The organism is Companilactobacillus versmoldensis DSM 14857 = KCTC 3814 (genome assembly GCF_001434295.1).
Lineage (GTDB): Bacteria > Bacillota > Bacilli > Lactobacillales > Lactobacillaceae > Companilactobacillus > Companilactobacillus versmoldensis.
Map to the genome: position 1 here is coordinate 1 of NZ_AZFA01000014.1, position 56,455 is coordinate 56,455.

At 38.6% G+C, this 56,455-nt stretch carries 66 protein-coding genes, 1 other RNA gene, 2 pseudogenes, 1 riboswitch and 1 other annotated feature (1 of these 71 cut by a window edge); of the genes and pseudogenes, 59 read left to right on the forward strand and 10 right to left on the reverse strand.

What is annotated here, in order from left to right; all coding sequences use genetic code 11:
• Nucleotides 1–122: 122 nt before the first annotated feature.
• From FC27_RS07770 to FC27_RS07810, 9 genes are all read left to right on the forward strand, one after another.
• Nucleotides 123–443 carry a DsrE family protein gene (locus tag FC27_RS07770; protein WP_010624891.1) on the forward strand — a complete coding sequence of 107 codons (321 nt, stop codon included), beginning with the start codon at nt 123–125 and terminating at the stop codon, nt 441–443.
• 29 nt (nt 444–472) lie between these two features.
• Nucleotides 473–1,042: an SOS response-associated peptidase gene (locus FC27_RS07775; protein ID WP_010624890.1), complete on the forward strand. Its 570-nt coding sequence runs from the start codon at nt 473–475 to the stop codon at nt 1,040–1,042.
• Nucleotides 1,043–1,266: 224 nt separating this feature from the next.
• The gene (locus FC27_RS07780) at nt 1,267–2,310 is read left to right on the forward strand and encodes a phosphate/phosphite/phosphonate ABC transporter substrate-binding protein (RefSeq protein WP_029508206.1); all 1,044 of its coding nucleotides are present in this window, start codon (nt 1,267–1,269) and stop codon (nt 2,308–2,310) included.
• A gap of 18 nt (nt 2,311–2,328) precedes the next feature.
• Nucleotides 2,329–3,087 carry a phosphonate ABC transporter ATP-binding protein gene (gene phnC, locus FC27_RS07785; protein ID WP_010624888.1) on the forward strand — a complete coding sequence of 253 codons (759 nt, stop codon included), beginning with the start codon at nt 2,329–2,331 and terminating at the stop codon, nt 3,085–3,087.
• On the forward strand, nt 3,087–3,890 hold the full coding sequence (locus FC27_RS07790) for an ABC transporter permease subunit (protein ID WP_010624887.1): 804 nt from the start codon (nt 3,087–3,089) through the stop codon (nt 3,888–3,890). Before phnC ends, FC27_RS07790 begins: the two co-directional genes overlap by 1 nt.
• Nucleotides 3,887–4,753 (forward strand): PhnE/PtxC family ABC transporter permease, encoded by an 867-nt coding sequence (locus FC27_RS07795; protein ID WP_010624886.1) that lies wholly within the window; start codon nt 3,887–3,889, stop codon nt 4,751–4,753. Before FC27_RS07790 ends, FC27_RS07795 begins: the two co-directional genes overlap by 4 nt.
• An 11-nt stretch (nt 4,754–4,764) precedes the next feature.
• Nucleotides 4,765–5,553 carry a phosphonoacetaldehyde hydrolase gene (gene phnX / locus FC27_RS07800; protein WP_010624885.1) on the forward strand — a complete coding sequence of 263 codons (789 nt, stop codon included), beginning with the start codon at nt 4,765–4,767 and terminating at the stop codon, nt 5,551–5,553.
• A gap of 2 nt (nt 5,554–5,555) precedes the next feature.
• Nucleotides 5,556–6,653 carry a 2-aminoethylphosphonate--pyruvate transaminase gene (gene phnW, locus FC27_RS07805; protein ID WP_010624884.1) on the forward strand — a complete coding sequence of 366 codons (1,098 nt, stop codon included), beginning with the start codon at nt 5,556–5,558 and terminating at the stop codon, nt 6,651–6,653.
• A 129-nt stretch (nt 6,654–6,782) separates the two neighbouring features.
• Nucleotides 6,783–7,031 carry a hypothetical protein gene (locus tag FC27_RS07810; RefSeq protein ID WP_010624883.1) on the forward strand — a complete coding sequence of 83 codons (249 nt, stop codon included), beginning with the start codon at nt 6,783–6,785 and terminating at the stop codon, nt 7,029–7,031.
• A gap of 45 nt (nt 7,032–7,076) precedes the next feature.
• On the opposite strand, the gene FC27_RS07815 is transcribed toward FC27_RS07810, so the two are convergent.
• Nucleotides 7,077–7,949 carry a DegV family protein gene (locus FC27_RS07815; RefSeq protein WP_010624882.1) on the reverse strand — a complete coding sequence of 291 codons (873 nt, stop codon included), beginning with the start codon at nt 7,947–7,949 and terminating at the stop codon, nt 7,077–7,079.
• A 201-nt stretch (nt 7,950–8,150) separates the two neighbouring features.
• Between FC27_RS07815 and FC27_RS07820 the strand changes: the two genes are divergently transcribed.
• The gene (locus FC27_RS07820; RefSeq protein WP_010624881.1) at nt 8,151–8,396 is read left to right on the forward strand and encodes a hypothetical protein; all 246 of its coding nucleotides are present in this window, start codon (nt 8,151–8,153) and stop codon (nt 8,394–8,396) included.
• An 86-nt stretch (nt 8,397–8,482) separates the two neighbouring features.
• On the opposite strand, the gene FC27_RS07825 is transcribed toward FC27_RS07820, so the two are convergent.
• A complete protein-coding gene (locus tag FC27_RS07825; protein WP_010624880.1) occupies nt 8,483–9,895 on the reverse strand; it encodes an amino acid permease in 1,413 nt (470 codons plus the stop codon).
• 486 nt (nt 9,896–10,381) lie between these two features.
• Between FC27_RS07825 and FC27_RS07830 the strand changes: the two genes are divergently transcribed.
• The 3 genes from FC27_RS07830 (at nt 10,382) to FC27_RS07840 (ending at nt 13,689) form a co-directional block, all read left to right on the forward strand.
• Nucleotides 10,382–10,693 (forward strand): hypothetical protein, encoded by a 312-nt coding sequence (locus FC27_RS07830; protein ID WP_010624879.1) that lies wholly within the window; start codon nt 10,382–10,384, stop codon nt 10,691–10,693.
• 116 nt (nt 10,694–10,809) lie between these two features.
• Nucleotides 10,810–11,274, forward strand: coding sequence for a MarR family winged helix-turn-helix transcriptional regulator (locus FC27_RS07835; protein ID WP_029508204.1), 465 nt, complete (start codon nt 10,810–10,812; stop codon nt 11,272–11,274).
• Nucleotides 11,275–11,400: 126 nt separating this feature from the next.
• Nucleotides 11,401–13,689, forward strand: a complete 2,289-nt coding sequence (locus tag FC27_RS07840; protein ID WP_010624877.1) for a M13 family metallopeptidase — start codon at nt 11,401–11,403, stop codon at nt 13,687–13,689.
• A 61-nt stretch (nt 13,690–13,750) separates the two neighbouring features.
• Here the strand turns inward: FC27_RS07840 and FC27_RS07845 are convergent, their stop codons facing one another.
• Entirely contained in the window at nt 13,751–14,485 is a 735-nt protein-coding gene (locus FC27_RS07845; protein ID WP_010624876.1) for a DUF5067 domain-containing protein, read from the reverse strand.
• A gap of 214 nt (nt 14,486–14,699) precedes the next feature.
• On the opposite strand from FC27_RS07845, the gene FC27_RS07850 reads away from it, so the two are divergent.
• The 4 genes from FC27_RS07850 (at nt 14,700) to FC27_RS07865 (ending at nt 17,028) form a co-directional block, all read left to right on the forward strand.
• Nucleotides 14,700–14,912 (forward strand): hypothetical protein, encoded by a 213-nt coding sequence (locus tag FC27_RS07850; protein WP_010624875.1) that lies wholly within the window; start codon nt 14,700–14,702, stop codon nt 14,910–14,912.
• A 115-nt stretch (nt 14,913–15,027) separates the two neighbouring features.
• On the forward strand, nt 15,028–15,906 hold the full coding sequence (locus tag FC27_RS07855) for a cation diffusion facilitator family transporter (protein WP_010624874.1): 879 nt from the start codon (nt 15,028–15,030) through the stop codon (nt 15,904–15,906).
• A 14-nt stretch (nt 15,907–15,920) separates the two neighbouring features.
• The gene (locus FC27_RS07860; protein WP_010624873.1) at nt 15,921–16,271 is read left to right on the forward strand and encodes a carboxymuconolactone decarboxylase family protein; all 351 of its coding nucleotides are present in this window, start codon (nt 15,921–15,923) and stop codon (nt 16,269–16,271) included.
• 76 nt (nt 16,272–16,347) lie between these two features.
• Nucleotides 16,348–17,028: a 2,3-bisphosphoglycerate-dependent phosphoglycerate mutase gene (locus FC27_RS07865; RefSeq protein WP_010624872.1), complete on the forward strand. Its 681-nt coding sequence runs from the start codon at nt 16,348–16,350 to the stop codon at nt 17,026–17,028.
• A 149-nt stretch (nt 17,029–17,177) separates the two neighbouring features.
• Here the strand turns inward: FC27_RS07865 and FC27_RS07870 are convergent, their stop codons facing one another.
• From FC27_RS07870 to FC27_RS12030, 4 genes and pseudogenes are all read right to left on the reverse strand, one after another.
• On the reverse strand, nt 17,178–19,265 hold the full coding sequence (locus tag FC27_RS07870; RefSeq protein WP_010624871.1) for a KUP/HAK/KT family potassium transporter: 2,088 nt from the start codon (nt 19,263–19,265) through the stop codon (nt 17,178–17,180).
• 103 nt (nt 19,266–19,368) lie between these two features.
• On the reverse strand, nt 19,369–21,810 hold the full coding sequence (locus FC27_RS07875) for a Xaa-Pro dipeptidyl-peptidase (RefSeq protein ID WP_010624870.1): 2,442 nt from the start codon (nt 21,808–21,810) through the stop codon (nt 19,369–19,371).
• A 175-nt stretch (nt 21,811–21,985) separates the two neighbouring features.
• Complete coding sequence (locus FC27_RS07880; protein ID WP_338025915.1) at nt 21,986–22,558, reverse strand: LysR family transcriptional regulator substrate-binding protein; 573 nt, start codon at nt 22,556–22,558, stop codon at nt 21,986–21,988.
• 141 nt (nt 22,559–22,699) lie between these two features.
• Nucleotides 22,700–22,868: pseudogene (locus FC27_RS12030) on the reverse strand (LysR family transcriptional regulator); the annotation flags it as partial.
• Between the two features lie 107 nt (nt 22,869–22,975).
• On the opposite strand from FC27_RS12030, the gene FC27_RS12035 reads away from it, so the two are divergent.
• The 3 genes from FC27_RS12035 to FC27_RS07890 are packed head-to-tail and all read left to right on the forward strand — an operon-like array spanning nt 22,976 to nt 24,189.
• The gene (locus FC27_RS12035; RefSeq protein ID WP_010624869.1) at nt 22,976–23,401 is read left to right on the forward strand and encodes an LbetaH domain-containing protein; all 426 of its coding nucleotides are present in this window, start codon (nt 22,976–22,978) and stop codon (nt 23,399–23,401) included.
• Nucleotides 23,349–23,465: a hypothetical protein gene (locus FC27_RS12240; RefSeq protein WP_369336279.1), complete on the forward strand. Its 117-nt coding sequence runs from the start codon at nt 23,349–23,351 to the stop codon at nt 23,463–23,465. The genes FC27_RS12035 and FC27_RS12240 overlap by 53 nt, the downstream gene beginning before the upstream one ends.
• Nucleotides 23,455–24,189 carry an SDR family oxidoreductase gene (locus tag FC27_RS07890; RefSeq protein ID WP_056938095.1) on the forward strand — a complete coding sequence of 245 codons (735 nt, stop codon included), beginning with the start codon at nt 23,455–23,457 and terminating at the stop codon, nt 24,187–24,189. Before FC27_RS12240 ends, FC27_RS07890 begins: the two co-directional genes overlap by 11 nt.
• A 66-nt stretch (nt 24,190–24,255) precedes the next feature.
• Here FC27_RS07890 and FC27_RS07895 read toward each other — a convergent pair whose 3' ends face one another.
• From FC27_RS07895 to FC27_RS07905, 3 genes are read right to left on the reverse strand one after another with little or no spacing between them, the layout of a single operon-like run.
• Complete coding sequence (locus FC27_RS07895) at nt 24,256–25,599, reverse strand: C1 family peptidase (RefSeq protein ID WP_010624867.1); 1,344 nt, start codon at nt 25,597–25,599, stop codon at nt 24,256–24,258.
• A 29-nt stretch (nt 25,600–25,628) separates the two neighbouring features.
• Nucleotides 25,629–26,318, reverse strand: coding sequence for a ribose-5-phosphate isomerase RpiA (rpiA, locus tag FC27_RS07900; RefSeq protein WP_010624866.1), 690 nt, complete (start codon nt 26,316–26,318; stop codon nt 25,629–25,631).
• Complete coding sequence (locus FC27_RS07905) at nt 26,318–26,638, reverse strand: GNAT family N-acetyltransferase (protein WP_010624865.1); 321 nt, start codon at nt 26,636–26,638, stop codon at nt 26,318–26,320. Before FC27_RS07905 ends, rpiA begins: the two co-directional genes overlap by 1 nt.
• Nucleotides 26,639–26,762: 124 nt before the next feature.
• Between FC27_RS07905 and FC27_RS07910 the strand changes: the two genes are divergently transcribed.
• The 39 genes and pseudogenes from FC27_RS07910 to csn2-St all read left to right on the forward strand — a co-directional run.
• A complete protein-coding gene (locus tag FC27_RS07910) occupies nt 26,763–27,308 on the forward strand; it encodes a dCTP deaminase/dUTPase family protein (RefSeq protein ID WP_010624864.1) in 546 nt (181 codons plus the stop codon).
• Between the two features lie 14 nt (nt 27,309–27,322).
• Entirely contained in the window at nt 27,323–28,690 is a 1,368-nt protein-coding gene (gene radA / locus FC27_RS07915; protein ID WP_010624863.1) for a DNA repair protein RadA, read from the forward strand.
• A 15-nt stretch (nt 28,691–28,705) separates the two neighbouring features.
• Nucleotides 28,706–29,905 (forward strand): PIN/TRAM domain-containing protein, encoded by a 1,200-nt coding sequence (locus FC27_RS07920; protein WP_010624862.1) that lies wholly within the window; start codon nt 28,706–28,708, stop codon nt 29,903–29,905.
• Nucleotides 29,886–31,382, forward strand: coding sequence for a glutamate--tRNA ligase (gltX, locus tag FC27_RS07925; protein WP_010624861.1), 1,497 nt, complete (start codon nt 29,886–29,888; stop codon nt 31,380–31,382). The genes FC27_RS07920 and gltX overlap by 20 nt, the downstream gene beginning before the upstream one ends.
• A gap of 76 nt (nt 31,383–31,458) precedes the next feature.
• Nucleotides 31,459–32,865: a cysteine--tRNA ligase gene (gene cysS, locus FC27_RS07930; RefSeq protein ID WP_010624860.1), complete on the forward strand. Its 1,407-nt coding sequence runs from the start codon at nt 31,459–31,461 to the stop codon at nt 32,863–32,865.
• Nucleotides 32,858–33,262 carry a Mini-ribonuclease 3 gene (locus tag FC27_RS07935; protein ID WP_010624859.1) on the forward strand — a complete coding sequence of 135 codons (405 nt, stop codon included), beginning with the start codon at nt 32,858–32,860 and terminating at the stop codon, nt 33,260–33,262. Before cysS ends, FC27_RS07935 begins: the two co-directional genes overlap by 8 nt.
• Nucleotides 33,252–34,010 carry a 23S rRNA (guanosine(2251)-2'-O)-methyltransferase RlmB gene (rlmB, locus tag FC27_RS07940; protein WP_010624858.1) on the forward strand — a complete coding sequence of 253 codons (759 nt, stop codon included), beginning with the start codon at nt 33,252–33,254 and terminating at the stop codon, nt 34,008–34,010. The genes FC27_RS07935 and rlmB overlap by 11 nt, the downstream gene beginning before the upstream one ends.
• Before the next feature lie 90 nt (nt 34,011–34,100).
• Nucleotides 34,101–34,712 carry an RNA polymerase sigma factor gene (locus FC27_RS07945; protein ID WP_076613334.1) on the forward strand — a complete coding sequence of 204 codons (612 nt, stop codon included), beginning with the start codon at nt 34,101–34,103 and terminating at the stop codon, nt 34,710–34,712.
• Nucleotides 34,713–34,803: 91 nt separating this feature from the next.
• Nucleotides 34,804–34,953 (forward strand): 50S ribosomal protein L33, encoded by a 150-nt coding sequence (gene rpmG / locus FC27_RS11630; protein ID WP_010624856.1) that lies wholly within the window; start codon nt 34,804–34,806, stop codon nt 34,951–34,953.
• A 14-nt stretch (nt 34,954–34,967) separates the two neighbouring features.
• Complete coding sequence (gene secE / locus FC27_RS07950) at nt 34,968–35,153, forward strand: preprotein translocase subunit SecE (RefSeq protein ID WP_010624855.1); 186 nt, start codon at nt 34,968–34,970, stop codon at nt 35,151–35,153.
• Between the two features lie 97 nt (nt 35,154–35,250).
• A complete protein-coding gene (gene nusG, locus FC27_RS07955; RefSeq protein ID WP_010624854.1) occupies nt 35,251–35,796 on the forward strand; it encodes a transcription termination/antitermination protein NusG in 546 nt (181 codons plus the stop codon).
• Nucleotides 35,797–35,914: 118 nt separating this feature from the next.
• Nucleotides 35,915–36,340 (forward strand): 50S ribosomal protein L11, encoded by a 426-nt coding sequence (gene rplK, locus FC27_RS07960; protein ID WP_010624853.1) that lies wholly within the window; start codon nt 35,915–35,917, stop codon nt 36,338–36,340.
• 102 nt (nt 36,341–36,442) lie between these two features.
• Nucleotides 36,443–37,123 (forward strand): 50S ribosomal protein L1, encoded by a 681-nt coding sequence (gene rplA / locus FC27_RS07965; protein ID WP_010624852.1) that lies wholly within the window; start codon nt 36,443–36,445, stop codon nt 37,121–37,123.
• Nucleotides 37,124–37,156: 33 nt separating this feature from the next.
• Nucleotides 37,157–37,275: a sequence feature (ribosomal protein L10 leader region), on the forward strand.
• Nucleotides 37,276–37,323: 48 nt separating this feature from the next.
• Entirely contained in the window at nt 37,324–37,830 is a 507-nt protein-coding gene (rplJ, locus tag FC27_RS07970; RefSeq protein WP_010624851.1) for a 50S ribosomal protein L10, read from the forward strand.
• A gap of 43 nt (nt 37,831–37,873) precedes the next feature.
• Nucleotides 37,874–38,242 carry a 50S ribosomal protein L7/L12 gene (gene rplL, locus FC27_RS07975; protein WP_010624850.1) on the forward strand — a complete coding sequence of 123 codons (369 nt, stop codon included), beginning with the start codon at nt 37,874–37,876 and terminating at the stop codon, nt 38,240–38,242.
• A gap of 72 nt (nt 38,243–38,314) precedes the next feature.
• Nucleotides 38,315–38,914, forward strand: a complete 600-nt coding sequence (locus tag FC27_RS07980) for a class I SAM-dependent methyltransferase (protein WP_010624849.1) — start codon at nt 38,315–38,317, stop codon at nt 38,912–38,914.
• Nucleotides 38,915–38,930: 16 nt separating this feature from the next.
• Nucleotides 38,931–39,233 (forward strand): hypothetical protein, encoded by a 303-nt coding sequence (locus FC27_RS07985; protein ID WP_010624848.1) that lies wholly within the window; start codon nt 38,931–38,933, stop codon nt 39,231–39,233.
• A 2-nt stretch (nt 39,234–39,235) separates the two neighbouring features.
• Complete coding sequence (locus FC27_RS07990) at nt 39,236–39,712, forward strand: nucleoside deaminase (RefSeq protein ID WP_010624847.1); 477 nt, start codon at nt 39,236–39,238, stop codon at nt 39,710–39,712.
• A gap of 36 nt (nt 39,713–39,748) precedes the next feature.
• An RNA gene (gene ffs / locus FC27_RS11635) (signal recognition particle sRNA small type) lies at nt 39,749–39,845 on the forward strand.
• A gap of 101 nt (nt 39,846–39,946) precedes the next feature.
• A complete protein-coding gene (locus FC27_RS07995; protein ID WP_010624846.1) occupies nt 39,947–41,200 on the forward strand; it encodes an MFS transporter in 1,254 nt (417 codons plus the stop codon).
• A gap of 132 nt (nt 41,201–41,332) precedes the next feature.
• Nucleotides 41,333–43,045 carry a DNA polymerase III subunit gamma/tau gene (dnaX, locus tag FC27_RS08000; RefSeq protein ID WP_010624845.1) on the forward strand — a complete coding sequence of 571 codons (1,713 nt, stop codon included), beginning with the start codon at nt 41,333–41,335 and terminating at the stop codon, nt 43,043–43,045.
• A gap of 12 nt (nt 43,046–43,057) precedes the next feature.
• The gene (locus tag FC27_RS08005) at nt 43,058–43,402 is read left to right on the forward strand and encodes a YbaB/EbfC family nucleoid-associated protein (protein ID WP_010624844.1); all 345 of its coding nucleotides are present in this window, start codon (nt 43,058–43,060) and stop codon (nt 43,400–43,402) included.
• Between the two features lies 1 nt (nt 43,403).
• Complete coding sequence (gene recR / locus FC27_RS08010) at nt 43,404–44,003, forward strand: recombination mediator RecR (RefSeq protein ID WP_010624843.1); 600 nt, start codon at nt 43,404–43,406, stop codon at nt 44,001–44,003.
• A gap of 2 nt (nt 44,004–44,005) precedes the next feature.
• Nucleotides 44,006–44,293: a DUF2508 family protein gene (locus tag FC27_RS08015; RefSeq protein WP_010624842.1), complete on the forward strand. Its 288-nt coding sequence runs from the start codon at nt 44,006–44,008 to the stop codon at nt 44,291–44,293.
• Between the two features lie 144 nt (nt 44,294–44,437).
• A complete protein-coding gene (gene tmk, locus FC27_RS08020) occupies nt 44,438–45,088 on the forward strand; it encodes a dTMP kinase (protein ID WP_010624841.1) in 651 nt (216 codons plus the stop codon).
• Between the two features lie 2 nt (nt 45,089–45,090).
• On the forward strand, nt 45,091–45,411 hold the full coding sequence (locus FC27_RS08025; protein ID WP_010624840.1) for a cyclic-di-AMP receptor: 321 nt from the start codon (nt 45,091–45,093) through the stop codon (nt 45,409–45,411).
• 3 nt (nt 45,412–45,414) lie between these two features.
• The gene (locus tag FC27_RS08030; protein ID WP_010624839.1) at nt 45,415–46,368 is read left to right on the forward strand and encodes a DNA polymerase III subunit delta'; all 954 of its coding nucleotides are present in this window, start codon (nt 45,415–45,417) and stop codon (nt 46,366–46,368) included.
• 11 nt (nt 46,369–46,379) lie between these two features.
• A complete protein-coding gene (locus tag FC27_RS08035) occupies nt 46,380–46,721 on the forward strand; it encodes an initiation-control protein YabA (protein WP_010624838.1) in 342 nt (113 codons plus the stop codon).
• A gap of 13 nt (nt 46,722–46,734) precedes the next feature.
• Complete coding sequence (rsmI, locus tag FC27_RS08040) at nt 46,735–47,607, forward strand: 16S rRNA (cytidine(1402)-2'-O)-methyltransferase (RefSeq protein WP_010624837.1); 873 nt, start codon at nt 46,735–46,737, stop codon at nt 47,605–47,607.
• A gap of 2 nt (nt 47,608–47,609) precedes the next feature.
• Nucleotides 47,610–48,353, forward strand: coding sequence for an acyl-[acyl-carrier-protein] thioesterase (locus FC27_RS08045; RefSeq protein ID WP_010624836.1), 744 nt, complete (start codon nt 47,610–47,612; stop codon nt 48,351–48,353).
• Between the two features lie 63 nt (nt 48,354–48,416).
• A riboswitch (THF riboswitch) is annotated at nt 48,417–48,514 on the forward strand.
• Between the two features lie 61 nt (nt 48,515–48,575).
• Complete coding sequence (locus FC27_RS08050) at nt 48,576–49,109, forward strand: folate family ECF transporter S component (RefSeq protein WP_010624835.1); 534 nt, start codon at nt 48,576–48,578, stop codon at nt 49,107–49,109.
• 62 nt (nt 49,110–49,171) lie between these two features.
• A complete protein-coding gene (tsaB, locus tag FC27_RS08055) occupies nt 49,172–49,894 on the forward strand; it encodes a tRNA (adenosine(37)-N6)-threonylcarbamoyltransferase complex dimerization subunit type 1 TsaB (protein WP_010624834.1) in 723 nt (240 codons plus the stop codon).
• On the forward strand, nt 49,878–50,414 hold the full coding sequence (rimI, locus tag FC27_RS08060) for a ribosomal protein S18-alanine N-acetyltransferase (RefSeq protein WP_010624833.1): 537 nt from the start codon (nt 49,878–49,880) through the stop codon (nt 50,412–50,414). Before tsaB ends, rimI begins: the two co-directional genes overlap by 17 nt.
• Before the next feature lie 10 nt (nt 50,415–50,424).
• Nucleotides 50,425–51,438, forward strand: coding sequence for a tRNA (adenosine(37)-N6)-threonylcarbamoyltransferase complex transferase subunit TsaD (tsaD, locus tag FC27_RS08065; RefSeq protein ID WP_010624832.1), 1,014 nt, complete (start codon nt 50,425–50,427; stop codon nt 51,436–51,438).
• A 120-nt stretch (nt 51,439–51,558) separates the two neighbouring features.
• The gene (locus FC27_RS12040) at nt 51,559–51,723 is read left to right on the forward strand and encodes a hypothetical protein (RefSeq protein WP_235699648.1); all 165 of its coding nucleotides are present in this window, start codon (nt 51,559–51,561) and stop codon (nt 51,721–51,723) included.
• A pseudogene (gene cas9 / locus FC27_RS08070) lies at nt 51,724–54,951 on the forward strand (type II CRISPR RNA-guided endonuclease Cas9).
• Between the two features lie 176 nt (nt 54,952–55,127).
• Nucleotides 55,128–56,036, forward strand: coding sequence for a type II CRISPR-associated endonuclease Cas1 (gene cas1, locus FC27_RS08075; RefSeq protein ID WP_010624831.1), 909 nt, complete (start codon nt 55,128–55,130; stop codon nt 56,034–56,036).
• 11 nt (nt 56,037–56,047) lie between these two features.
• Nucleotides 56,048–56,356: a CRISPR-associated endonuclease Cas2 gene (gene cas2 / locus FC27_RS08080; RefSeq protein WP_029508202.1), complete on the forward strand. Its 309-nt coding sequence runs from the start codon at nt 56,048–56,050 to the stop codon at nt 56,354–56,356.
• A gap of 2 nt (nt 56,357–56,358) precedes the next feature.
• A protein-coding gene (csn2-St, locus tag FC27_RS08085; protein ID WP_162097650.1) for a CRISPR-associated protein Csn2-St crosses the window boundary here: on the forward strand, nt 56,359–56,455 show its beginning. The gene runs 920 nt beyond the window's last position; only the first 97 of its 1,017 coding nucleotides appear in the window; its start codon is at nt 56,359–56,361; the stop codon falls past the right edge of the window.

Sequence of the window (56,455 nt, forward strand, 5' to 3'; positions counted from 1 at the left end):
CCAGAAAGTTTAGACCCTTTTAATTTTAAATGCAACCGCTTTCCAAAACTGATTGACAAGCAAAATATGGACCCATACAATTAAATTGTTATGTGAATTTTTTATATTATATGGAGGAAATTATGAAAATCGGGATTATTATTGAAACTAAAGCTGCTGAAAAGGTTTGGAATGCTTTGAGATTTGCAATTGCGTCTTTGAACAAGCAAAATGAAGTTAAGATCTTCTTGATGGGTGAGGCTGTTGAGATCGACGATATCAAGGATGATCAATTCGATGTCGCAAACAAGCGGTCTGACTATGAAGCTGCTGGTGGTCAAATATTGGCTTGCGGTACTTGTATTAAATCAAGACATTTAGAGGATAAGACTAGTTGTCCTATTTCTACTATGAATGATTGTGTTGACATGGTAACTTGGGCTGATAAGACAGTTACCTTTTAGACATAACGTAGGTAACGGAGGAATTTAATATGTGTGGTCGGTTTATGTTCGAACCAGACAGTAATGCAGAAATCAAACGGATCTATGATTTGGCGACTGGTGGTGGCTACCATCCAAAAGTTGGCGAGGTATTCCCAACTGATGAGACTGCTTTGATCGTTCCTGGTGATCGACAAGTAAGGGTCGTTAGCATGAAGTGGGGCTTTCCTGGGTTTAAACGGGGTCAGTCGATCATTAATGCTCGTTCTGAAACAGTTCAATCAAAAAAGATGTTTGCAAATGCCTTTGCAACCTCACGCTGTGTTTATCCAACGACTGGATTTTTCGAATGGAGCCAGTCAAAGGATAAATATCGTTTCAACTATCGAGATCAACCAGATACTTTATTCATCGGAGGATGTTTTAAAAATTTCTCCGATGGATTACGGAGTGTTTTGTTCACGACTGAACCGAATGAATCGATGATCCAGATTCATGATCGGATGCCTTTGATTTTGACGAAAAGGCAGATTAATGCTTGGATTTTTGATGATAACTTTGCCAATGACTTTTTAAATTCATCGATGCCACAATTATTTTCTGAATCTGTAAGTAAATAAAGGTTAATTTTGACTTAGATTTTAATTAGAGGGACCAACGAAACTTGTGTTAGAGCACATGTTTCGTTGGTCCTTTTTCTAATGTAAAGATATTGTAAAGCCTATGTATAGGTCAATCTTTACAATGTGTAGGAATCTTTACAAATAATAAACAATGAATATACATTCACTTGCTAATCTATAACATGTTCTAAAAAATTGTTATAGGAAAGTTGGTTGTATTTATGAAAAAAGGGCGGTTTTTAACGATTTGCTTAGGGGTGATGCTTATGGCCTTACTAGGAGGCACATTAGCTGGATGTTCTAGTAAAGGAAGTTCGGCTGATAGTAACGGTGATTCTGGTAAGCTATCAATCGTTTTCTATCCTAACGAATCTGCCAAAGACTACTTGGCTTCACGTAATGAATTAAAGGCTAAGTTAGAAAAAGCTACTGGTAAGAAAGTTGAAATCAAGACAACAACTGATTACAACGTTGCCATTGAAGCTATCTCATCTGGTAAAGCTCAAATGGCTTTCATGGGTGCTGATGGATATATCAAAGCTCGTCATTTGAATAAGGCTGTTGAGCCATTATTAACTGAATCTGGTCCAGATGGTACATTCAAGGGTGCAAGCTATCGTTCATACTTGATGGTTCCTGAAAAAGATGCTGATAACTACAAGAAAGATGGTAAGTACAGTATCGAAAACGTTAAGGGCAAGAAGATCTCATTCGTTTCAGCAAGTTCAACATCTGGTTACGCAGTTCCAACATACGAAATTCAAAAAGAATTCAAGCTTAAGAATAAAGACTCATTTGCTGAAAGTGGCAAGTTCTTCTCTAAAGTACTTTATGGTAACTCACATCCTGGTTCAGCAGTTAACTTGTTGAAGGGTGACGTTGACGTTGCTGCATTTGATGATATTGATTTGACACCATTCATGAAGGTTACTGAAGGTAGCTATTCAAAACCTGGTTCTAAGTTCACTGTACGTGACAACGCTGCTGCACCATTCACAGATTTCCATGGTAAGAGCGTTGTAAATATTTCTGTTCTACCTGTTCAAAATGGACCACTAGCTGTTAATACAAAGACACTTAGCGAAAAAGATCGTAACGCTATTGCTAAATTATTCACATCTAAAGAAGTAGCTAACGATCCTAAATTGTTTGCTAAAGATGGTTCAAAACAAGCTGCATTATTCCACAAGAAGGGTGCTAAGTCACAACTTCTCAAAGTTGATGACAACTGGTACAAACCTACTCACGATTTGATTGGTCAATAGTATATAGGAGGCATTACGATGCTAGAAGTTAAACATTTAGCGAAGAGTTACCAAAAGGATAAACCTGCTTTGACAGACATTAATTTCAAGATTGATCCCGGTAATTTCGTAGCAATCATTGGTCCTTCAGGGGCAGGTAAAACTACAATCTTACGAAGTCTTAATCAATTGATCAAAGACGATGCAGGTGAGATCTTGTTAGATGGCGAGGACATTCGCTCCGCCAACAAATCAGAATTAAGGAAATTACGTCGTCAAATTGGGATGATTTTCCAAAACTATAATCTTGTTGAAAGATTGACAGTTTTAGAAAATGTCCTTCACGGTCGCCTTGGCTATAAGTCGACTTTGGCAGGCGTAATGGGACGCTATACTGAAGATGAAAAACGTGAAGCTCTAGATCTACTAGACAAAGTTGGTCTTTCTGAATTTGCTTTACAGAGATGTTCAGAACTCAGTGGTGGTCAAAAGCAACGGGTTGGGATTGCACGTGCGTTGATCCAACATCCTAAGGTCATCCTTTGTGATGAACCGATTGCTTCTCTTGATTTAGCTTCATCTCAAGTTGTCATGAAGATGTTGAAAGATTTGATTCAAGAATTAAATATTATTTGTATTGCTAACTTGCATCAAATTGATTTGGCTAAGGAACATGCAGACCAGATCATCGGTATCCGTCATGGGAAAATGGTATTTAATGACGTGGCTGATAAACTTGATCAAGCAGCAATTACCGAATTGTATGGTACTGCTGTGGAAGAAAAGGAGCCGGCTTAATGAATGGTTCAAAACTTACAGCTGCCAAATATTTGGGGCATAAACGATTAGTACAGAGTGGTGTATTACTTTTGGTAGGTTTGATCTATGTCGTTGGTTGTTATTTGTTGAAATTTGATACTATCCAAGGCGCATTGTCGATTCCAAAGGCTTTCTCCTGGTTAGCAATCAATTTTATGCCAACCCATGAATCGATGAGTTACTTGCCACAAATTCTTAATAAATTATTCGAAACAGTTTTAATGGCGATTGCTTCAGTAGTAGTCGCAGCCGTGATTGCCATCTTTTTTGCAATCTTAGGTTCGAAAGTTACTGGTATTAACAAGTTCATGCAGATTTTGGTAAGAGGAATCGCTTCATTTTTCCGTAATATACCTTTAGTAGCATGGGCAATGATCTTACTATTTTCTTTCAAACAAAGTAATTTCACTGGTTTTCTAGCTTTACTTTTGATGACGATTGGTTTTTTGATCCGGGCCTTTATGGAAATAATCGAGGACGAAGCTGGCGAAGCTATGTTAGCTTTAAAAGCAACTGGTGCCAGTTACTTCCAAGTTATCTTCCAAGCTGTTATTCCACAGATCATCCCGAGTTTGATCAGTTGGATCTTGTACATGATTGAAAATAATGTTCGTGATGCTACCTTGGTCGGTATTTTGACTGGGACAGGGATCGGATTCATTTTCGACCTTTACTATAAGAGTTTCCGTTTCGACGCTGCAGGGATCACCGTACTATCGATCATTGTTGTAGTTATTATTTTGGAAACACTCTCGAATCAAATTAGGAAGGTGATCTTATGATTACAAAACAAGGTTCAGATCCATTGATCCAAAAACCTTCGTTTAATAAAAATCCTCAACCTGAAAAAATTAGATTACGGAAGACTTCAGCTTCAACCTGGATGATCAATGGTGTTTTTATCAGTTTGATTCTGATCACCTTGTACACGTTGACTCATTTAAATACTGAGAATGTAAAAATGGCTGACGCTTTCCGAGGTCTGATGATGACTTTAGATCAGATGTTCATTCATCCTAATGCAGGTTCTGATGGTTTTATGGTGTTATTAGAGGCACTGGGTGTCAGTGTGTTGTTGGCTATTTTAACGACCATTATCGGTGCAGTAGTCGGCTTTTTCTTAGCAGTACTTGCTTCAAGAAATTTAACTAATGCTTACTTTGGGGCTGGGATCAGATCAGCGATGGCTATGATCCGGGCTATTCCAACAATCTTGTGGGCGTTGATTTTCTCGATTGCCGTTGGTCTTGGACCAACCGCAGCTATCTTAGGTCTTAGTTTCCATAGTGTTGCTTATTTAACTAAAGCTTATTCAGAAAGTATTGAAGAAATTGACCCAGCCACGATTGATGCACTGAAAGTTACTGGGGCAAAGTTTTGGACGATTGTTTTCCAAGCAATTTGGCCAACTATCATCCCTTCATTAGTTTCTTGGACTTTCATTCGATTAGAGATCAACTTTGCTAATGCTGTAGCTGTTGGTGCAGCTGCTGGTGCTGGTGGAATTGGTTACCAATTGTTTGTTACAAGTGGTTTGAGTTTTGACTTCCACGAGGTAGGCTATATCGTTTATATGGTTATCGCCGTAACGATCGTCTTGGAATTCATTGCTGTGAGATTAAGACAACATTATTTAGCAAAGTAGAGGATATATAAATGATTGAAGCAGTTATTTTTGATTGGGCCGGCACAACGGTCGATTACGGAAGCTTGGCTCCCGTAGTAGCATTTAAGACAGCCTTTAATGCTAAAAAGATTTACCCAACTGATGAAGAGATCCGCCGTTTCATGGGGATGTCTAAGTGGGACCATATTGGAGAGCTTCTGAGTTTAGATACTGTTAGACAACAGTGGCAACAAGAATATTCCAATGATCCAACTGAAGAAGATCGTAAAGAATTGTACGTGATGTTTGAATCAGCTTTGATGGCACATTTGGTTAAATCAACTGAATTGAAACCAGGCCTACTAGATACGATCCAATTTTTGAAGGATAACGGAATTAGGGTGGCAACGACTACTGGCTATACACCAGAGATGATGGAAGCCTTACGTGTTGGCGCAGAAAAATTAGGTTATCGTCCAGAAATTATTTTGACATCAGCAGATGTTAATGACAATGGCCGTCCTGCTCCGGATATGATCAATAAGATCATGACTGAGTTTGAGATTGATGATCCTGCTAAGGTCATCAAGATCGGCGATACGATCGTTGATATCGAAGAAGGTAAAAATGCTGGTGTGAAAACAGTCGGTATCATCGAAGGTAGTAGTTTGATGGGCCTAACTGAAGAAGAATTTGTCAACATGACTAAGGACGAACAGACTGATGCTCGGGCTTATGTGGAACGAGAATTTGATTCAGTTGACGCAGATTATGTGATCAACAGTTTGTCTGAATTACCGGAAGTTATTAGAAGTCTAAATCAACTAAAGGAAATGTAATCATGGAAAATGAATATCTTTTATTAACACCTGGTCCATTGACGACTAGTAAAACGGTCAAAAAAGCTATGGAAATGGATTACTGTACTTGGGACGACGAGTATAAAGAAATCACTCAATCGATTAGACGTTCGTTATTGCGCATTGCCCAAGTCACTCCAAATGAATATACAGCTGTTCCTATCCAAGGAAGCGGAACATATGGCGTAGAATCCGTTATTAGTTCAGTGATTCCTGAACATTGCAAATTATTGATTGCGATGAATGGGGCCTATGGTGAGCGAATCTCTGAAATGGCTGATGTTTATGGTATCAACCATGTTGACCTAAAAGTTGACGAACAACAACCAGTCACAGCTGATTTAGTCAAAGCTGAATTGGAAGCTCATCCCGATATTACTCATTTTGCGATGATCCATTGTGAAACAACTACTGGGATCTTGAACCCAATTGAAGAAATCATTCCCTGGGTAAAATCACAAGGTGTGTCAACAATTGTTGATGCTATGAGTAGTTTTGGTGGTATTCCCATCGACGTTAAAAAGTTAGATATCGATTATTTGATCAGTTCGACTAATAAATGTATCCAAGGTGTACCTGGTTTTGCTTTTGTGATTGCTAGAAAGTCACAACTCGAAGCTTCAAAAGGTGAGGCTCGGACACTTTCACTAGATCTTTATGGTCAATATGCGGAAATGGAAAAGAACCATGGTAAATGGCGTTTTACTTCACCAACTCATGTAGTTCATGCATTTGCTCAAGCTTTGACTGAATTGGAGATTGAAGGAGGCGTTGACAAACGTTATCAACGTTACTCTGAAAATCAACAACAATTGACTAAAGGGATGGCAGAACTTGGCTTCAAACAGTTGATTTCTGATGAATGGCAGTCACCAATCATTACGTCATTTAGATATCCCTCTGACGATTTTGATTTTCATGCTTTCTATCAAAAGCTTAAAAAAGCTGGCTTCGTGATTTATCCTGGTAAGATCTCAATGGTTCCTACTTTTAGAATCGGAAATATTGGTGAAGTTTATCACCAAAATATTTCTGAACTGTTAGATGCGATTGCCAATATCACCACTAAAGCGAGATAAGACTGAACTTAAAGGCTCCTACGATATCAAAATCGTAGGAGCTTTTTGTTTGTATTGAAAAGAATAGGCTAGTGCTATTTTTTTATATATGATAAAATGTTCACAATTAGTGTGCAATTGGAGGAGAACATGGAACGAGCAAATAATGATCAAGTGAAGAAAATGACTAAAAACAATTTTTTAACGGTCTATCCAGCATTTTTACATCGTTTCTCACATATGAGTATGGATCTGCAGGATTATATCATTGCTGACCCAAAGATTGCTGAGTTATATCAGAACCGTGAACAAGTTGGTGAACTGGATTTAGGTTTTGATAAGCAAAATGATCAACTGGTGGAAGATCAAGTAAATAATTTGATTGATCAATATAATTAAGATAAAAGGGCCGTCGATCTCATTGGATCAACGGCCCTTAATTTATTATTTATCAATAACTTCTTTAGACCAACCAAGGACATAAGCATTGGAACCTAAGTGGGCACCAATGACAGGACCTATTTGACCAATCTCGATATTCAGCTGTGGATATTTGACGCTGAGGCGCTTTTTCCAAGCTTCCATAGCTTCTAAGTTGTTAGTACCAGTCAAGAAGATTCTAAGTTGATAATCGGTCTTTTGACGGACATCTTCAAATTCATCTTCAATGAAGTGCAAAGCTCGTTTCATGGTTCGAATCTTGTCAGTTGCAACGATCTTATGTTCATCATTCATCATCGTCAGGACTGGTTTGATTCGTAAAAGACTACCTGTGAAGGCAGCAGCATTAGTTAGTCGACCACCGTGAACGAGATTTTTCAAATCGTCAACGATGAAGTATTCGCCGATAGTACGCTTTTGCTGGTCAATTTTTTCAAGTATCTCGGAACTAGATTCACCTACTTTAGCTAACTGAGAGGCATATTTAACTAAGTAACCCATTGGTTGGATCGATAGGAACGAATCGACCGCATGGACTTTGATATGGTCATAGTCTTTCAAGGCAGCTTGTAAATTATTATAAAAGCCAGTGATCCCGCTAGTGATGTGGATACTGATGATCTCGTCAAATCCCTTAGCTTTGACCTGGTCATAAAAATCAAACATTTCTTGGATACTTGGTGGAGCAGTAGTTGGTAACTCTTTTGATGAGGCCAACTCTTGATAAAACTCAGCATCAGTGATATCGATGCCTTCATGGAAAAAATGTCCGTTCATTTGAACTTCAAAATGGACTTGAAATGCGTTGCCCATTTCAGCTAATTCTTGGTCACTTAAGCCCGAAGTGCTATCAGTGACAATTGCAATTTTACTCATGTTGATGTTTCTCCCTACAGGTTCCCCAAAGTGATGTTTATACCGGTAAAAATAGATTTGTATAGGTATAAACCAATAATGTAACTCATAAAAAATTACCATTGAACACGATTTGTGTCAATTATAGTTTGACGTATCGACGGTTGATTTTAGTATAATTATTTTATTTTTGATGATATTTTTTTAAAAGGAGGTCAAAAATTGTTAACACTTTTGGAAGCAAATTCAACTAGTAGTGTTCCTTTGTTGATTGCAATCATTGTCGCAGTCTTTGTGATTTTATGGTTGTTGCTCAAGACGGTCGGTTTTATTTTCCGTCATCCAATCATTGGTATACTATTAATTGTCTTTGGTTTATTAGGTCTTTGGAATTATGCCATTATTGGCATTGGCGTCATTGTCGGCGGAATCGTCTTTTTGGTGATTTCCTACTTCTTCAATAATTAAGTTTGACGTCACGTAAATAAATTAAGTTCGATAAAATTTTTGCAAAAAAATAATCTGTCAACTTTGATCAGTTGGCAGATTTTTTATTACTCTTCATTCATTTTTGAGTGTTTGCGGGCATATCCAAAGTAGATTGCCATACCAATTGCAAACCATACTAGGAACCTGATCCATGTTTCCCAGTTTAGTCCCACGACTAGCAGGAGACAGAAGGCAATTGAGATGATGGGTGATACTGGTACCCATGGTGCCATGAAACCACGATGGATGTCTGGATATTTCTTTCTCATCCAGAGGATTCCAGCGGATACGAGGATGAATGCTGTAAGTGTACCAATATTTACTAGTTCGGCTAAGATATTGAGGTTGACCAGTCCGGCTGTGATGGCCGTGACGATACCGAAGAACCATGTCCCTTTATAGGGTGTTTGATGCTTCAATGATACTTCACCAAAGAACTTTGGAAATAATCCGTCACGAGACATTGAGTAAGTGATCCGCGATTGTCCGTATAGTTGGACGAGGATAACTGTTGTCATCCCGAGGATCGCACCAAGGCTGACTATCATTGAGAGCCACCCTTGGCCAGTTTTGGCAAGGACCGCTAAGATCGGTGCGTCGAGGTATTTGGCAAAGACTGTATATTTGACGACACCAGTCATGGTCAATGTCATTGCAATGTAGAGCACTGTGGCAATCAAAAGAGATAATAGGATGCCTCGAGGAAGTGTCTTGCTTGGGTTGACGGTTTCTTCAGCACTAGACGAAACTGAATCAAAACCGATAAATGAAAAGAAGACGATCGAGGCTCCTGGAATGATACCTGAAGCCGTTCCATGGTTGAATGAATACCAACCGTAAGGAGCAAAGGGATGCCAGTTCTTAGTTTTGATAAACCAAACGGTTGAAACTATAAATAGCAAAATAACGGCAATTTTTATCGTGACCATGACATCGTTGACGTGTTTAGTTTGATTGATACCCATAGCGATGATCGTTGTGATCAATAAAACGATACAAAATGCTGGCAAATTAAAGTATGTGGTTACCCCGGGGGTGGTCCCAGCGGCAGCTGTCAGTACTTTCGGGATGTGCCAGCCTAAATTGCCAACGAAGTTGACAAAGTAACCTGACCAGCCAGCAGCAACGGTCGCTGAACCTAAAGCGTATTCCAAAATAAGATCCCAACCAATGATAAATGTAATGATCTCACCAAACGAGATGTATGAGTATGTATAAGCAGATCCAGCAACTGGAGCCATCGAAGCAAATTCTGCGTAACAAAGTCCCGCAAATCCACAACAAATCGCTGCGATCAAGAATGATAATGCCAATGAAGGGCCTGTAGTCAAAGCTCCCTTACCGGTAAGCACGAAGATTCCGGTTCCGATGATTGCTCCAACGCCAAGGAATGTAAGATCCCAAGTATGAAGTGTTCGTTTTAAGGGAGATTCACGACTAAGGAGGACATTAATGTCCTTTTTCCGAAAAAGATCCATATATAACACCACCTTTTATAAATTGACTTATTTTTACTCCAATTATTTCTTGATTACCAATGTTTTGAATTTTCATAAAAATAGCCATCAAAGGTGCTATGAAAGGGTTGTGAAATTTGAAAACGCGATTTTGCAAAAATTATTTTCGAAAATAGGAACAATAATATAATGATTTCAATATTTAATATAGTTGTCGCAACAAGTCAGTCAAAGTCGGCTTATGATTTAGTTAAGGTTAAGAATCTATAATCATCTTTGTGGATAATTAGATATCGCTAATATTATTAGTTTTAAACTAATAATATTATCTAATAAATTTTGTAATAAAAAATAGTTAAAAGAATGCGCTTACATAGGTGTCTTTTTGATTGTTTGTAACAGAAAAGTAATCTATACTTAATGTGTAAGGAACAAAAATAACTGGTTCTTACATACAATTCAGGCGAATTTCTAAACAAAAAATTAAAAAGGTTAGGAGTTAGAGTAATGATAATGTTAAAAGTTAGCGATGAACGCTCATTAAATCAAGCTATTTCGGCTAAAGTGAATAATCTTCAAGTCACTGACCAAGCTTTTGATATTTGCAAGGAGGCCGTTGATAATTATCACAGTCGAAGTTCCAGCAGTGTTAACAAACAGCGTGCCTTTGATATGTTGTACAAGCATATGCGTTTGGCATTGAGACCAAAAAATTCTAAACGCAGGACTCAACTTCAAGACCAGATCACAAGTCAATACATGATCAGACAAGTTCCAAATAATAAGGCTTATGAATTGATTCGTGATACGTTAGTTTAATATGGAATGACCAAAGACGCCGGCAAAATTGCTTTGAGCGTCTTTTTATTTTTCACATGATGTAAACGTTTTACACATGTGAATAAATATGTCAAAATAAATTCAGGTGAATAAATATGATGAATGAAATTTTGAATCTGTTAAATTTGTATCTCTCACAAGATGATCGAAATGAACAAGAAAAACAGTGGGCAACCAGTCAAACTGATTCTCCCGAACTTCAAGATATAATTGCCAAATTAGATACTCGGGAAGTCAGGATCATTGGTCTTTTTGAGATCAATACTGACGTTTCTTTAAAGGAACTTCCACAATCTATTGGAGTTTCACAGGCTTCAGCATCTCGAAGTGCCACAAAACTTGAGGATCTCGGTGTCGTCACTAAAAACAAGACTAGTTTGAATAATAAGGAATGGATCCTTAGTTTGACTGACAATGGTGAACAATTGTTAGAGATCAAGCAAAAACTTGATGAGCGTCATCGCCAGGAATTGGAGAAGATCTCAACTGATTATACTGATGAAGAACTCCAACATTTTGCAGATCTATTAAGACGGATCATCAAGATGGATAGAAGCTGATTTGGCAGTCATTTTGCGATGATTTAGATACTGATAATTCAATATTAAATTAATTGTTATTTTTCTCCGTAATCTGTTGCGCAATGGTTATAATAAGCCGAGAATATGGTTAACGGAGGGGATATCATGAAAATCGACAAAAAGTTAATTAATGCGACGATGTTTGCTGCAATGTTGCTAGGTGCCAGCATTACCACGCAAAACGCTAAAGCAGATAATCTATCAAATCAGACGAATGATGACGACCCAGCGACCTCCACTATTAGTAAGACAAAAGTCTATAACGGATTTGAAACGACTACTGACCAAAAGAATGATCAGCCAGAGTCTCAAATTCAGACTGATGATCAAACTGATGGCCAGAAGAATAATACAGCAAGTAATAACAGCCAGACTCAGGCTACGGATCAAGTCACTAAAGATGAAAATCAAACGACTGATCAAACTGCAACGACCACTAACAACAGTACTGATCAGTTTAAGCCTCAAAATGATTATTATGATTACGTTAATCATAAGTGGCAGACTTCGACAGATGTTTCCAAAACAAAGGCCAATTCTGGAGCCATTTTGACAACTCAAAATTCTGTCGATCAGCAAGTCCAGCAAAAATTCTACGATTATTTGAATGGTACGGAACACACAACCGATCCGACAATGCAAAAGGCGCTTAATTTTTACAATTTGATGCTCTCACAAAAATATCAATCAATGGATGATTTTTCGAAAGATGCTGTCGATAACATCATGGATACAGTCAATACCATCGATAGTTTACAAGATGTCAATGATCTTAGTGATCATTTGAACCAGTTATTCCAAGCTGGTGTGACCTTGCCATTTGGTATGAAAGTTGATATCGATCAAAACAATCCCAAACTAAGAGCGCTCTATTTTTATGGTGGATCACCGGTATTGTTGACCAGTGCTGGCGATTTGAATCAATATAATGAACAGTCACAGGAAACCCTCGGAAAATTTCTGACCAGCGCTGGAGTCAATTTCGATGCAGTTGCAGAAATTATGAAAAATACTAAACAGTTTGATCAAATACTGACTCAATATCAGACACCAACAGACGTCCAGACCGACTTATACCAACAAGGATATACCGGCAGTGGGATCAGAAGGTTGAATGATTATTTGCCAGTTAACTATCTCAATTTTGAGGACCTAAGTGCCTTTGTTGATATGGACAAGTTTGTCGATCAAACAGTTGGTGAAACACCTGGCTACATCTTTGAAATGACCCCCAGTTTTTATAACAATATCAATAAGATCATCAATCCAGATAATTTCCAGAAAATGAAATCATGGATGGTCGCTAACTATGTTCTTGACAATGCAGCGTTCATGAATGATTTGGCAGGTGATTTTCCAACAGTTGAAGGTGAAACAAGTACAGACTTCAACCAACGATTTGCTTACTATTTGACTAAGAAAGCTTTTGCTAATGAATTCAGTAAGTACTTTGGGGATGTTTTGCTGACCAAAGAGTCGAAAAATGCCGTTACAGATATGGCCAATCAATTGGTCTCAGCATATAAGACTGAAATACAGCAGAGTAGCTGGTTGAGCGCACAAGGTAAGCAAGCAGCACTCGACAAATTGAACAATATCAAAGTAAATATTGGTTACCCGACCGATAGTTATTCATACTATGACCGTATCGCCGTGCCATCAAGTGGTAACTTCTATTCAGTCTTCAAACAGCTGATAGATGGGGCAGAGTACCAACCATATCTTGATTATGATAAGCCGGTTGATCGCACAGAGTGGGGCAATATTTCCAGTTTGAAAGCCAATGCCCAGTATTATCCAACCCGTAACGCTATCTATGTCGGGACAGGATTCATCCAGAGCCCATTCTTCGATGTGAACCAAACAGATTCCCAAAATTATGGTGGTCTGGGTTCAATTATCGGACATGAATTAAGCCACGCTTTCGATGGCACAGGTTCACTTTATGATAGTAATGGACTATTCGATAGTTGGTGGACTGCTCAGGATCTTGAAACCTTCAACCAAAAATATCAACAGATGATCAATGATTTTGATGGCAAGACCTTCCTAGGCGTACCAATCAGTGGTGAACAAACTGTTAATGAGAATTTAGCTGATAGTGCTGGCTTCGATGTCGATGAATTGGCCTTACAACAAAAGGGTGGAGCTAATTGGCAACAATTTTTCGACAGTTATGCCACAATTAACCGTTATAATTACTATACAGAATCTAAAAACAGTGTTGATTGGTTCAATAATCAACAACTAGTTGCTAAAGATGTTCATGCGCCGTTCCCAATGAGAGTTAATACTAATCTAGCGAACAACGATTTGTTTGCAAAAGTTTATCATCTCAAAGCTGGAGACGGTATGTGGATCGATCCTGATCAGCGTTTTAGTTTCTGGTCATAATAAAGTATAAAAAAGACTCGACGAATTTTTTCGCCGAGCCTTTTAGTTTATCTGAATGATTTTATGATAATTTGAATGGTTGCATCGTATCTAGGAATTTATTAGTTTTGATATTCATGAAGTACATATTAACATCAGAGTTGGCATCATTGACTTTGACCAACAGTGCACCATCGAATGAAGTATTGGGCTTGACCTCGTTCATATTGGTACTACTTACTTGACTAGAGTAATCACCATCGCCACCTGTTGGTGTTAATACTTTGTCACCTTGTTTGAGGACCATGTTCTTTGTTTGGACCTTTTGTGCAATCTGAGCTTTGTTGGTCTTATTGGTATAAGTATACTTGATCAGTAAAGCAGGATCGCCGTTGGAGTCCTTGACCAATTTGACGTCGTTTGACATCTTAAATTCAAAATCATCAGTCTTGTAATCAAGATTTTTGTAAGAACCAGGATTATTGAAAGTCTTATCAGATTTCTTATCTTGTTTTTTTCTGTCAGATTTCTTGTCTTTCTTGCTAGGTTGATCGCCTTTTTTAACTGATTTACTGTCAGCAGATTTAGAATTCTTCTTGCTGGAGTTTTGGTTCTTGTTAGATTGAACATTTTCAACACGATCATTATCGTTGTCAGCATTATTTTTATGAGCGTTCCCCACGCTCCAATAAATGATTCCCGCTATAATAGCTATGAGGATGACCACAAGTATGATGATGAACGGAGCCTTTTTATAGAAAGGCTTGTGTTCCTTACGGTATTGCCCTCGTGTCATATTTGGCTTTTGATTGTCCATATTACTCTCCCATCAGATATGTATACCTAATAATGATAACTCATTTAAGTACCATATTATCATATTTCTTTGTTCAAAATAATTAACTAAAAGTTGACTGTTTTTTTTTCTCGAAAACAGATAAAAAGTATTGAACGTAATTTTTAAAAGTGGTATAAATATCTGGTTGAAACATCAGGGGTGTTTTTAATCATTTTAAGAGGGGGTAACGAAGATGTTGTTTTTTGGTAATCATGGCGACTATGAAGTCACATGTAATTTTTTGGATAAGAAAGGCCAGCGCATTGCTAAGAAGCGCATTTGCCATAACACTTCTAAAAAAGAAGCACGTGATGGTATGATGAACTATATCACTAATCAATTCTCTGAATCGATTGATATCGCCCATCCAATTAAAGTAGTGGCAAGACCTACGACTTCAAGATAGTAAATTAAAATTTTCCATAGACCAGCAGGCTGAGATTTTTTTCAGCCTGTTTTTTTTTGAAATTTTTTTGAACTTCTTTTGTTATGATAGACACAGGTAGAGAGGAGCAATTTGTATGGAACACACAAATGTTACCGGAAAAAGATTTTTAGCTGTTACTATTTTGAATGTCATCATTACTGTCGCAGAATTTGTCGGAGGAATTATTTCTGGCAGTTTAGGATTATTGTCTGATGCAGTCCATAACTTAGAAGATTCTTTGTCGATCATGATCTCGTATATTGCTAACGTGATTGGTCGCCGACATAACGATGCCCAGAAAACTTTTGGATACAAACGAGCTGAGATCTTAGCGGCTTTTGTAAACTCGAGTATTTTGATCATGATCACTTTCTTGATGATCTTCGAAGCAATCAGACGATTTCAACAAACACAACATATCAACGGTGGATTGATGATGATCGTCGCTTTGATTGGATTGATAGCCAATTTCATTTCTATGGCAGCTTTGTGGTCAGGCTCGAAAGATAACCTTAATATCAAAGCCACGTTCTTACATATGCTCTCTGATACCTTATCGTCCGTAGGCGTCTTTGTTGCCTCGATTTTTGTTACTTTGTTCCAATGGTATTGGGTCGATCCTTTGATTACTATCTTAATTGCTCTTTGGTTGCTCAAAGAGGCCTTTGTCGTCCTCAAAGAGACAGTTAATATCTTGATGGAGGCTAGTCCTGATATTGATTTAAATGCAGTTAGAAAGGCCGTTTTGACTGTTCCTGACGTGGTCAATATCCATCATATCCATGATTGGATGATTGATGAGAATTACATCATTTTCGATGCCCACATCAATGTCAACAAGAATTGCAACATGTCTGAATTGGAAAGTATTTATGCACAAATTGAAAAAATTTTAAAAGAGCAGTTCAATGTTTCTCACGTCACACTTCAGGCCGAATGTACACGGGGATTGAAAGAACCGCTAATTTATTAAAGGGAGAGTCTATAATGACTGATTACAAAGAATTTTTAAAGCATGCAAAGGAAAATACAGCCCGTTTACAAAAGCAAACTAAAGGTGTTGGAGCAGATTATTTCAAGCTTCATACTGATGCAATGGCAGATGGCTCACTATCAAAAAAGACTAAGGAATTGATGTCTTTGGCAATTGCCATTTCTACACGTTGTGAAGGGTGCATCACCAGCCATTTAGCATCAGCCAAGGAATCAGGTGCCACCATCGATGATGTCGTTGAGACAGTAAATATTGCTATCATGATGAACGGTGGCCCAGCTATCGTTTACGGCGGTAAGGCTCTTGAAGCGGCTGAACAATATTACGGAGTTGACTTGAAATAGGGAATGATTTAAATTGTGAATAATTTAGTGTTAATATTGTTAACGTCAATCTATTCGCAAAGTAGGAATTATTTTAATGGTAAAACTAATTTTAGTAAGACATGGTGAAAGCATTGCTAATGCCGAAAATCGTTACACAGGTTGGAATGATGTTAGCTTGACCCAAAAGGGTATTGCTCAGACACATCAGACTTCAGAGAAGCTGTCAGCGGCTCATGTTGATATCAAGCACGTTTGGACCTCAGTCCTTAAACGTGCCATCTCATCAGCATATATCATCCAAGATGATCTTAATCTGAATTATTTGCCGATCACTAAAGCTTGGCAATTGAACGAAAGACATTACGGAGCTCTGCGGGGGCAAAATAAGGATGCCACTAGACGCGAATTTGGTGCTGAGCAAGTTCAAATTTGGCGTCGAAGTTTTTATGCTTATCCACCTCGTCTCTCAGAACCAGATCCTAGAAGTGGGCCATATAGATTCGTCGACCCTAGAGCAATGCCTTATTCTGAGAGTCTAGCGGCAGTTTATCAACGAATCATTCCTTATTACGTTGATCATATCGTCCCTGAATTGTTAGATGGGAAAGATCAATTGGTCGTTGCCCATGGCAGTACCATTAGAGCGATGATCAAATATTTGGAAGATATTAGCGATGAGGATATCGACGGTGTCGAAGTGGCTAATGGCGAACCTTTGATCTATCAATATGGCCAAGGTTTTAAATTGGTCAAAACCAATCGGGTCTCCAAATAGGTCATAGAATCAAATGAGAGCTTTTCTGATGGTTCTTTATATATGACAGGCATAATTAGTGCAACTGTGATCATGATCGATTAGAACGAAAATCATTCGAAAAAAGAGGCTATCAACTCAGAACTGAGTTGATAGCCTCTTTTGTTTGCTTATTCTTCATCGTCATCATCGTCGACTGGGTTGTCAATTGGAATATCTTTGAGAGCAGAACGGTCTTTTCTGACCAATCTGATTCGATTCATCGATACTTTACCGAGTACCAATGGAACACGCTCTTCAACTACATCGCTATATGATAATCCAAACCAGTTAGCAGGTGAGATGAATTTTTGTAGGACTAAACGCAAGTGAATGATACCTTTTTTGATCCCACTGATCCGGGTGTCAGGCGAAAGGACCTCTTTGATCAAGACAAAGGAGAAATCGCCGACTTGGCGGTCGGGGATGGTTGTGTACTTTTGTGGCTGAGTTTTGATCTCACCATTGGACATCAAGTCGTTAACAATTTGACGTAAGTAGACGTTAACCTTTTGGTCGACTCTGAATCCTAAGTAAAGTTGGACACTGACCATGTAGTCAGTATCGAAGGTCTCAGCACTGTAGGCAGCTGTGTATGGTTCGTCGGTAACGTTGACTGTTACGAACCAGTAGACTTCCGCTCGTTTTGGACGCTTATCAAGGATCGAATAAAGGATATTCTTCTTGATCCGATAGCCGTCGTGAACTTTAGTCAAATAAACTAAATTAGTTGTTGTCAGTGGATAACTTGGATCTTTTCTCAAGTCATTCAATTGGTGCTTGAAGGCCAATAGTGAAGCAAAGTGACTTCTGAAAGTATTGTCATCCATCAAGCGGTCACCATATCTCCAAATGAACATAATGGCAATCAAGACAGCGGCAATGATCATAGTGATATAAGCACCTTGGACGAATTTACTACTGTTTGTAATTAAGAAAATACTTTCAATAATGAAGAAGAAACCAATTATAACGGTCGTAAAGAAACGATTGATCCGTTTCATCAACATCCACTGATGTAGCAAAATAGTTGTCATCAGCATAGTGATGGTGATTTCCAGACCATAGGCATTAGACATGTTCTCTGAATTTTGGAAGAAGATGACTAGGAAAATACAAATGATCCAGATGATCGAATTAACGGTCGGAATGTATAATTGACCCTTGAAATTCGTTGGATAGTAAGTCTTTAATCTTGGGAAGATACGTAATTTAGTAGCTTCAGAAACTAAGGTATAAGAACCAGAAATCAAAGCTTGCGATGCGATGATAGCGGCTAAAGCAGCTAAGAAGATCCCAAAGAGCCGAAGCTTCGGAGGCATCGATTCATAGAAGGGATTAAATCCGGCGGGCAAATTGAATGCAGCTGCATTGCCGCGGACACGTAAGATCCATACCGCCTGGCCTAAATAGCTAAGCAGCAAACAAATTTTTACAAAAGGCCAACTAGTATAAATATTCGGACGACCGACGTGACCCATATCTGAATAAAGGGCTTCAGCACCAGTCGTAGCTAGGAAAATGCTACCTAAAATGAAAATCCCTCGTAGGTTGTGGGGACTTCTCAGTAATTCGATAGCGTAATAAGGGTTCAAAGCTCTTAAGACGGACCAATCGAACGACAAATTGTAAAGTCCTAGTAAGCCTAAAAAGGCGAACCAAACGGTCATAATTGGGCCAAAAGCTCGACCAATCAACTGTGTTCCAAATCTTTGAACGAAGAATAGGGTCGATAAAATTATGATGGTGATGATGATGACCTGCGTTTGGGTCCTGATAAAGACAGTATTGTTGATTGCAATACCTTTCAGACCTTCAATCGCTGCCGTAACAGTAACAGCTGGGGTCATCATTCCATCGGCTAAGAAAGTAGCTCCCCCGATCATCGCTGGGATGATCAGCCACTTAGCACGTTTTCTAACCAAAGTGTAAAGGGCAAAGATTCCACCTTCACCACGGTTATCTGCTCTTAGAGCAATCAAAACATATTTGGTCGTAGTAACGATCGTCAAAGTCCAAAAGATCAACGAAACACTACCAAGGATGAAATTGGTGGACATGTGACTGAGTCCACCATTTCCGACCATCAAAGAGTGCATAACATATAAAGGTGAGGTACCAATATCCCCGTAAACAATACCTAATGCAATCAAAAAACCAGCCATGGACATTTTTGCATGCGGATTTTTCTTGAGCATTGTCAAATCTTTTTTATCCATAAATATACTCTCCAAATCGAACAGTTCAAGAGCGATTATAACATTTCAAAAACACGCTTCAACTATTTAATTTTTAATCATAAATGTAGCAATTTACTTATTATTAAACTTGATGCATAGGCACGATCAAAGATGATTGTTGAGTATCAAGACTGTATTTAACGTCTTGATTTCCCCGGATAGTCATTCCAAAATCAGTCGCATAAATGATCAACCCTAGTTGATGTCCAGCCAAAAGTCGATAGAACGTTGGTTGGAGCTCGACTGACAGTTCGTAAAATCTGCCAGCAATGAGTTCATCCACACTATAGCTGTTTGTGCGGTTTTGTAAATTAATATGTCCCTTAGTGATCATCTTGTATTCAGAACTTCGGCTGTTCTGCTGAAATTCTCGCAAATCGTCTTCACGCCAATCAAAAGTTTCAGCCAGTCCCTTAGCTTTCAAAATACTTGGTGAAACACGCAGACGCTTTTGTTCACCATAGTCGATCAATTGAAAGCTCAACAGACCAAAGTTGCAGTCGCTAGTAACCCTTAGATTGACTTGGGGCATCCCATCTAGTAATAAGTCATTTTCTAACCGTTCAGATTTAAAGATCAGACGATGATTAGACATCGTCTTCGATTTTTCTGTAACCAAATCATTTTGCCACTTATCTATATTTTTACAATAGTTTTGGAAAATATTTTCCGGTAATTTATCAGAAAAAGTAAGCGTATTCGGATTTGCCAGTTGATCTTGAGATAGTAAATTTTCTGAAAAATAAAATTTTTCTGTAGGGGCAGCAGGGTCAACCCAGTTGTCGTAAGAATTCCAGGTCTCAGCTTTAACGTTGTCTTGAACGATGACGTTAGGAAGTAATTCTTGTGCACCATTGTCGACACCGAGCAATTCATGGGTCAACCATAAATTGGCAATATCAGTGAAGTCGATTGAACGAAAGGCATTGATATAAATGTGTTGACCTTGGTGCAAGATAATCTTCTTGTTTACTTGGTCATTGCCAACACCTTGCCAAAGTTTTGCAACGTTTCTAGGCTTGACGTTCCAGTCGTTCAAACCATGGACCAATAATAGATCTGCCTTGATATTTTTTAGGTTCTTACGGTAGTTACGGGCATCCCAGAACTGATTATAATTACCAGTTTGACGGTCTTGATCTTGAGTAATCTCAGCCAATTTTTTGTCCCAAGTAGGTTTGATCTTGTGGAAATCTCCTGCTTGCAAGCGACGAGAGAAAGTCTCTTCTGCTAAAACATCAGCATCTTCACCAGGGAAACCTCCAGGAGCGATAACTAAACCATTATCACGATAATAGTCATACCAACTAGAAATAGCAGCCTCACTGATGACGGTTTTCAAACCTTCGACACCAGTTGTGGCTGCGGCAGTAGCTAGAGTTCCTAAGTAGGAACGACCAGTCATAGCGATAGATTTGTTCGACCAATCGGCCGTGATAGCAATGTTATCAGTCTTATTAGTGAAAGCTCGACGAATGCCAGCTAACCATTCAATAATTGCAATCGTGGAAATAGTTTCTTCAGGATCACCAGTGGTTCTCACGCCATCGGAGTCTTTTGTGCCGATTCCAGCTGCATAGACCACTGCGAAACCACGAGCTAAGAAATAGTCATTTAAGGTATAAGATTGTTCGCGAGCAAAAGTTTCCTCAGTTTTGGTAGTCGTCTTTTTGACTTGACGTGGTTTTGGTAAATTTTTATCCACAGGTTCATGGTAAGCGATATCTTGATAAGTTTTTTCATCTGGTTCTTTGTGGGTCAGAGGTACGTTGACATCGTGCATCAACTTATCGCCAGTTTCATCATTAGTCCCTTGATTATAAGGACTAGCTGTATAAAGAACTGGAACGGTGAAGTCTTTTCCGGATTCTTTGGGCCGTAAGATCTCTGCCTTTAAAAGATCTAACTTACCATCATGGTCAGTATCTTGTGGAGATTCGACATAGACCACTTCACGGATCAATTGATGGGGATCAAAAACTGGTAAAGTTTTTCCATTAAATAATAGTGGCTTTTTAACATTCGAGTCGTGATAGAAACTGACGAAATAGCCATTGGCTGCTAACTGATCGATAAAAGTTTGGCCATCTTTATTATGAGTAGCTAAAAGCCAGTACCAAGCTGATTTTAATTCATCTGTTGATAAGTCCTCGTTTTGATGATCAACGATTTTTAATTGGATCTTCTTCAAAGCAGTCAACGGGTCTGCTAACTCAAAATCTAAGTCAGGTTGAAAATCTAAGAGCTGTAAAGCCACATTATAAAAAGCCTGTAGACTAACAACCTGACGCTCATTCAAATATTGCGCCAGATCCATTTTCTCAGTCGCCATCAAGGCAGCAGCTTTTTGCTGAAAGGTAGCGTTAGTTTGGGCGGTTAAAAAACTTTTTTGGAGGAAACTTTTCCACAGTTTGATGGGCTCAGTGGTGGTTTGGTTCCCAGCGTCTAAAAATTTAATGTCGGTCAATTCTTTCAGTTGATCGGCGAATTCTGTTGGTTTGATTGCAAATTGATTATTTCGCATAAAAATCCCCCATATTCTGATTTGAGATAAACGAGATGAATCTTCAAGCAAAAGCCTTGAATTATACATCTTATTATATCCTTGCCGTACTTATTTTGCTGACGAAATATTCCTAATTATTTGGTCATTTCTAATGATAGTTTTTTTAATACAAATTGTCACATATGACTGGTTTTTATTTTGAAAGGGAAGCCTGTAATCGTTCCAAAAATAATTTAGCAATTTGTGATTGTTGAATATTTTTCTTCCAGATAACAGTAATAGGGTCGCTCAAAGACGGCTTCAATGGTCGAAATGTCAACTGACTATCGCGCGTATCGATCAAATGATTAAATGATAATAAATAAGCGTTACTTTGAGCGACCAATAAACTGGCATTAAAAATCAAGTCAGTCGAGCCGATTATATTCATCTGTGGGCCTAGATTTCCCCACCATTTTTGGAATCGATGAACTTGCAAAGCTTGTTCGGACAAAATCAGGGGATGTCCCAGTAAATCTTCTGGTAGAATAAATTCTTTTTGACTTAATGGATCTTCCTTTTTCAAGATCAAACCCCATTGGTCAGTTTCAGGAAGCTGCAAATAATGGTAGTTATCCAAAGGACGGTCACCCATCAAGACCGCAAAATCAAGCACGCCTCGGGCAAGCTTTTTTTCAGTATCATTAGCGTCACCACTGCAAAGGTGGAGCTTAACTTGTGGATAGTCCTGGATGATACCTCCGAGTATTTCCATGAGGCGATTCATACCGATACTTTCGCCCGCACCGATGGTCAAATCACCACTGATCACTTGGTCCGACTGGATATTTGCGCTCGTCCGATCTGCCAGACTGACGATTTCTGAGGCACGCGATTGCAAATACTCACCTTGAGGTGTCAACTTGANAGGTGATCTGTCGATGACCTCTAATGAAGAGTTTTGCTCCCAACTCATTTTCTAAATCAGCTAATTGATTTGAGAGTGTCGGTTGCGAGACCAACAATTGCTTTGCAGCTCGAGTGATATTTTTTTCCTGAGCCACAGCGAGAAAATATCGCAAAACACGTAATTCCATCTAATCACTTCTTCCATAGTTAAAAGCTATTGTTGCTTATATCATATAAGTATTTAACATTGCTGACAAATGTATTTATACTGGGTTCATCAAGTCGAGAGGGAGCAATGAAATTGATCAGTAAAGTCGACCAACGATTAATGGAACAAAATCAGCGATTGATACAACATTTTAATGATCAGCGACATAATCGTTTGGAAATATTGCAATTGATTTCTGAGATCACCGGACAAAGACTCGACAGTTCAGTTGAGATTAAGCTGCCATTTTATTCAGATTATGGTCATAATATTTTGATTGGTAAGAATGTCAATATTGGTAGCAATACCATGTTGTCAGATATTTATCAGATCAAAATTGCCGATGGAGTTTGGATTGGGTCAGGTGTTACATTTCTTACCAATGACTTTAGTTGTGAGCGTCAGGGACCAATCAAAATCAATCAAAATCAATCAAAATGTCAAAATCGGCAGTCAAGCTATGATCTTACCGAATGTCACGATCGGAGAAAATTCTGTGATTCGTGTCGGTGAGGTCGTACATGACTCAATCCCAGCCAACACAATCTTCGAAGGAGGAAGAATCAATGAGTGTTAAAGATAAGGTAATCATTATTACAGGTGCATCAAGTGGAATCGGTGCCGCAACAGTCAGAGCTTTAGCTAAAAAACATGCTAAGTTAGTCATCGGGGCACGCAGGTTAGATCGATTGAATGAATTAAAGGATGAATTCCCCGACGAAGAAATAATTCCTCAAAAAGTTGATGTGACCGACTATGATCAAGTTAAAGCACTTGTAAAAACGGCCATGGACAATTTCTCAAGGATCGATGTTTTGTACAATAACGCTGGTGTTATGCCAGTCAATGCTTTGAACAAGTTGGCTCGAGATGAATGGAAACAAATTCTCGACGTCAATGTCATGGGCGTTTTAAACGGTATCGCCGCTGTTTTGCCTATCATGGAAAAAAAACAATCAGGTCATATTTTAGCAACTGATTCTGTTGCCGGACATGTGGTCGTGCCTGATCATGTAGTCTACAATGGCTCTAAATTTGCTGTTAGGGCGATCATGGAAGGGTTACGACAAGAGGAACATGATAAAAATATTCGGACATCGATCGTTTCTCCCGGAGCAGTCGCAACTGAGCTATACAATTCGATCAATGATCCAAAGAATTGTCAAGATGAGATCAACGGTGAAAATTCGATTGGTTTGACAGCTGACAATATTGCCAGCGCCATTGTCTATGCCATTGATGCACCAGATAATATGGACGTTAATGAAATTTTGATTCGTCCAATTAAACAAGATGTTTAAAAAATATAAAAATAGCGAGCCAATTCACTTAGAATTGGCTCGCTATTTTGTTATACATATTTAAATTTAAGCTAAATCACCCATTGGATCCCATGGTGCAAGAACTTTTGGATCCTTTGTTTCTTTATCGAAGGTTGTTTTCAATTGGTCACTCAACAAGTTCTTGTTGATAACTAGTTGATAAACATATTCGTTGAACCAATCGTCACTCATAACGAAGTAACCTTTTTGGCCAACTTTTTCACCCCAAGAATTTTCGACTTTCCATTTTGTTGGATCGCCGTTTTCATCAAGTTCAACACCTGTGATGACCATCGCATGATCCATCATACTTTCAACGTAATCAAGGCGTTCAGCCTTTGTCATTGAAAAATCAGTGTTGAAGAGGCTGTTCAGATCGTAGATCTTAGTATCCATGATACCGAGTTTACGGTCAGAACTCTTAACAACATCGCTACCGAACCAAACAGTTTCACCTGATTGTAATTGTTCAACAGCTAGTTTCTTGAAATCTTTGAGTTCAAGGTTAAGATGTCTAACTTGACGTCCACCAACAACGTTACCTAATAACTCAACGGTATAAACGTGGTTATATGGTTTGTCATCAGTAGGGGCATTGATAGTTGAGATATAGTTGTCTAAATCCCAACCAACATACTTCTTGAAAAAGTCTTGTGGAGTGATGCCAACTTCTTTGTGATATTTCTTATCATCGTCGCGATAAGCCCAGTCGAATTTTTCAGGTGGCTCACCAACTGAGTAAACTAAGATCTTGTAGATCTCACTGAGCATTTCGTCTTTTTGACGTTGAATGTCATTCTCTGATTCGCCATCATTAACTAATTTACGAAGAGTAACAGCATTTTTACGTAATTTAGTATTAAGGACTGAGTTTAATTCACGTGAGTTAGTCCGGCTAGCTGTATCAGGCATAACGGCCTTAGGAACGACACCGTATTTAGCAACTAAAGCCATGACCATATCCCATTGGCCACCGTCTTGTTGAGGAGTAGCCATTAAGAAATCAACTTTTCTGTCACCGATAGGTAGGGCAGCAGTGTTGATAACATTTTCATAGAAGTAGTTAGATTTTTCTAATTTATCCCAGAAAAGCATGTAGGCTTCGGATAATTCAAAACCTTTGATCTTGAAGTTGTTTTGAATAGGATGTCTCATCGTGTTCAAGGCTGCAAAGGCCCAGCAAAGACCTGATTGTTTTTGATCAGAAACTGAACCAGTATCGATCTCAACAGAGAATGTGGGATCCATCGCAATTTTTGAAGCTAGGGTCTCACTTGATTTATAGATACCATTATTGGCGACAGCATTTTTAATAGCTGCTGAACCAGGTGTGGCATCAAGTGATTTTTGAAAATCAGTTAATTCTTTAGATGTGATTTCTTTTGTCATATATTTGCATTTCTCCCTTATTTATTGGTCTATCTTATGTTGTCGATGACTTTAGGACCGTCATCATAACCAACAATCACAGTATTTACTATATCAAGAAATAGTCCATGTGCAACAATACCGACTTGATGATCGAGCCAGTCGGCTAAAATATGTGGATGTTCGATCACACCATTTTTTAGATCGATGATGTAATTTTTATTGTGAGTCAAGACACGATCACCGTTGTCATCCAGTCTGAATTCAGGCTTAAGATTTTCTTTTTCCAAGATCTCAAAAGTCTTTTGACAACCAAAAGGAATAACTTCGATTGGTAAGGGGAAGCTGCCTAATTGATCTGCCATTTTCGATTGATCGACGATCCAAAGGTTTTTGTGTGAATTAGTTGCGACCATTTTTTCAAGCAAATGAGCAGCGCCTCCGCCTTTGATTCCTTGGAAGTTCTTATCTATCTGGTCAGCACCATCGATCGTCAAGTCGATATGGTCGACTTCATTGAGATCCTTCATCGGGATGCCCAATTTTTCAGCTTGGTTTTGTGAGCGTGATGAAGTCGAGACTCCAACGATATTTTTGATTTCACCAGCTTGATAGCGACGACCTAATTCCTCGATCATGTAATAAACAGTTGAACCAGTACCTAGCCCAACGATTGAATCACTTTTAATGAAGTCAACGGATCTTTCACCGACTGCCTTTTTCAATTCATCTTGATTCACTATTCTTCCTCCTTGTCCAATTTCTTGAGTAATTCTTGATAATTGTCGGCTAACAAGAATCTGATCTCAGGACGTTTCTTAAAAGCTGTTTTGGCATATTCACAGACAGGAACGATCTTTAAATCCTTCAGATCGGCATAATCAAGTAACGCATTCAGCAATTTACCTGCTAAACCGTGTCCTTGGTAAATATGATCGACCCGTGTGTGGTCGATTGAGATAACGTTATCTTCAACAGTTGAATAAACGATCTCACCAATTTCTTTATGTGTATCATCTTCAATTAAATAGAAACGACCGTCTGCGTGTCTTATTTCCATAGATAGCCTCCTAATATCAATATATTTATCTTAATCTTACCTTAATAACTGCTGAAAGTCAGTGTATAACACTGGTTAAAATGATATTATTTTAAGTAATGAGGACTAAAAAGGAGACTAAATTTTGTCAAAACTACGTGGATTTGAAATTGTTGAAAAATATCGCGATCAAGGTATCAATTTACCAGTCAGACAGACGAAGAATGCTGCTGGATATGACATCGAGAGCGCCGAAGATTTTGTCGTGCCATCAATGTGGAAATTTGGAGTATTAAATGTTATCAAATTTCTTTTAAATAAGGGTAAAATGGATGACGCAAAAGTTTCAGAATTTCAAAAATCTCTCAAACCTGTTTTGGTACCAACGGGTGTCAAAGCTTACATGCAGTCAGATGAAGTCTTGATCATCTCAAGTCGTTCTAGCAATCCGCTCAAACGTGGTCTGTCGATCCCCAATGGTATTGGGGTGGTCGATGCAGATTACTATAATAATAGTGGCAATGAAGGAGAATTGTTCATTCAGTTGGTTAATTTCTTCCCCAAGGATTTTCATATCAAAAAGGGCGATCGTTTGGCCCAAGGGATTTTTATTAAATATCTAACGACGGATGACGACCAAGGTGGTCTCAAAGAACGCCAAGGTGGTTTTGGTTCGTCAGGAGTAAAGTAGAGGAGTTTATTTGATTGGCAAAATCCAAAAGTAAATTTGTATGCCAAAATTGTGGCTACGTTTCACCAAAATATTTAGGACGCTGTCCTAATTGTGGTTCTTGGAATCAGATGGTCGAGGAGATCAACCATGTCGAATCCAGTGCTGCTACGCCAAGTAGAAGAACGAGTGATTTAGAGACTAAGCCGGTCCAACTGGATAACGTGGCTTTTGAAAAAGAACCGCGAGTAAAAACAGATCTATCGGAACTTAATCGAGTTTTAGGTGGCGGGATAGTGCCAGGATCACTAATTTTGATAGGTGGTGATCCGGGAATTGGAAAGTCTACCTTACTGTTACAAGTTTCCGGACAACTTCAAAAATTTGACGGTAAAGTTTTATACGTGTCAGGTGAAGAAAGTGCTTCTCAGATCAAAATGAGAGCTGATCGGTTAGGCATCAATGGTAAAAATTTGTTGGTTTATCCACAAACTGATATGAGTTATATTCGGCAGACAATTGACGAATTGAAGCCTGACTACTTAGTGATCGACTCGGTGCAAACGATGGACGAACCAGAGATTTCTTCTGCGGTCGGGAGTGTTTCCCAGATCCGTGAGGTCACAGCTGAATTGATGAATATCGCTAAACAACAAAACATCACGATTTTTGTGGTCGGACATGTGACTAAAGGCGGTGCCATTGCTGGTCCAAAGATACTGGAACATATGGTTGATACAGTGCTATATTTTGAGGGGGACACCCATCATAGTTATCGGATCCTCCGGTCAGTCAAAAATCGTTTTGGTTCGACTAATGAGATTGGCATTTTTGAGATGCGAACGAAGGGTTTGGTTGAAGTCGATAATCCTTCAGAGATTTTCTTGGAGGAACGTCTCAAAGATACTAATGGTTCAGCTGTCGTTGTTTCAATGGAAGGAACTCGCCCAATCTTGGTGGAGATCCAGTCGTTGATCACGCCGACTATCTTTGGGAATGCCAAACGAACTGCGACTGGCTTGGATCATAATCGTGTGTCAGTCATCATGGCGGTTTTAGAAAAACGAGGAAATTTGATGCTCCAGAATCAAGATGCCTATTTAAAGGCAACTGGTGGCGTTAAGTTGGACGAACCAGCCATTGATCTGGCTTTAGCGATGTCGATTGCTTCGAGTTATAAAAACTTGGGTATCTCAGCGACTGATTGTTTTGTCGGTGAAGTTGGCCTGACTGGTGAGGTCAGGCGAGTCAATCGGATCGATCAACGAGTCAATGAAGCTGAGAAACTTGGTTTCAAACGGATCTTTGTGCCGAAAAACAATCTTGGTGATTGGGCCAAGAAACAAAAGATCCAAGTGATCGGTGTTAGCACGGTGTCCGATGCTATGAACAAAATTTTTTAAAATAGGAGGTTATCTATGCGCAAAGCGATTGTTAATATTATTTTTGCGCTAGTCGGTATTGCCGTTGGTGTGACTATCTTGCCAACTTTGTGGCGCAATACTGGTTTAGCGGATGTGCGTTTAGTTAATAATGGGTATGTCGACGGACTTACTGGCGGCCTTATTTTTTATTTTTTCTCATTTCCTTTCGTCGAACCTATTAATAATTTAAATACACGAATCGAACGGAATTTAAGTTCTCGTTCACCAGGGTGGATCTTTTATGGTTCATTATTCTTGATTGGTGGATTAGTCTTGGCAAACATCGTTTCAGTCCCGTTCTATATGATGTCTAGTTTGACTTTCAATACCATTATCCCGTTGATCTTAATGATCATCTTTGGTTTTATTGGATTTCGTGTTGGGACGACTAGACGAAATGATTGGAAAAGTTTTGCTTCATCAAAACATGGTAAAAATAATGAAAAATTGGATGCCGATGGTGAGATCATCGAGCGCTCCTATGATAAAGATTTTTATCCGTATAAGATTTTAGATACTTCAGTTATTATTGACGGACGGATTCATCAACTTGCCCAGACTGGTTTTTTGGAAGGTAAGTTGATGATCCCGGACTTCGTTGTTCATGAATTGCAATTGATCTCTGATTCGAGCGATAACCAGAAACGTGAGCGTGGTCGTCGTGGGTTGGATATTTTAAATGAACTGAAAATGGACAAGACCATTAAATACGAGACAACGACTCGTGACTATGATAATATTCCAGAAGTTGACAATAAATTGTTGAAACTAGCCAAAGAGATTGGTGGTGCTGTTTTGACAAATGATTATAATTTAAATAAGGTTAGTGAGTTTCAAAATGTCAAAGTGCTAAATATCAATGAATTGGCGAAAGTTTTGAAACCGATGGTTTTGCCAGGAGAAACAATGACTGTTAAAGTTATAAAGGAAGGTACTGAACGTGAACAAGGTGTTGCATACCTTGAAGATGGTACGATGGTGGTTGTTGAAGAAGGTATGTACTTCATCAATAAGTCACTGGAAGTCATCGTTACTAGTGCTTTACAGACTGATGCTGGTAAAATGATCTTCGCGAAGCCAAAACATTCATTGAATGGTATCCAAGGCAAGGGTCCGAAGAAATCTTCAGACAATAAGCCAAGTAATACAAGAAATAAAAGGGGAGAACGTAAAAGTGGCAAACAAGGCAAATAATGATATTCGAGTGAGATATGCACCTAGTCCAACAGGACATTTACATATCGGAAATGCAAGAACCGCAATTTTTAACTATCTTTTCGCACGTAGTCATAAAGGTACTTTTGTGATCCGTATCGAAGATACTGATACAAAGAGAAATGTTGCTGGTGGTGAACAAAGCCAACTTGAAAACCTTAAATGGTTAGGTGTTGACTGGGATGAAGGTCCTGATATCGGTGGAGACTATGGTCCTTATCGTCAATCAGAACGTAAAGAGATTTATCAAAAATACATCCAAGAGATGTTAGATAAAGGCGAAGCTTACTATTCATATTTAAGTGAAGATGAATTAGCTAAGATGCGTGAAGATCAAGAAGCTCGTGGTGAAATGCCTCATTACGAATATGAATTTGCTGGAATGAGCGAAGATGAAAAAGCTCAAAAGATCCAAGCCGCTAAAGACGCTGGCATTACACCAGTTGTTCGTGTCCATGTACCTGTTGACAAAGATTACAAGTGGGACGACATCGTTAAAGGTGAAGTTTCGATTGAATCTAATACACTAGGTGGCGACTGGGTCATCCAAAAACGTGATGGTATGCCAACATATAACTTTGCAGTTGTTGTTGATGACCACTTGATGAAGATTAGTCATGTTTTACGTGGTGATGATCACGTTGCCAACACTCCTAAACAAATGATGATTTACGATGCACTTGGCTGGGAAGCTCCTAAGTTCGGTCATATGACATTGATCATCAATACTGAAACTGGTAAGAAATTGAGTAAGCGTGATGAATCAGTCTTACAATTCATCGAACAATATCGTGAATTAGGCTATTTACCAGAGGCTATGTTCAACTTTATTACCTTACTAGGTTGGTCACCAGTCGGTGAAGATGAGTTATACACTCGTAAACAATTTATCAAGATTTTTGATGAACATCGTTTGAGCAAATCACCTGCTAAATTTGACCAAAAGAAATTGGAATGGGTCAATAACCAATACGTTAAAAATGCTGATGTGAGTGAGATCACTGACTTAGTCTTAGAAAACTTGATTGCTGCTGATAAGGTTGAAAAGAACCCAAGCACAAGCGAGATCCAATGGGTCAGACATTTGACTGAATTGTATATGCCTCAAATGAGTTATACAGCTCAAATCGTTAAGTTGGCTGATATCTTCTTTACTCAACCAGAAGTATTAACTGATGACGAACAAGCTGAACTTAAAGATGACGATGCAAGAACTGCTATTGAAGACCTTCGTGGTAAGCTTGAAAAACTCGACCGATTCTCAGCTACACAGATCATGAATGCTATTCAAGGAGTTCGTGCTGATACTGGCGTCAAAGGTAGAAAACTTTATATGCCAGCTAGAATCGCTACAACACGGACAATGCACGGTCCAGCTATTGCTGAAACAATCGAGTTGTTTGGCCGTGACCAAGCTTTGAAGAATATTGATAAGACATTAAATGAAATGAAATAGAGTACCTTGGGGTACAAAAAGAGGTTGCAGGAAAACGTAGTTTTGCCTCAACCTCTTTTTTATATAGGTGAGATAGATGCTAAAAATATTTAATACATATACGCGTGAAAAAGAAGAATTTAAACCGATTCATCCTGATCAAGTCAACATGTATGTCTGTGGCCCAACTGTCTATAACTATATCCATATTGGTAATGGTCGTTCGATCGTGGCTTTTGATACTATCAGACGTTATTTAGAGTATTTGGGCTACCAAGTAAAATTTGTTTCTAATTTTACTGACGTTGATAACAAGATGATCAAAGAAGCTGCTCGTGAAAACATTACTGTACCCGAAGTAGCTGATAAATTTATTAAAGCTTTTTATGAAGACGTTGCCAAATTGAACGTCCAAAAAGCGACGATCAATCCTCGAGCCACTGACAATATCCCCGAGATCATTGATTTCATTAAAGTATTGATCGATAAAGGTTATGCTTATGAATCTGATGGGGATGTCTTTTATCGAGCTCGTAGGTTTGATAATTATGGCAAATTGTCTGGGATGGATATTGATCAATTAGTCGAAGGTGCTAGTGAACATATAGGTGAAGCCGAATTTGATAAGAAACAAGACCCAATCGACTTTGCCCTTTGGAAAAAGGCTAAGCCAGGTGAGATCAAATGGGATTCACCTTGGGGAGAAGGCCGTCCAGGCTGGCACATCGAGTGCTCAGTCATGTCGACCAAGTATTTAGGTAATAACTTTGATATTCACGGTGGTGGCCAAGACCTTGAATTCCCACATCATGAAAACGAGATCGCTCAATCAGAAGCAGAAACTGGTGAGAAGTTCGTCAATTATTGGATGCATAATGGATTTGTGACAGTGGAAAATAATGAGAAGATGAGTAAGTCGCTCGGTAACTTTGTGACTGTGCATGATCTAGTCAAGACAACAGATCCACAAGTGATCCGTTTCTTCTTATCATCAACCCACTATCGTCGTCCGTTGGAATATTCCCAAGCTAATTTACAAAAAGCTAGCGATAATCTCGAACGGATCAAAACTGCTTACAGCAATCTACAATTCCGACTTAACGATGCTTCAGCTAAGAGTGACGACTCAATTGCTCCAGCAGTTGATAAGATCGTTTCCGATTATAAAGAAGCAATGAACGATGATTTCAACGTTCAAAATGCTTTGACTTCGATCTTTGAACTAGTTAATCTAGCTAATAATTACAGTTCAAAAGATACGATCAATTCAGACGATACTCAAAAGATCTTAGACACTTTAGCTGACTTAGCGGGAATATTAGGTGTCAAGTTCGACCAACAAGGAAAATTGTCAGACGATATTCAGCAGCTAGTTGATCAACGTGATCAAGCCAGAGCAGATAAAGATTTCGCAACAAGTGATAAATTACGTGACAAATTAAAAGAAATGGGCGTTATTCTTGAAGATACGCCGCAAGGAACACGGTGGCACATAGATGGTTAAAATAGAACAATTAAATGGCGTTACACTAGCATATTTAGGGGATGCTGTTTACGAAGTATTCATTCGTGAGCATCTTTTAGCTGGCGGTACGACTAAGGTCAATGAGTTGCAACGGCTGGCGAAACATTTTGTTTCTGCTAAGGCGCAAGCAGCTTTGATCAATCTGATGGTCGAGGAAAACTTTTTGACTGAGGATGAAGAACGAATCTACAAAAATGGCCGTAATGCCAAGAAAAATACTAAAGCTAAAAATACTAGTGTGGTGACATACCATATGTCGACCGGTTTTGAAGCCTTGATTGGATACTTAGACATCACCGATGATAAGAAACGGCTTCAAGAAATAATTGATTTTTGTATTGAAAAAGTAGAGGCAGGTGCAACAGATGCAGAATAATTCGGAGGAAACTGAATTAGTCTTTGGAACTCATGCAGTCGTTGAATTATTGAAATCACCAACTGCCAACCAACGAGTGAATAAAGTTTTAGTTCAAAAGGATTTGAAGAGTGAGCACATTGGTGAAGTCATCAAACTTGCTAAACGTGATCGTCTCATTGTCCAGGAAGTTCCCAAAAATAAATTGGATACCATTACTAATAATGGGACCCATCAAGGTATGGCGGCTTATATTGCTCCATATCAGTATGCTGAAATGGATGCTATTTTTGAGAATGCTGAAAAGAAGGGGACGGATCCATTTATCTTGATCTTAGACAAGATCGAAGATCCCCATAATCTAGGTTCAATCATGCGGACAGCTGATGCGGTCGGAGTTGATGGCATCATTATTCCTAAGCATCGTTCAACTGGATTGACTTCGACAGTTGCTAAGACTTCAACTGGTGCAATCGAGCATATCCCGGTCGTTCGTGTGACTAATTTGGTCAACATGATCAAGGATTTGAAGAAGAAAAACGTATGGGTCTTTGGTACCGCAATGGAAGGTCATAACTATCGTCAATGGAACGCCAAAGGTGCGATTGCTTTAGTTATTGGTAACGAAGGTAAGGGAGTTTCACCACTAGTTCAAAAACAAGTTGATGAAACTTTGAGTATTCCCATGGTCGGACACGTTCAAAGTTTGAATGCTAGTGTCGCTACCGGAGTTTTGCTTTACCAAGCTTATGCTTCGAGAAATGAATAATTTATATAAAAAAATTAACAGTTATCCGTTAGCGATAACTGTTTTTTTGTAAACAAACGTTCGGTTTAAATCTGGTTTGAGTCCATGATATTGTATTTTTACAGAAAATACGCACCGTACATTTTAGCAATGAACATTAGAATAGAGCACGATCTGATTACACGAGTTAGAGACTACAACGATTCTGATGCACTGCAACAATTGGTCAGAAAATATCAGCCAATGGTAGATCGAATGTTTAAAATGTATTGGTTGAACGGATATGATCGCAACGATTGGTATCAAGAATCTTATATTGTCTGTTATGAGACTTGTCAACGTTTTGACGGGAGTCATGGTTCGCGTTTTGCTAACTTCTTTAAGATGAGGTTCAACAATCACATCATTTCTTTGATCAGAGCTCAACGAGCTGTTAAACGACAGGCTAATAATGGTGCTTGTTCATATGAGGACTTGGTAGCCAGTGGTGATTCAGTCTTAGATTTTTTCAAGCGACCGGCTCCTAGTGTGGTCGATTTAGTCACTCATTTTGAAATTCTGATTGAAGATTTGAGTGATCTAGAATTAGCTGCCTTTCGAATTATCTTGGGTGATTTGACTGATGAAGAAGTTTATCAGATCCATGGATGTGACGAGCAACAGCTGATGAGAGCTTCCAGTCGTTGCAAAGCAAAGCTCCGAAAAAAATTGAGTAAAGTATAATTAAGATATTTTGTCGTGGACTTTTTTATACTAAAACGGTACAATGTTTAGGACATAAACCGTACTTTTACGGAAGATTGTGGTGAACATTATGGGACTAAGAAAAGTTGCTCTCGCATGTAGCGTTTGCGGATCAAGAAATTATACGATCACAGAGAATCCTAACCGAACAGAACGTTTAGAGGTTAAGAAATTCTGTAAACACTGTGGCAAACATACATTACATAAAGAAACACGTTAATTTTGGAGGATCAAATGAGACTATTTAGATTTTTTGGCAGCGTTAAAAAGGAAATGAAGTTGGTCGTATGGCCAACATGGAAAGAAAACAGAAGAGATACTTGGACTGTTATCATGACATCTCTAATGTATGCTGTCTTCTTTGCTGTAGTTGATTGGGCACTAGTTGAGATCTTACAACATGTTTTCATGGGTAAATAATTGATACTAACTGTTAAATCTGATATTATTTAATTGCTGAAAAAAATCTCGAACATTGTTCGAGGTTTTTTATTTTGATATTTTTTTGGAGGAAATTATGGCTGAAGCTGGCGAAAAACAATGGTACGTTTTACACACTTATTCTGGATATGAAAATAAAGTTAAAGAAAATCTAGAATCTCGTGCACAATCAATGGGTATGGAAGATTACATCTTCCGTGCTGTCGTACCTGAAGAAGAAGAAACAAAGATGAAGAACGGTAAAGAAAAGAAAGAAATGGAAAAGACATTCCCTGGCTATGTATTAGTCGAGATGGTCATGTCTGATGAATCTTGGTTTATCGTTCGTAATACTCCAGGTGTTACTGGATTTGTTGGGAGCCACGGTTCTGGATCAAAACCAGCACCATTATTGCCTGAAGAAATTGATAATATTTTACATGACATGGGTGTTTCAGCCCGGCAACATGACACTGACTTCGAAGTCGGTGAAACAGTAACAATCGTCGATGGTGCCTTTGCTCAAATGAGCGGTAAGGTCACTGAAGTTGATGGTGAACACATGAAACTTAAAGTTGAAGTTGACATGTTTGGCCGGATGACTAACGCCGAAGTTAACTTTGATGATGTCGACAAACAATAATTCTCTATTGATATAGTTATTTCATCATGCTACACTATCCAAGTATGTTTCGCATACTGTGGGAGAGGAAATTTTTATCCTCATCAAGACCACATCACGGAAGAGGAGGTAATTTTTCGTGGCTAAAAAAGTTGCAAATATCGTTAAATTACAAATACCTGCTGGTCAAGCTACTCCAGCTCCACCAGTTGGTCCAGCTTTAGGTCAAGCTGGTATCAATATCGTTGCATTTACAAAAGATTTTAATGCACGTACACAGGATCAACAAGGAATGATCATTCCTGTTGTTATCTCAGTTTATGAAGATCGTTCATTCGATTTCGTTACTAAGACACCACCTGCTGCTGTTCTTTTGAAGAAAGCTGCCGGTGTTGATAGTGGCTCTGGCGAACCTAACACAAACAAGGTTGCCACAGTTACATCAGATCAAGTTCGCGAAATTGCTGAAACCAAGATGAAAGACCTAAACGCTGCTAGTGTTGAAGCTGCAATGCGTATGGTTGCTGGTACTGCAAGAAGTATGGGCTTCGAAGTTAAAGACTAGTCTTAACTTTTTCACAGTTTACAGGAATGTGAAAGCATTCTTAACAAGTGGGAGGGGAAAATCTAAATCCCCAATGGACCACAAAGCAAGGAGGAACTTAGCATGGCTAAGCATGGAAAAAAATATATGGACGCAGTTAAAGGCTTAGATAAGTCAAAGACTTACTCTGCCGAAGAAGCTGCTGATTTACTTAAGAAAATTGATTACGCAAAATTCGATTCAACAATCGAAGTTGCTGTTAACTTGGACGTAGATCCAAAACAAGCTGACCAACAAATTCGTGGCGCAATCGTGCTACCAAATGGTACAGGTAAGACATCGAAGGTTATTGTCTTTGCAGAAGGACAACAAGCTAAAGATGCTGAAGCTGCCGGTGCTGATGTTGTTGGTTCAGATGATCTTGTTGAAAAAATTCAAGATGGTTGGTTAGACTTCGACGTTGCCGTTGCTACACCACCAATGATGGCTAAAGTTGGACGTTTAGGTCGTGTACTTGGACCTAAAGGTTTAATGCCTAACCCTAAGACTGGTACAGTTACAATGGACGTTACAAAAGCTGTTAACGACATTAAAGCTGGACAAGTTGCTTACCGTGTAGATTCAAATGGTTTGATCCATGCACCTATCGGTAAGGCATCATTTGATACAAAGAAACTTTCAGAAAACTTCGATGCATTTTACGAAGCTATCTTGAAGGCTCGTCCTGCATCACTTAAGGGTGCATATGTTACAAGTGTTAACATGACTTCAACATTTGGCCCTGGTCTTAAGATCAACGCTTAATCTTATTGACTTATAACCAAAATGATGATAAATTACAATAGTTGATTTCTACCGAAGACTCAGGTGACGAAAGTCTTAATATCCTGCCGAGGCCAGAAGATTGTTAAATAATCTCTGTGCTCATTCGGGTGCAGAGATTTTATTTTATAGCCGAAAATTAGTAGAGACGACTAAATTAATTATGGAGGTGAAACGTAAAAATGAAGCAAGAAGTATTGAACAAGAAACAAGCAGAAGTTGATGCCGTTGTTGAAAGCTTGAAGAGTGCAAAATCAGTTGTAGTTATTGACTACCTTGGTTTAACTGTTGAAGAAGCAACAAGTATGCGTAGTGAATTACGTGAACAAGGTGCATCAATGCAAGTTATTAAGAATACAATCTTAAGACGTGCTGCTGACGCTGCTGGTATCGAAGGAATTGAAGACTTATTCGTAGGTCCTACTGCTATCGCTTATTCTGAAGAAGACCCAGTTGCTCCAGCAAAAGTTGCTGCAAAATATGCCAAAGATGTTGAATCCGTTGAAATCAAGGGTGGAATGATCGAAGGCAAAGTTGCTAGTCTTGAAGAAATTCAAAACCTTGCAACACTACCATCAAGAGACGGCTTACTATCTATGTTGGTATCTGTATTACAAGCTCCAGTTCGCGACTTTGCTCTTACTGTTAAGGCAATTGCCGACAAGAAAGACGACGAACCAGCTGCTTAATTAAATAAATAAAAAACTAAAATTATATTTGGAGGATTTTAAAATGGCTTTAGATACACAAGCAATTATTGACCAATTAAAAGATGCATCAATCCTTGAACTAAACGATTTAGTTAAGGCTATCGAAGACGAATTTGACGTTACAGCTGCTGCTCCAGTTGCTGCTGCAGGTGCTGCTGGTGGCGACGACGCTGCTGAAAAAGATTCATTCGACGTTGAGTTGACAGAATCAGGACAAGAAAAAGTTAAGGTTATCAAGGAAGTTCGTGCAATTACTGGACTTGGCTTGAAAGACTCAAAAGACCTTGTTGATGGCGCACCTAAGGTTATCAAGGAAGGCGTTGCTAAAGCAGATGCTGACGAAATGAAAGAAAAACTTGAAGGCGTTGGCGCTACAGTAACATTGAAATAATTAACTTATGTTAAAATTAATCCTCGAAAGAGGATTTTTTTTTACCCAAATTTATTTATGAAGAGGACAACGATGGCAAATCAATATTTTGAAAATTCAGCTGATCTCGAACACGAACTAAAAACTTTTGATTTCACATTGAAAAATCACAATTTGAAATTTACTTCCGACAGTGGTGTCTTTTCGCGCCAAACAATCGACTTTGGTTCAAGGGTCTTGATCGATGCTGTCAATTTTTCGACAGTTCCCCAAGGCAATATCCTAGATGTTGGCTGTGGCTACGGACCAATCGGGCTCGCACTAGCCAAAGATCAACCGAGTCGTCAGGTAACCATGACCGATGTCAATCTGCGAGCATTAGACCTGGCCAAGAAGAATGCACAAGTCAACAAAATCACCAATACCAACATTTTCGAATCAGACGTATATGAAAATATTACTGAGAAGTATGCCTTGATCGTGTCAAATCCACCAATCAGAGCTGGTAAGAAGGTAGTATCAGCAATTCTTTCTGATGCTTCGAAACATTTATTGCCCAATGGTGAACTCTGGGTCGTTCTACAAAAGAAGCAGGGGGAGCCTTCAGCTAGAAAATTAATGAAGACAATTTATGGAAATGTTGAAATAGTTACGCGTGATAAGGGGTATTATATTCTTAGAAGCAAACTCTAGTTAAGGAGGAACTATCATGGATAAAAAATTATTGATTGGACTCGGATTAGCAGTTTCAACTGGCGGGGCAGCTCTGATCGTTTTAGGAGCTTTTAAGACTGTCAGAAAGGTTAAAGTACGTCGTAAACGCAAGCAATTAAAGAAGTTAGCTAAAAAATATTTTAAGGGCAACCAGAAAGTCTTAGACATTATTGATGGCTTATCTAGCTTTGAAGTACGAGTTATTTTTAAGATCTGGGAAAAGACTGGACAAAAAGCTCAAAACTTCAAATTTCCAGAGGCCATCAGTTCTAAGTTACCAGATGTTGTTAAAGGTTAGGTATGAAGTTTTCTGAAGAAAAGAATCTTAGTTTTATGCAAATGGCACTCGATCAAGCTCAATTAGCGCAGGCTGATGGTGAGGTTCCAATCGGATGTTTAATCGTTGATAATCAAACATCCGAGATTATTGCCACAGGGTTTAATGAACGCGAACAAACTCAAGATGCAATCAAGCACGCCGAGATCATTGCTATCGAAAAAGCTTGTCAAAAAGTGGGTAGTTGGCGTCTTGAACATACGAGCTTATATGTAACACTTGAACCTTGCCCGATGTGTGCTGGGGCAATCATCAATAGTCGTATCGAAGAAGTTATTTTTGGAGCCTATGATCCCAAGGCGGGCTCAGTTGGTTCAATCAACAACTTGTTCGAAGAAAAACGATACAATCACCACCCAGATTTTCTTGGGGGAATGTTAGCCGATGATTCAGCTAGCTTGCTTCAAAATTTCTTTCGAGAAATTCGTCGGAAAAAGTAGCATAAATGAAGAATTTATAGTAATATAGTTATTGCCGAAAGGCCTTAGGGCAATGGTGCTCTTACGAATCGTGTCAGGTTCGGAAGAAAGCAGCACTAAGTAAGTTGCAACATGTGCCTTTTGTTATGTATATTAGCCTCCTAATCTAACGATTAGGAGTTTTTTTTGACTTCAAAAGGGGTAATTAAGTAACATAATATATTACACTAATCTATTGTTAGTTGAGGAAACAATATGAATACTAAGGGCTTTATGATGTCGAAATGGCGTCCGAATATCTATTTGTTTTTAACTGGTCAATTTTTATCAGGTGTCACCAGCATGGTCGTTCAGTATGCGATTATCTGGTATTTGACTAAAGAGACCGGCTCTGCCACCGTTTTAAGTTTTGCCACTTTACTAGGGATGCTGCCGATGGTCTTTTTGAGTCCGTTGATCGGTCCGTTTGTTGATCGGACTAATAAGAAAGTCTTATTGATTGTGCCTGATATTGTGGCGGCATTAGTGGCAATAGTTTTATCAGTCGTGGGAATGATAAATAAGGATTTTCCGATTTGGTTGATATTCGTCTCGTTACTGATCCGTTCGATCGCGCAGACCTTTCAAATGCCGACGATTCAGTCAATCATGCCAACCATGGTGCCCAAAGATCAGTTGACCAAGGTAAATGGTCAATTAGGAATGGTCCAGTCAGCTAACATGATCATCGCTCCAGCTTTAGGAGCCTTGCTGTTTTCGATCGTACCGATAACCTTATTGATCTTATTAGACGTTGTCGGTGCAATCGTTGGTGTCTCGATCATCTTATTCGTACAGATCCCAGAAAATCCAGTCATCGACGAGAGAATGCACTTCTTATCTGATGTTAAATTTGGCCTGACAAAATTACGTCAGAATAAAGGACTTTGGCGGATCACTTTGATGGGGACCGTCTTCACCTTACTATTTATGCCGGCAATGAGCATGTACCCGTTAATGACCTTGTCGTTTTTCCATGGGACAGTAGCTCAAGCTGGTATCGTTGAAGTAGTCTTCTCAGTCGGTATGTTAGTCGGTGGGGCGGTGATCGGCTTTCTCGGAAATTGGAAGGATCGCATGATCCCGATAATCCTGTCGATGATCGTCTTAAGTATTGCTTTTATCATCAGCGGCTTTTTGCCCGGAAATTACACTGGATTTCTGTGGTTCACAGTCCTGAATGGCTTAGCTGGATTATCAGCTCCATTTTTCAATACCTTATTGATGGCCATGATCCAGCAAAGTTATCCTTCGGAAATATTGGGTAAGGTGCTGGGAATTTTGAATTCGTTAATGAATATTTCTGGTCCAGTAGGATTGATTTTCGCTGGTCCGTTGGCCGATAAAATTGGTGTTAATATGTTATTCGTAATTTCAGGAATCGGTTCGATCTTTTGTGCGCTATTTGTTTACTTTAATTCAGCTACCCGAAATTATGATCTCGAATTACAAAAGAAACTAGACAACTAAGATGACTTGTAATAGGGTTATCTTTTTTTGTTTCAATCAAGTAAAACCGATTTTTTTGTGAAGCGGTTTAGCCACTAAAGTTAGTTTGTTTTGTGGTAAAATTTAAGTATTAAACACAAGTTAGGAGTAAATATGGCATATCAAGCATTATATCGGGTCTGGCGTCCCCAAACCTTTGCCGACGTAGTTGGTCAGGGGGTCATCACGCAAACACTGCGCAATGCCGTCGCCAGCAATATGACTAGTCATGCATATTTATTCAGTGGCCCAAGAGGGACTGGTAAAACGTCTTGTGCCAAAATTTTGGCTAAGGCAGTTAACTGTTTAAATCCTCAAGATGGAGAACCATGTAATAAATGTGAAATCTGTAAGGCGGCCAATGAGAACCGTCTTAACGATGTGATCGAGATCGATGCGGCATCAAATAATGGTGTCGAAGAGATTCGTGATATTCGTGATAAAGTTAAATACGCACCAACTGAAGCAAAGTTCAAAGTTTATATCATCGATGAAGTTCATATGCTTTCTCAAGGAGCTTTCAATGCTTTGTTGAAAACTTTGGAAGAACCACCAGCAAATGTCATGTTCATCTTGGCAACGACGGAACCACAGAAGATCCCCGCAACCATCATCTCGCGGACTCAGAGTTTTACTTTTCGACGGATCTCGCGTCAAGATATCTTGGATCGAATGGAATTGATCTTAAATGACAAAGAGATCGAATATGATGAAGAAGCTTTGAACATCATCGCTACATCAGCTGAAGGTGGGATGCGTGATGCCTTGAGTATCCTTGATCAAGCTTTGTCATTCGGGAATGATCAACTAACACTAAAGAATGCTCAAGAGGTCACTGGTGCCTTGAGCAATGAGCAAATAGTTTCATACATGACTGCTGTGGCTGAAAATAACCCAGCAGATGCATTAACTAACCTCTATAAAATTTTGGCCAGTGGCCGGTCAGCAATTCGTTTCACGGAGATGATCATCCGGGTATGTCGTAATATCATTTTATACAACTCTAACAGCGATTTATCCAATCAGATGGACAATACCATTATGACCAACGAAATGCTTGCTATAGCTGATAAATTCGATAATCAGCGCCTGTTCTATATCGTCGACCAAGTCAGCAATACGCAGCGTAATTTAAAAAACTCCAATCAGACTGATGTTTATATGGAGATCTTGACGGTCAAGATCAGTGAGCCTCAGGTTGAGCAAACGAGTCAAGCGCCGGCTGCAGCAGAGTCGTCACAACCTCAAGACAATGTTCAAGTTGACCGGTTGAGTGAAGAGGTCCAACAATTAAAGTCGAAGATCAAGAATTTGGCTACTAATCAACCTCAAGCCCAAAAGAAACCAAAACCTCGTCGCAACAATAATAAGCAGTCGCATCTGAATAAGACGGCGATTTATCGAGTGCTTGGCAGTGCCACTAAGCAAGATCTCAATAGTGCTAAGGATATCTGGCCGGACGTGATGAACATGTTGTCAGTCACCCAACGAGCTATGATGAAAGTATCTGAACCAGTGGCCGCTAGTCCGGATGGGTTAGTGATGGCTTTTGATTATCCAATGTGGTTCGAACAAGCCCAAGAGGATCAAGACCTTTTGGATTCATTGACTGGTGATGTCAGCAAGCTGATGAAAAAACAAGTTCAGATCGTGATGGTGCCAAAACAAGAATGGCCTAATATTCGTAAGGAATATATTTCTAATAATATTGATTTAAGCAAGAACAACGATGTAAAATCTAAACCAAAGGCAGCAAAATCTGACGAGACGATCGATGAGGCTGTGAAATTGTTTGGTCAAGATAATGTTGATGTTAAAAATGACTAGGAGGAAACGATTATGAGTAAAGGACCTAACTTTGGAAATATGGGTGGCAATATGGCCGACTTGATGCGTCAGGCACAAAAGATGCAACAACAAGTCCAAGAAGCCCAAAACGAAATCAAGAACAGTGAGTACGAAGGAAAAGCTGCTGGCGATTTAGTTACCGTTAAAATTAATGGTGAAAGAAAAGTTACTGATCTAAAAATTGCTGAAAAATTAATTGATCCCGACGACCCCGACACATTGCAAGATATGGTTATCATGGCTTTGAACGATGCTAATGATAAAATGATGGAAGACCAAAAGAATAAACTTGGTCAATATGCCGGTGGTTTAGGCGGCATGAATGGAATGATGTAAAATGAATTACCCAGAACCAATTTCTAAATTGATCGATAGTTATATGCTGTTGCCTGGTATCGGTCGTAAGACTGCTACGAGAATGGCATTTTATACGTTGACGATGGATAAAGCTGATGTAAAAGAATTTTCTGATAATTTGATGTCAGCTAAAAATGATCTTCATCCATGTAAGATCTGTGGAAATATAACTACTGATGAGATCTGTCCGATCTGCCGAGATAAGAATCGGGATCAATCAACTATTTTAGTTGTTGAGCAACCGAAAGATATCTTGTCGATCGATGACATGAATGCTTATGACGGGCTTTATCATGTCTTAGGTGGTGTTCTATCACCAGTCGATGGCGTTGGACCAGAAAATTTGAATATTAAGTTATTATTGAATCGGTTACGAGAAAATAAAGCGGTCAAAGAGCTGATCATTGCAACTAATGCTACTCCAGAAGGAGAAGCCACTGCTCAATACTTGGCCAAACTAGTTAAACCAGCTGGTATCAAAGTTACCCGTCCAGCTCGAGGTTTAGCGGTAGGCTCAGATATTGAATATGCCGATGAAATGACTTTGAAGACCGCCGTTTTAGGACGTAGGGAGATCTGATCATGTTTGGAAGAAAAAAGAAAGATATTAAAAAAATCGAAGATGATCGTTTATTAGACGATATCCGCGATATTCAAGCTAGAGCAAACAATATGCAGAAGCTAGTCGATAACTCATTAGAGGTTTCAGATGAAACTAGGATCAAACTTCGCTTAGAAATGTTGAAGTATCAATTCCTGTATCTTGAGGCTCGTCGTCGTAACGCTAAAGCTCGGGAGACGACTAATATTATCTTTAGTGATGAAGATACTTTCTTGAGTCAACCAAACACAGCTGAGCGTCATTGGTAAAATAGTTAACTGAGCATTTCACGAATAGGTGAGATGCTTTTTTCATATCGTAAGTTAAGCATTTCTTTGTTAAAATTAGCTTGTTGATTGTCTTTTTTTCCTATCTTCAAGTAAAATAGTTTATATTAACTAGGAGAGTATTCTATGACAGGCATTTTTATATCATTTGAAGGACCAGACGGTGCTGGTAAGACCACAGCGTTACAAAATTTATTGCCGCAATTAAAAGCTGCAACTGATCAGGAGATTGTGGTGTCACGTGAGCCTGGTGGCAGTCCCATTGCTGAAAAGATTCGTAATATCATTTTAGATGTCAACGATGAATCGATGGACGCTGGGACTGAGGCATTATTGTATGCAGCCGCGCGAAGACAACATTTAGTCGATGTGATTTTACCAACTCTGCAAGCTAATAAAGTTATGTTGAGTGATCGTTTCGTCGATAGTTCCATCGCCTATCAAGGTGGGGGAAGACAACTGGGAACTAAAGAGGTTGCTTCGATCAATGATTTCGCCATTGATGGACATCTACCTGATTTGACTATTTACTTTGATGTTTCGCCTGAAGTAGGATTATCTCGGATCAAGAAAGATCATGCTGATCAAATGGATCGACTCGAGCAAGAATCTATCAAGTTCCATCAGCGGGTGCATGACTCTTATCTCAAGCTGGTTAAGGAAAATCCCCAGCGTATCGTTACGATTGATGCTGAACAGGCACCAAAACAAGTCGTAGATGATGCATTGGCGGCAATTAAACAACGATTTCCAAATGTTTTTAACGGAGGCCATTAATTATGAAAATGATTTTAGCAATTGTTCAAGACAAGGATAGTCAACAACTACAAACAAAATTAGTTAAAGACGGGTTTAGATTTACTCGCTTGCCATCAACTGGTGGGTTCTTAAAATCTGGTAACTCAACTTTTATCATGGGTGTCGAAGAAGAGAAAATCGATGATGCCTTGAACGTTATCAAACAAGCATGTCACACAAGATCACAATATGTCACATCATCATTTGTTCTACCTGAAAGTGGGATCGGTGATCCGGTCGAAGTACAAGTTGGTGGAGCAACTTGTTTCATTTTGCCAGTGGACAAATTCGTGAGATTTTAAGCAATGGAAGATATTGCAGTCGAGCAACCAAAAGTAATCACTGAATTTCAAACGATTATTCAGGCGAAAATGTTGAGTCATGCATACTTGATTGATGGTTCATCTTCACAAGTTCGCAATCAAGTGGCGATCTGGTTGGCTCAGAGCCAATTTTGTGAGCATTTGGAGGCAGGGATGCCTGACCAAACATGTCAACGTTGTCGCAATATTGCTTTAGGCGATAATCCTGATGTTTTACAAGTTGAGACTGACAAGCAGAGCATTGGTGTGGACGATATCAAATATTTCAAAAAAGAAGCTAATATGACTGCCACACAAGGGAATCGCCGTGTGTTGATCATCAACGAAGCTGAAAAGATGACTAGTGCAGCCAGCAACAACTTATTGAAGACCATCGAGGAACCAGAAGGTAACTTGATGATCATCTTGTTGTGCAATTCTGCTAAGCAAATGTTGCCAACTATTCAATCTCGAGTGCAAATTTTTCATCTATCTAATAAGAGCAATCGTGACGAGGTCAAAGATCTAGTCGAGTCTGGTTTTAAAGAGAACACGGCTCAGTTAGCTCTAAAGATCTCGGATGTAAAACCTTTGATGACGATGGATGGCGAAGGCTATCAAAAGCTTCATGCAGCTATCGTCAATTGGCTCAAACGTTGTAACAGTGGGCAACTTAATAGTTTTATCGATGTTCAAACAGACATCATGCCCTTGATTGAAAATAAGGATCAGCAACAAATATTTTTTGATATAATGAATCAACTTTTTAGTGATGTGTTATCAATTAGGTATCAAATTCATGATCCGTTGCTGATAAATGAAGATATACTTTCAAATAAGACAATGCCAACGATCGTGAATTATTCTGAAGAACTTTTTCATGCCGAGACCATGTGGAAAAGTAATGTGGCATTTCAAGCCATTCTCGAAGATTTATCATTAAAATATGTGAATTAGTGGGTAAGAATATGGCAGAAAATGATTTATATAGTGAATTTGAAGATATAACTAATAAACTTAGTGATTTAAGTACACAGCTGTCATCATTAAAGGAACAACTGTCAAAAAGTTTAGAAGAAAATGAAGAATTAAAAATGGAGAACAAAAATCTCCGCAAGCATTTAGAAAAGGTCGATGATGAAACTAAAGATTTCGACCAAAGCGATTTACCAAGTTCACGTCTCAATTTAGAAAAGCTCTACGAAAAAGGCTTCCACGTGTGCCAACAATTTTATGGCTCACACCATGATGAACCTTGTATGTTTTGCTTGGATGTTATATATGGTAATCGATCACAAAATCAAAAGTAAGGGAGCTATTTGAATGAAGGAACAAAAGAGTTTTGTTGATAATTCGAAGGGCTGCCTTTTTTTAGTGCCAACACCGATTGGTAATTTGAACGATATGACTTATCGAGCTGTCCAAACGTTAAAAGACGTTGATCTGGTCGCAGCTGAAGACACACGAAATACTAAAAATCTCTTAAAGTACTTTGAAATTACGACTGATTTGATCAGTTTCCATGAGCACAATACTGCCTCTCGGATCCCGGAATTAGTTGAAAAATTAAATTCAGGCCTTGATATTGCGCAAGTAAGTGATGCTGGGACGCCATCGATCAGTGATCCAGGTAAGGAATTGGTTAAAGCCGCAATCAAAGAAGATATCTCGGTCGTGCCATTGCCAGGAGCTACCGCTTCTACAACAGCCTTGATTGCCTCAGGTATCAGTCCACAGCCATTTTACTTCTATGGATTTTTACCTCGAAAAGGTAAAGAAAGAACTGACGCCTTAATCGATTTGGCTAATCGAAACGAAACTACGATAGTTTATGAATCTCCGTACCGAGTTCAAAAAACTTTGGCTGACTTAGCGGAAAACTTTGGTAATGACCGTCAGATAGTCTTAGCTAGAGAGCTAACTAAATTGCACGAAGCCTTTTTGCGAGGGAGTTTGACCCAGGTTATCGACTATTATTCAGAACATGATCCTAAGGGGGAGTACGTTTTGATTATTGCTGGTAAACCTGAGTCAAAGACAGAAACGATGAGTGATGACCAGATAATCGAAGCAATCAATCGGTTGATCGAAGCTGGTAATAAGCCAAATAAGGCTATTAAAGAGATTGCCGCTCAAAACGACTTGAAGAAACAAACTGTTTATAATTTATATCATAATATTGAGGGGAATAATTAATCATGGATGAGACATCAAAAGCAGAAATTTTTACCGAGGACGCGGTCTTCCCATTTTATTTATCTAATTTTACAGGTGATATTAAGATATCGGCGCTTTTGGATGTTATGTTATTAGCCTCTGAAGACCAATTGAAACAAGAGGATGCTGACAGTGTTTCGATGGTCGACCACGGTCTAGGCTGGGTCGTGACTCAATATCATATGGACATCGATAAAATGCCTGAAGTTGGCCAGAAACTAAAGGTAAGCACCAGAGCTACTAGCTACAATAAGTTCTTCTTTTATCGTTATTTTTGGATCGATGATTTAGATGGTAACCGTTTGGTAACCTTACAGAGTGCCTTTGTTCTGATCGATATTAAGGAAAGAAAAATTGTTTCAGCTGCCTATAATTTGAAATATATGTTTGGTTCCCAAGCAACGAACAAGATCAAACTCTTTGCCAGATTGAAGGAACCAACGGAATACGATGCAAAATCGATCCAGCATATCGGATATTACAATATCGATGTCAATCGTCACGTCAATAATACTTATTATTTCGACTGGATGGTCGATTCATTGGACATTGATTTCATTGCTGAACATCGTATCAAGAGCATGGATATTAAATATGACAAGGAATTGAACTTGCATAGTAAACCTGAAATGTATGTCAAGACTGATGATCTAATGACGACGCACTGGATCAGAAATGATGATAAATTAAACGCTATTGCTCAGATTTATTGGGAAAACAAATAATTCGATGAACATATCAGTTTGTTCTAGTAATCAGCTGTGCTAGTATTGATTGGTATTAAAAATTTTGGAGTAGGATTCAAAGCGTAAAGTGCTGGTGGAACGGAATGTGAACACCGGACAAAGGGGATTTTCACCGCGGTTTTGTTTCCGCATTCGCCACATATATAGTTAATCGCCATACTCTAGTTATATTTTGTGGCAGCTCCTTTAGGAGATGTCAAAATGAACAGAAGTAAAGAAAGTAGCACGGCAATTAATGTCCATGAGCTGACATGGATGGCTTTATTGATCGCCTTGCAAATGGTTTTAACCAAGTTTTCAATTGGTAGCAATATGCTAAAGGTTGGTTTCAGTTTTATTGCGATTGCACTATTAGGTTATTATTTTGGACCTATTAAAGCAGCAATGGCAAATGTGATTGCAGATATAATCACTAATACAGTTTTCTCGACTGGTGGGACATTCTTCTTTGGTTTCACAGTTTCGGCAGCCGTAGCTGGTCTGATCTTTGGTTTTATGCTCCATCGTCGTAAAGTCACAGTTTTGAATGTGTTTTTAACGATATTAGTATTTACCGTGGTAGTTAACGTTTTAATGAATACGCTTTGGATATCAATGATGGCTAACTTACCATTCCATGTAATGCTCATGACGCGCTTGCCAAAAGAAGCGATTGCCTTGGTTTACCAAACTGGTATCCTCTTCATTATTTTGAAATGGATTAGCAAGTCACGATTCAACAGAATAGGTCGTTAAGGCCTATTTTTTTTTGGTTCAATACTTGTGGTAGAATACCCTTATTAAGGAATGAGAAAATTATGAAAATATTAGCTTTTGATTCATCAAATAAGCCTTTAACAGTTGCTGTCGTTGAGGATGGTAAGATCTTGGCACAAATGGATTCAACCGAAGAAAAGACCCACAGTATCTCACTATTGCCAGATATTCAAGAATCACTCAAAAAATCGGGTCTATCAGTCGACCAGATCGACCGGATTGCCGTCTCTGATGGCCCTGGTTCATATACTGGTGTTAGAATTGCGGTGACAGTAGCGAAAACTTTGGCATTCACACTCGATAAACCATTAGTCGGTATTTCGAGTTTACGTTTATTAGCTGCTAATGGGGATGACGGTGATTTAGTAGTTCCCTTAGAAGACGCTAGAAACGACAATGCTTTTGCTGGAGCTTATATCAACAAGTCAAATGAGTCAGTAAACGTCATACCAGATCATCACATTGCGATGGCTGACCTCTTAGATAATCTAGAGAATTATGATCAAGCCCAAATGGAATTTGTTAACGCTAGTCAACATCTGGCTGACTTGATCAAAGCAAGGTATCCCCAAGCAAAGATTTTGTTAACGAAGGACAGTTTGCCAAGTGCCGCAAAACTTGCTAATATTGCTGTCAATGAAACTCCCGTGCGCGATATCAACGCTTTTGTACCAACTTACCTCCGTTTGACGCAAGCTGAACATGATTGGATCAAAAAGGGACACAAGGAAGACGGTAATATTTCTTATGTGGAAGAAATTTAAGCAGGCCGTATGGCCGCAAGATGAGCCAGAAAAATATCCGTTCGTGACTAAGCCTGTTGTGATCAACGAGCAAAATTTCATGTTACGGAAAGCTAGACCAGATGATGCTGACGATTTTATGAAGATTCAAGAAGAGATTTACGGAACTCCCACGCCGTGGACGAGCGATGTAGTCGAAAGTGAGATTCATAATCGTAATGCACTCTATTTAGTTGTGGCCAAAAATGCTACAGTGATAGCTTTTATCGGCCTTTCAATGAATCTCGGAAAAGAGTCGCATATTACCAATTTGGCGATTTCACCGTCCTACCAGAAACTGGGAGTCGGGCATTTATTGCTCAACCAAATTTTTGATTACAGTCGACTTCACAGTTACAATCGACTGTCTCTAGAGGTGGACATTACGAATCAGGAGGCTATCGACTTGTACGAAGCCTTTGGTTTTGAAACACGTTTGATCCATAAAAAATACTATTATAGAAACCACCACGATGCTTTAGAGATGGTGGTCAAGTTATGAGGGAAATATTTTGAGTAATGATACATTGATTTTAGCTTTTGAAAGTAGCTGTGATGAGACCAGTGTGGCTGTGATCAAAAATGGTAAAGAGATCTTATCGAACATTATTGCCACACAGATCAAGAGTCACCAACGTTTCGGTGGAGTAGTTCCCGAAGTTGCTAGTCGTCACCATGTTGAAGAGATCACTTTGTGTATTCAAATGGCGATGGATGAGGCAGAAGTTAGTTATGACGATTTGGATGCCGTAGCTGTGACCTATGGTCCCGGATTAGTCGGTTCATTATTGATTGGTATCATGGCAGCGAAGACAGTGGCTTTTGCCCACAATTTGCCATTGATCAAATCGAATCACTTGGCTGGTCATATTTATTCAGCTAACTTCGTGACTGATTTACAATATCCATTTATGGCATTATTAGTTTCTGGTGGTCATACTGAATTGGTTTATGTTAAGGCACCAGGTGAATTTGAAACCCTTGGTGATACTAGGGATGATGCTGTCGGTGAAGCATATGACAAGATTGGCCGAGTTTTAGGCATCAACTATCCAGCCGGAAAAGAAGTCGACCGTTTAGCTGGTATTGGTAAGGATACTTTCAATTTCCCACGAGCAATGGTTCAAGAAGATAATTTGGACTTCAGTTTCAGTGGTTTGAAGAGTGCCTTTATCAATACTGTTCACCATGCTGACCAAGTTCACCAAGAACTTTCCAAAGAGGATTTAGCAGCTAGTTTTCAAGGAGCAGTTTTAGATATTTTGGCTAACAAGACTTTCCGGGCAATCAAGACTCATCCAGTCAAGCAATTGATTGTCGTCGGTGGAGTAGCAGCTAATCAAGGACTAAGAAAACGTTTAGCTGATGAAATTGCTAAACGCAATTCAGATATTGAGTTGATCTTCCCACCACTGAGATTATGTGGAGATAATGCCGCAATGATTGGAGCAATCGCTCAGATTCAATACGAAAAGCAAGATTTTGCTGATTTAACAGTCAACGCCGATCCAAGTTTAGATTTTTAATATTATAAAACGAGTAGATTAATTAAAATCTACTCGTTTTTTTGTGGCTTCGTTTTCCTACTGTGGCGGTATTTATAGCTATGATAAACTGAAAAAAATACCCTTTTTGAGGAGACCAAAATGAATCAAAAAATTAGTCTAGGTTTAAATATCGGTGTTTCATCAGTCGGTTTTAGTGTAATTGATTATGAAGCTGGAAAGATTTTGGAATTAGGTTCACGCCTGTTTAATGGCAAGATTGCTGAAGAAAATGTCGTTCGTCGCGACATGCGTGGCAGTCGGTGATTGACGGGTCGAAAGAAACAACGCCGCCAGGATACGATCAAACTTTTTCACAAGTATAATTTATTAGGAGAAGCTGATTTAAAACAATATAGTGAAATCCTTGATAGCAATCAAAATCCTTATCAAATCAGAGTTAAAGGCTTGAGTGAAAAGCTTTCAGCAGAAGAGTTAGTAATTGCGTTATTTTATATTGTTAAGAAACGTGGTATCAGTTATGATCTTCAAGATGCTGAAATAGAAGATGATGATTCAGGTTCTGACTATGGGAATGCCTTGAGAATCAATACTTTGCAGTTGAAGAAAATGTTCCCAGCTGAGATTCAGTTAGAACGCCTAGAGCGTTTGAAAGCCGTCCGAGGTCAGATCACGATTGAAGATGAAGAAAGCCGGACGGTCCTATTGAACGTTTTCCCAACTAAAGAGTACGTCAAAGAAGCCAAGAAAATAATCGAACAGCAAAGTCAGTTCTATCCTGAGGTCCTAACCGATGATTTTGTTGATTCTTATTTGTCGATTCTCCAAAGAAAACGTGATTATTTCGTTGGACCTGGAAGTGAGAAGTCACGCACTGATTATGGTATTTATAAAAAAGATGGCCGAACACTGGATAACTTATTTGAAGAATTGATTGGTAAATGTTCTGTCTATGAAGAAGAGCTACGTGCGTCAGGTGCTTCTTATACAGCACAATATTTTAATCTTTTGAATGACTTGAACAATTTGCGGATCTCAACCCGGGAAGACCAGAGGTTAACGACTGAAGATAAAGCAAAAATTATTGAAGAAATCCTTGATCCTGAAAAGAAATCAATTCAGATGATGAGAATCATTAAAAAAGTAGCTGATTGTACAGATGATGAGATCAAAGGATTCCGGATTGATGATAAAGGCAAACCAGACTTGCACTCAATGGCAGTCTATCGAAAGTTCCGTCGCAGTATGATCGATGCAGGTATTGATTTCAGTAAATTGACTCATGAATTTATTGATGATCTTAGTTTTACTATGACCTTAAATACTGAGAATGATGAGATCAGAAAACAATTGCTCAAGAAAAGTCAGAATTATGACTTTTTAACTGAAGAATTGATCCAAGCTATCATCGACAACAAGACTAGTATGGATATCAAATCAAACAACAAGTGGCATCGCTTCTCTCTAAAATTGATGAACCAACTGATCCCTGATATGACCAATCGTTCGATTGAACAAATGACCTTGATCAACGAATTGGGACTTCGTAAAAAAGACGACAATGAATTGTTGAACACTAAATTTATCCCTTATCGCCAAATCGCTAAAGAAATTTTTAGTCCCGTAGCTTCTAAGTCAGTCAGGGAAGCTTTAAAAATCGTCAATGCTGTCTTAAAGAAGTATGGGCACATTGATTATTTAGTAGTTGAGATGCCGCGAGATAAAAACGAAGATGAAGCCAAGAAAAAAATCGAACAATTTCAAAAGGAAAATCGGACTCAAAAAGATAAAGCACTTGAATCTTTTACCCGTTCAGTTGGTAGTAAAAAGACTGTTGAAGATGCTTTGGCGAGATACAGTGGGAAGTTGTACTTCAAAATTCATTTATGGTATCAACAAGATGGTATCGATCTATACAATGGTTAGGCCATTTCAGCAGCTGATTTGATTTACAATCCTAATAAATTTGAAATCGATCACATTATTCCACAATCGATTTCTTTCGACGATAGTATTAATAACAAAACGCTTTGTTATGCTTCAATGAACCAAGTGAAAGGTCAAAAGACACCTTATCAGTTCATGAATGAAGAACATGGCCAGGGATTCCCAGCGTTGAAAGCCATGGTCAAGAAAAATCCTAAATTAAAACATAAGATCAATAATTACTTATTCGATGAAAATGTCGAAGATATCGAAACTAGGAAGAGATTCATCTCCCGTAACTTAGTCGATACTAGGTATGCCTCACGAGTAGTCTTAAATAGTTTGCAAGACTTTTTTAAGAATCAAGGAAGTGATACTAAAGTTACCGTTATTCGCGGTAAGTTTACTTCGAACATGAGAAAGCATTGGCATCTGAATAAGACCCGTGACACCTTTCATCACCATGCGATTGATGCCTCAGTAATTGCTGTCACACCATTCTTACGGATCTGGAAAAAAGGCGTGACGATTTTCCCAAGAAAAATCGAAGAGACAGCCATCGATATCGAAACCGGCGAGATCTTAGAAGAGAAAGACTTTAAAAAAGATTTATATGATCAGCCGTATGCCGGATTTGTAGCTGAATTAGACAATGCTGAAGACCGCATCAAGTTCTCACACCAAGTCGATAAAAAGGTTAATCGAAAAGTAAGTAATGCTACGATTTATTCAACTAGACAGGGACAACTAGCTAAGGATAAAACTGATTTTGAGTATGTCGTGGGTAAAATTAAAAATATCTATGATGCAGTTGAGTATGCCAAATTCAAGAAAATCTTTGATAAAGATAAAACAAAATTTTTATTGTATCGAGTTGATCCTAAGAGCTTTGCTAAATTAGAAAAGATTATGGAAACATATCCTGATAAAGTTGAAATAACAGATCGTAGTGACAAGGTAAAAAAAGTTTCCGCATCGCCATTTGAACTTTATCGAAAGGATAATGGCTTGGTTACTAAATATTCTCCAAAAGATAAAGGTCCAGTGATTAAGAAACTTAAATATCTCGACAAAAAGATTGGATCACATATCGATATCACACCAGAGACCGCCAAAAATAAACACGTTATTTTGCAATCATTGAAACCATGGCGAACGGATGTCTACTTTAATCATGAATCTGGTAAATATGAAATTATGGGATTGAAGTATTCCGATTTAAAGTTCAATTCTCATGAGGGTTATGGTATTAAGAAAGATATTTACAATCAAATCAAAGATAGAGAAGGAGTTTCCAATACATCGGAATTTATGTTCACTCTGTATCAAAAAGACCGGGTAAAAGTAAAGCGTCAAGACTCAAAAGAAAACGTTGAAATGCTTTTTTGGTCCAGATCTACTAATCAAAAAGGGTATGCTGAGTTAAAACCGATTTTTAAATCTTTTAACGAAGATGGAGAATATCCAATTTATGGCGCAGCAAAAAAACAAATTCTGAAATCTTTAGTTCCTCAAAATTGTAAAATAATGAAGGTTAATACCGATATATTAGGTAATCCATTCTATTTAGAAAAAGAAGGAGATTTTCCAAAAGATTTGCTTGACTAAACTAATAGATATGATAAGATATATCCTGTAAGGGACACCTTATATGTTTGAACGTTCATTCGCAAAGTTTTATCATTACCAATTCTTTAAGGATCTACAGAAATAAGGATTTATTCCGAATTTACCGCCTACTTGATAGGCGGTTTTTTTTCACCCAAAATCAGGAGGAAAGTTATATGGCGTGGCGAATGGTCCATGTTAAGGAAGGCGACTATTTGCGTCTTAGATTGGACAATATTGAGATACGCAAATTAGATAAGAAAGTGTATATTCCACTGGCAGGTATCTCTGTGATAGTTTTGGAGGGTAATCGGACTTCTATTACAACTAAATTAATGTCACGAATGAGTCAATACAATATTGCCCTAGTTATTAGTGATGATAGTTATTTACCAGTTGGGATGTACTTACCCTATGGTCAATATCATCATAATGCCAAGCGAGTTATCAATCAGGCTAATTGGTCTGATGAGCAAAAGGGAAAAGGCTGGAAAGAGATAATTGGCCAAAAGATGAATAATCAAGTCAAATTTGCAGAATTTACTGGTGTCGAACAACCTAGAATCGATTTGATGAATGATTTATTACGGGGTCTAGAAAATGGTGACAAAACTAATCGAGAAGGTCATTTAGCAAAAGTTTATTTTGATTCACTATACGGCAATTCGTTTACCAGAAAAGATGAAGTGTTCATTAATGCAGCAATGAATTTTGGATATGCAATTTTAAGATCGTGCATGGCGCGAACAGTAGTTGGCAACGGATTGATTACCATGTTGGGTATTTTTCATAAGAACGAATTCAATAGTTTTAACTTAGCTGACGATTTGATGGAACCATATCGTCCTTTAATGGATTATTGGATTAATCAAAAAATTAAAGCAGAAAAAGATTTCTTGAGTTATGAATCAAGGCTAAAAATTATCGAATTTATGCAGGAGAAAATTGTCATTGATGGTAAGAAGATGTCAATTGAAAATTCAATGCAAGAATTAGTCAGCAGTTTTATAGCTTATATGGAAAGCAATTTAGAAGGATCTGTTATTCAGATTGAATTAAAAAATTTAGTAGGTATAGAAAGTTGAAATATCAAAATATGAGAATGCTCTGTATGTTTGATTTACCAGTAGATACTTTGGTTGAACGGCGCCAATATCGAATTTTACGAAAACAATTGATCAAAAACGGTTTTGTAATGCTTCAGTATTCCGTTTATTATCGATCAGTACCAAATCGTTCGGCAGCAAAAAAATTTGAAACAGCTATCAGACAATTTTTGCCTAATCATGGTGAAGTGCGATTGATTTCTGTCAGTGAAAAACAATTTGATGATATGAAAATTCTAGTCGGAAATAAATCTCATCAAGAAACTTTGGTCGGTAGTAAAGAAATGGTGATCATATGAGATTGAAAATAGAAATTGATGACCAAAGTTTCTTTGAGTTAGATTTTGGAGATATCGTTTATATTTCTGGGTATAACCATCAAAATATGTGGAAGATAT

Excerpts from the sequence above, each read along its gene's own strand:
- FC27_RS07770 (WP_010624891.1), top strand. The coding sequence starts at position 123 with ATGAAAATCGGGATTATTATTGAAACTAAAGCTGCTGAAAAGGTTTGG.
- FC27_RS07775 (WP_010624890.1), top strand. The coding sequence starts at position 473 with ATGTGTGGTCGGTTTATGTTCGAACCAGACAGTAATGCAGAAATCAAA.
- FC27_RS07780 (WP_029508206.1), top strand. The coding sequence starts at position 1,267 with ATGAAAAAAGGGCGGTTTTTAACGATTTGCTTAGGGGTGATGCTTATG.
- phnC (WP_010624888.1), top strand. The coding sequence starts at position 2,329 with ATGCTAGAAGTTAAACATTTAGCGAAGAGTTACCAAAAGGATAAACCT.
- FC27_RS07790 (WP_010624887.1), top strand. The coding sequence starts at position 3,087 with ATGAATGGTTCAAAACTTACAGCTGCCAAATATTTGGGGCATAAACGA.
- FC27_RS07795 (WP_010624886.1), top strand. The coding sequence starts at position 3,887 with ATGATTACAAAACAAGGTTCAGATCCATTGATCCAAAAACCTTCGTTT.
- phnX (WP_010624885.1), top strand. The coding sequence starts at position 4,765 with ATGATTGAAGCAGTTATTTTTGATTGGGCCGGCACAACGGTCGATTAC.
- phnW (WP_010624884.1), top strand. The coding sequence starts at position 5,556 with ATGGAAAATGAATATCTTTTATTAACACCTGGTCCATTGACGACTAGT.
- FC27_RS07810 (WP_010624883.1), top strand. The coding sequence starts at position 6,783 with ATGGAACGAGCAAATAATGATCAAGTGAAGAAAATGACTAAAAACAAT.
- FC27_RS07815 (WP_010624882.1), bottom strand. The coding sequence starts at position 7,949 with ATGAGTAAAATTGCAATTGTCACTGATAGCACTTCGGGCTTAAGTGAC.
- FC27_RS07825 (WP_010624880.1), bottom strand. The coding sequence starts at position 9,895 with ATGGATCTTTTTCGGAAAAAGGACATTAATGTCCTCCTTAGTCGTGAA.
- FC27_RS07830 (WP_010624879.1), top strand. The coding sequence starts at position 10,382 with ATGATAATGTTAAAAGTTAGCGATGAACGCTCATTAAATCAAGCTATT.
- FC27_RS07835 (WP_029508204.1), top strand. The coding sequence starts at position 10,810 with ATGATGAATGAAATTTTGAATCTGTTAAATTTGTATCTCTCACAAGAT.
- FC27_RS07840 (WP_010624877.1), top strand. The coding sequence starts at position 11,401 with ATGAAAATCGACAAAAAGTTAATTAATGCGACGATGTTTGCTGCAATG.
- FC27_RS07845 (WP_010624876.1), bottom strand. The coding sequence starts at position 14,485 with ATGGACAATCAAAAGCCAAATATGACACGAGGGCAATACCGTAAGGAA.
- FC27_RS07850 (WP_010624875.1), top strand. The coding sequence starts at position 14,700 with ATGTTGTTTTTTGGTAATCATGGCGACTATGAAGTCACATGTAATTTT.
- FC27_RS07855 (WP_010624874.1), top strand. The coding sequence starts at position 15,028 with ATGGAACACACAAATGTTACCGGAAAAAGATTTTTAGCTGTTACTATT.
- FC27_RS07860 (WP_010624873.1), top strand. The coding sequence starts at position 15,921 with ATGACTGATTACAAAGAATTTTTAAAGCATGCAAAGGAAAATACAGCC.
- FC27_RS07865 (WP_010624872.1), top strand. The coding sequence starts at position 16,348 with ATGGTAAAACTAATTTTAGTAAGACATGGTGAAAGCATTGCTAATGCC.
- FC27_RS07870 (WP_010624871.1), bottom strand. The coding sequence starts at position 19,265 with ATGGATAAAAAAGATTTGACAATGCTCAAGAAAAATCCGCATGCAAAA.
- FC27_RS07875 (WP_010624870.1), bottom strand. The coding sequence starts at position 21,810 with ATGCGAAATAATCAATTTGCAATCAAACCAACAGAATTCGCCGATCAA.
- FC27_RS07880 (WP_338025915.1), bottom strand. The coding sequence starts at position 22,558 with ATGAATCGCCTCATGGAAATACTCGGAGGTATCATCCAGGACTATCCA.
- FC27_RS12035 (WP_010624869.1), top strand. The coding sequence starts at position 22,976 with ATGAAATTGATCAGTAAAGTCGACCAACGATTAATGGAACAAAATCAG.
- FC27_RS12240 (WP_369336279.1), top strand. The coding sequence starts at position 23,349 with ATGATCTTACCGAATGTCACGATCGGAGAAAATTCTGTGATTCGTGTC.
- FC27_RS07890 (WP_056938095.1), top strand. The coding sequence starts at position 23,455 with ATGAGTGTTAAAGATAAGGTAATCATTATTACAGGTGCATCAAGTGGA.
- FC27_RS07895 (WP_010624867.1), bottom strand. The coding sequence starts at position 25,599 with ATGACAAAAGAAATCACATCTAAAGAATTAACTGATTTTCAAAAATCA.
- FC27_RS07905 (WP_010624865.1), bottom strand. The coding sequence starts at position 26,638 with ATGGAAATAAGACACGCAGACGGTCGTTTCTATTTAATTGAAGATGAT.
- FC27_RS07920 (WP_010624862.1), top strand. The coding sequence starts at position 28,706 with ATGCGCAAAGCGATTGTTAATATTATTTTTGCGCTAGTCGGTATTGCC.
- cysS (WP_010624860.1), top strand. The coding sequence starts at position 31,459 with ATGCTAAAAATATTTAATACATATACGCGTGAAAAAGAAGAATTTAAA.
- FC27_RS07935 (WP_010624859.1), top strand. The coding sequence starts at position 32,858 with ATGGTTAAAATAGAACAATTAAATGGCGTTACACTAGCATATTTAGGG.
- rlmB (WP_010624858.1), top strand. The coding sequence starts at position 33,252 with ATGCAGAATAATTCGGAGGAAACTGAATTAGTCTTTGGAACTCATGCA.
- rpmG (WP_010624856.1), top strand. The coding sequence starts at position 34,804 with ATGGGACTAAGAAAAGTTGCTCTCGCATGTAGCGTTTGCGGATCAAGA.
- secE (WP_010624855.1), top strand. The coding sequence starts at position 34,968 with ATGAGACTATTTAGATTTTTTGGCAGCGTTAAAAAGGAAATGAAGTTG.
- nusG (WP_010624854.1), top strand. The coding sequence starts at position 35,251 with ATGGCTGAAGCTGGCGAAAAACAATGGTACGTTTTACACACTTATTCT.
- rplA (WP_010624852.1), top strand. The coding sequence starts at position 36,443 with ATGGCTAAGCATGGAAAAAAATATATGGACGCAGTTAAAGGCTTAGAT.
- rplJ (WP_010624851.1), top strand. The coding sequence starts at position 37,324 with ATGAAGCAAGAAGTATTGAACAAGAAACAAGCAGAAGTTGATGCCGTT.
- rplL (WP_010624850.1), top strand. The coding sequence starts at position 37,874 with ATGGCTTTAGATACACAAGCAATTATTGACCAATTAAAAGATGCATCA.
- FC27_RS07980 (WP_010624849.1), top strand. The coding sequence starts at position 38,315 with ATGGCAAATCAATATTTTGAAAATTCAGCTGATCTCGAACACGAACTA.
- FC27_RS07985 (WP_010624848.1), top strand. The coding sequence starts at position 38,931 with ATGGATAAAAAATTATTGATTGGACTCGGATTAGCAGTTTCAACTGGC.
- FC27_RS07990 (WP_010624847.1), top strand. The coding sequence starts at position 39,236 with ATGAAGTTTTCTGAAGAAAAGAATCTTAGTTTTATGCAAATGGCACTC.
- FC27_RS07995 (WP_010624846.1), top strand. The coding sequence starts at position 39,947 with ATGAATACTAAGGGCTTTATGATGTCGAAATGGCGTCCGAATATCTAT.
- dnaX (WP_010624845.1), top strand. The coding sequence starts at position 41,333 with ATGGCATATCAAGCATTATATCGGGTCTGGCGTCCCCAAACCTTTGCC.
- FC27_RS08005 (WP_010624844.1), top strand. The coding sequence starts at position 43,058 with ATGAGTAAAGGACCTAACTTTGGAAATATGGGTGGCAATATGGCCGAC.
- recR (WP_010624843.1), top strand. The coding sequence starts at position 43,404 with ATGAATTACCCAGAACCAATTTCTAAATTGATCGATAGTTATATGCTG.
- FC27_RS08015 (WP_010624842.1), top strand. The coding sequence starts at position 44,006 with ATGTTTGGAAGAAAAAAGAAAGATATTAAAAAAATCGAAGATGATCGT.
- tmk (WP_010624841.1), top strand. The coding sequence starts at position 44,438 with ATGACAGGCATTTTTATATCATTTGAAGGACCAGACGGTGCTGGTAAG.
- FC27_RS08025 (WP_010624840.1), top strand. The coding sequence starts at position 45,091 with ATGAAAATGATTTTAGCAATTGTTCAAGACAAGGATAGTCAACAACTA.
- FC27_RS08030 (WP_010624839.1), top strand. The coding sequence starts at position 45,415 with ATGGAAGATATTGCAGTCGAGCAACCAAAAGTAATCACTGAATTTCAA.
- FC27_RS08035 (WP_010624838.1), top strand. The coding sequence starts at position 46,380 with ATGGCAGAAAATGATTTATATAGTGAATTTGAAGATATAACTAATAAA.
- rsmI (WP_010624837.1), top strand. The coding sequence starts at position 46,735 with ATGAAGGAACAAAAGAGTTTTGTTGATAATTCGAAGGGCTGCCTTTTT.
- FC27_RS08045 (WP_010624836.1), top strand. The coding sequence starts at position 47,610 with ATGGATGAGACATCAAAAGCAGAAATTTTTACCGAGGACGCGGTCTTC.
- FC27_RS08050 (WP_010624835.1), top strand. The coding sequence starts at position 48,576 with ATGAACAGAAGTAAAGAAAGTAGCACGGCAATTAATGTCCATGAGCTG.
- tsaB (WP_010624834.1), top strand. The coding sequence starts at position 49,172 with ATGAAAATATTAGCTTTTGATTCATCAAATAAGCCTTTAACAGTTGCT.
- rimI (WP_010624833.1), top strand. The coding sequence starts at position 49,878 with ATGTGGAAGAAATTTAAGCAGGCCGTATGGCCGCAAGATGAGCCAGAA.
- FC27_RS12040 (WP_235699648.1), top strand. The coding sequence starts at position 51,559 with ATGAATCAAAAAATTAGTCTAGGTTTAAATATCGGTGTTTCATCAGTC.
- cas1 (WP_010624831.1), top strand. The coding sequence starts at position 55,128 with ATGGCGTGGCGAATGGTCCATGTTAAGGAAGGCGACTATTTGCGTCTT.
- cas2 (WP_029508202.1), top strand. The coding sequence starts at position 56,048 with ATGAGAATGCTCTGTATGTTTGATTTACCAGTAGATACTTTGGTTGAA.